The organism is Caproiciproducens galactitolivorans, from assembly GCF_004768785.1.
Taxonomy (GTDB): domain Bacteria; phylum Bacillota; class Clostridia; order Oscillospirales; family Acutalibacteraceae; genus Caproiciproducens; species Caproiciproducens galactitolivorans.
Window position 1 is genome coordinate 1 of record NZ_SRMQ01000010.1, and the last position, 57,671, is coordinate 57,671.

Here is a 57,671-nt window from a genome sequence, read left to right on the forward strand (position 1 = left end):
ATGTGGACTCCGATCTACGTCTCGCCATGACGGCCAGCATCCGCAAGTATATGGCGGAAAATCCGAGCCATTTTGACCCAAGGCAGTATCTCGCCCCCGCGCGCACAGCCATTAAAGATATGGTTGCCCATAAAATCCGGTGCGTGCTCGGTTGCGAGGGAAAAGCGTAGGCGGTATTATGCAGCCGCGTACTACGACAGATAAGGAGATTGCGATGCTCACAAAATACTGGAACCAATTCAAAAGTGGAACGGATATCCGCGGTGTTGCAAGCAATGGCGTTGCCGGGGAAGAAATCAATCTAACCGATGAAAATATCGAAAAAATGACGGCTGGATTCGTGCTTTGGCTTTCCGGATTCGTGAAAAAAGATGTTTCAAAGCTTACAGTAGCCGTCGGGCATGATTCGCGGATTTCCGCCGGCCGGATCCAAGCGGCGGTTACGCGCACGTTGACCGCCGCGGGGGTACAGGTGCTGGACTGCGGACTCGCTTCCACTCCGTCCATGTTTATGACCACCATTGATCTTGGCTGTGACGGTTCCGTTCAGATTACCGCCAGCCACCATCCGTTCAACCGGAACGGGTTGAAGTTCTTTACGAAGAACGGCGGGCTGGATTCACCGGATATCGAAGCAATTCTTCTGCATGCCCAGAACGGAGACAAACCCGCACCGGGAAAGGGTAGCGTAAAAGCTGTCGATTATATGTCGCAATACAGTACGCATTTGCGCGAAATCATTCAAAAGGGCGTGAACGCAGCGGATTATACCCACCCGTTGAAAGGGTTCCATATCGTTGTTGACGCCGGGAACGGCGTAGGGGGATTTTACGCCCGCGATGTGCTGGAGCCCCTCGGCGCGGATATATCCGGAAGCCAGTTTCTGGAACCGGACGGGCTGTTCCCGAACCATATCCCAAATCCCGAAAATGAAACGGCAATGAAATCCGTCTGTGCGGCGACTGTCAGGGCAAAGGCAGACTTGGGCGTCATCTTTGATACCGACGTGGACCGCGGCGGCGCGGTGGACGAACACGGGAACGAGATCAACCGCAACCGCCTGGTGGCGATTGCCTCGGCCATAGCTTTGGAGGGATACAGGGGCGGAACGGTTGTGACCGACTCCATTACCTCCAGCGGTTTGAATCAATACATAGAAAAAACGCTTGGCGGAAAGCATCACCGCTTCAAGAGAGGCTATAAAAACGTAATCAACGAGGCGGTACGCCTGAATAGCGAGGGGGTTAATTGTCCGCTGGCTATCGAAACTTCCGGCCATGCTGCCATGCGCGAGAACTATTTTCTGGACGACGGCGCCTACCTTGTGACGAAAATCATCATAAAATCGGCCCAACTCCGCGCGCAGGGGAAAAAGCTGGAAGATTTGCTTGAACCCCTGGCGGAACCGATGGAGGCGGTAGAACTCCGTTTCCCCATTCGGAAAGAAAATTTTAAAGAATACGGCCAAAAGGTGATTGCCGATTTAACGGAATATGCAAAACAACACCCAGCGTGGCGGATCGCGACCGAAAATTACGAAGGTCTGCGCGTGTCATTCGGCAAAGAGGACGGCGACGGTTGGTTCCTCCTCCGTCTGAGCGTTCATGATCCGATTATGCCGCTGAATGTAGAAAGCGATTCCGCAGGAGGAGTTCGGAAAATTCTGAATCAGTTGTGCGGTTTTCTAGATACCTGTGAGGGACTTGATCTAACCTCGCTTAAAAGATATTGATACAAGCGTGATGGGAAGCACCCTTCACTCTGTATATTGCTAACCGTAAGTGGGTTGAACTTAAACATTAGGAGGAAAAAAGAATGGATCGTAATACGATTGTCATCGGCTGCGACAACGCAGCGGTTGATATGAAAAACCTGGTTGCCGAATACCTCAAAAGCAAAGGGTATACCATTGAAAATATGGGATGTGATGATTCGAGCGACCCCACCAATTATCCGACCATTGCAAAACGTCTCTGCCGGAAGATTATCGAGAGCGGATATAACAAGCGCGGGATTTTAATCTGCGGAACCGGGATCGGCATGGCTATGTGTGCAAACAAATTTAAGGGTATCCGCGCCGCCGTCTGTCACGATGCATATTCCGCGGAACGCTCCGCGCTGAGCAACAATGCAAACGTTATTTGCATGGGCGCGCGCGTAATCGGTCCGGAACTTGCAAAAAAAATCGTTGACGAATGGCTTCCGCTGGAATACAAGGGTGGCCGGTCAACCCCGAAGCTTGAGGAAATCGCAGGAATTGAGAAGGAAAATTTTCAATAAAAACGGTATTCAGTAAAAAGGAGGATCCATGGAACGCAGGAAAAAGATTTACTTAGGAACCAATACCAAGATGTACAAAACGACGGAGCAGACAGTTACGTTTCTGGAAAGACTCAATGAACTGACGCAGGATATTTCCCGCGACAGAATGGAGCTGTTTGTCATACCTTCCTATATAACGCTTCCTGCGGCACGTGCAAGCGTGCCGCAGGAAAGCGTCCTCATAGGCGCCCAGAATATGGGATGGGAAGAAGAAGGTCAGTTTACCGGAGAAATTTCGCCGCTCATGCTGCGGGAAGCCGGTGTGAATATCGTCATGGCCGGCCATTCCGAGCGCCGCCATATATTCCGCGAAACGGACGAGGAAGAAAATAAAAAAGTCCTGTGCGCACTGCAGCATGGATTTAAGCCGCTGCTCTGCGTGGGTGAAACCGCGGGGGAAAAGGATTTTGGAATTGCTGAAGAGGTGCTCCGCACGCAATTAAAAGTGGGTTTTCACAACGTAACGCCGGAGCAGGCAAAAGCGGTTTCGGTCGCTTACGAACCCGTTTGGGCGATCGGCGTGAACGGCGTTCCCGCTACCAAGGAGTACGCCGACCATATCCATAAGGTGATCCGCGATACGCTGGTGGAGCTGTTCGGCGCCGAAGTAGGCGGGGATATCCCGGTTCTTTACGGCGGAAGCGTGAATCCGCAGAACGCAGAAGGGTTGATTGGGATGCCTTACATTGACGGTCTGTTCATCGGCCGTAGTGCATGGGACGCGGACAACTTCCATTCCATTATCCGTATGGTTTTGCCGTTGTTTGAAGAAAAACGCAGGAAGGAGGCTGCCCTATGAAACAAACCCAGCTTTATGCGCTGAATGAATCCATCCGCAGCCTCGATTATGTTCTTGCCACCTATTATATTGAGCTTCCGAAAGAGACCAATGTGGTTGAGAAAGCGGTCGGTATGACCATCGGCCAGACGCTCGGCACATGGGTTCCGGTTCCGGGTATCACGGATGAAATGCGCGATAAGCACATGGGCAAGGTGATTAATATCATTGACCTTCCCCCGTGCGACCTTTCCACACAGGTGCAGACGGATACCGTTTCCTACCTGATTCAGCTTGCTTATCCAACCGCGAATTTCAGCGCGCAGTTCCCGCAGATGCTGGTAACCGTTCTTGGTAACGATGCTTCCACTTCCGCGCAGGTCAAGCTGGTGGATATACAGTTTCCGGAGAGCTTCGTGAAAGAATTCCAAGGTCCGAATTTCGGTATTGAAGGGATTCGCAAATTTACCGGGGTGGCGGAACGCCCCCTGCTTCTGAACATGATTAAGCCTTGCACCGGCTTTACCCCGGATATCGGCGCTAAGATTTTTTATGAAACCGCGTTGGGCGGCGTGGACTTCATCAAGGACGACGAGCTGCTCGGCAACCCGGATTTCTGCCCGGTGGAGCAGCGCGTAAAGGCGTATCAGAAGGCTTCCGACGCCGCGTTTGAGAAAACCGGCCACCGTACCGTTTATATTTGCAATATCACCGATCGCGCGGATCGTATGATCGACAATGCAAAGCGTTGTATCGACGCAGGTGCAAAGGCGATTATGGTCAGTTACGCGGCGGTTGGCTACAGCATGGTGTGCGCCCTTGCGCAGAGCGTGAACGTGCCGATTCTGGGACATTACGCGAGCTCCGGCATGTTCTACGAAGGAATTGTCAGCGGCTTTTCCGCTCCGTTTGCCACCGGCCTTTTCCCAAGGATGGCGGGCGCGGATATGATTATGATGAATACGCCTTACGGCGGATATCCTCTGAAATTCCAGAAATATATTCAAACGGCGCACAAAATGTCCTTGCCGTATTATCATCTCAAGCCTTCCATGCCCATCGTTGGGGGCGGCGTGCATCCGGGCATTACGGAGCGCTATGTGAAGGATTTGGGTAGCGATATTATTTTCGCTGCGGGCGGTTCCGTCCAGGGCCATCCGATGGGTGCTGCGGCGGGTGCGCGCGCAATGCGTCAGGCAATAGACGCCGTGATGTCTGGAATACCGCTGAAGGACGCGGCGAAGGAACATGAAGAACTTCGTGTTGCATTGGAGCGCTTTGGTCTCCACAATTAAGCCGCTCTGAAATTCAATGGAAGCGGAATGCACATACTGCCGCAGCTTTTCAGGTGGTTGGGCATTCGAAACACAAAGATTGATAGAGGTGTTTACTTTGCAGCAATATGACATGATTATCATCGGTGGCGGCATCATGGGCTGTTCCATTGCAAGGGAACTTTCAAAATATAAGCTGAATATTGCCGTATGCGAGGCCGCAGCCGACGTTGCGTCCGGTACCACCAAAGCAAACGGCGGGCTGATTCACGCGGGCGACGACCCGGTCCCCGGAACGCTGAAAGCCTTTTTGAACAGCAAGGGCTGTTTAATGTATCCGGTCCTCTCCGAAAAACTGGGATTCCGGTTCCTGAAAAGGGGCTCTATGGTTGTCGGATTTAATGAAGACGACCTCGCCGTTCTGAAAACATTGCTGGAGCGCGGTCGCCTGAACGGCGCACCCGACCTGGAGCTGATCAGCGGCGGTCGGATTTTCGAGCTGGAGCCGGAAACGAACCGGAAGGCAAAATATGCCCTTTACTCCCCGCATACGGGCTTGGTTGATCCATTTGAGGTTGCCATTGCTTTCTCTGAAAATGCGGTTGCAAACGGCGTGCATTTTTATCTCTCTTCTCCGGTGACAGCGATCCAGAAAACAGAGGACGGTTTTGCCGTAACGCTTCCCAAAGGGCAACTCAACGGGAAATACCTCATTAACTGCGCGGGCGTTCATGCGGATGATGTGGCCCGTTTGGCCGGCGCAGATGAGTTTACGATTCAGGCGCGCCATGGGGATCTGCTGGTTATGGATAAAAACTGCGGCATTAAAGACGTTATGACGCTGTATCCGATCCCGAAGCCGGACTCAAAGGGCGTTGTTTTAATGAGCACCGTTTCGGGGAATATTCTGGTGGGTTCGACCGCCGTTATGAAAGAGAAAGACGATGTTGCGAGCTACCGCGAGGGAATCGATGAATTAATCGCCGGGGCGAACAATCTGATTGAAAAGCTGGACATCCACAAGGTGATCCGCACGTTTGCGGGAAACCGTGCTGTGGTTGTGGGAAACAACAATGATTTTTACATCCGTCCTTCCCGAAAGGTTGCCGGACTGTTTCATGTTGCGGGGATTCAGTCCCCGGGTATTGCTTCCGCTCCCGCTGTTGCGGCCTATGTCGTCCAAATGCTGAAGGGCTGCGGTATTCCGATGGAGGAAAAGAAGAACTTTATCGATACCAGAAAGGCGCCTGTTGATTTCAGCACGCTCTCCACAGAAGAACAGGATGAGCTTATACGTAAAAATCCCGCTTACGGCCGGATTGTCTGCCGCTGCGAATGTGTAACGGAAGGTGAGATTATCGACGCGATGCACAGAAATCCGCAGCCTGTGACGGTCGACGCAATCAAACGCCGCACGCGCGCGGGAATGGGTCGCTGCCAGGGCGGTTTCTGCCAGCAGAAGGTTATCAGTATTATGGCGAAAGAGTTAGGATGCAGCCCCACAGAGATTGAACTTGGCGACAAGGGGTCGCAAATAATCTATTCAAAGCTGAAGGAGGGCTGCTGACATGAACGAATTTCAGTTTGACGTAGCCGTGATCGGCGGCGGTCCCGCCGGAATGGCGGCGGCAATCGAGGCGCGTAAAAACGGTGCAAGCGTCGCCCTGGTGGAACGCAACCCGCATTTGGGCGGTATCCTGTTACAGTGCATCCACAGCGGCTTCGGCTTAAAATGCTTTAAGCAGGAGCTGACCGGCCCGGAGTATGCCCAGCGGTTCGTCAATCAACTGGGTGAAACGGATGTGACCGTTTTACTTTCCACCATGGTCTTGCAGATTACAAAGGACAAAAAAGTCGTCTGCATGAATGAAAAAGGAATTTCCGTGTTAAATGCAAAAGCCGTTGTGCTGGCCATGGGATGCCGCGAACGTACCCGCGGCGAAATTAAAATACCTGGCGACCGCTGCGCGGGCGTTCTGACCGCGGGCCTTGCCCAGCACTATATCAATATAGACAACTACTGTCCCGGCCACAGGTTCGTCATTCTCGGCTCCGGAGATATTGGCCTCATTATGGCACGCCGCCTCAGCTTGGAGGGGATGAAGGTAGAGGGTGTTTATGAACTGATGCCCTACCCGAACGGCTTAAAAAGGAATATTAAGAACTGCCTTGAGGATTTTGGAATTCCGCTGCACCTTTCCACCACCGTGACTCGCGTAATCGGAGAAAAGGGTCGCGTTGCTGCTGTTGAAGTTACAAAAGTAGACGAAAAATTGCAGCCTGTCGATGGTACTTCCAAAATTGTACCCTGTGACACGCTGCTTCTATCCGTCGGCCTTGTACCGGAGAACGAACTGTCCGCCGGGGCCGGTGTTAAATTGAACCCGCGCACACATGGCGCGGTGGTGAATGACAGTTTAGAGACAAGCGTTCCCGGCATCTTCGCCTGTGGGAATGTTCTCCATGTGCATGACCTTGCCGATAACGTAACCGTGGAAGCACGGCATGCCGCTGCCTGTGCCGCGGCTTTTGCAAAAGGCGAACAAAAGGAAAGCAATCCGGCAATTACAGTAAACTGTGAAGATCCAATTGGCTACACCGTTCCGTCCGAAATTTATTCGCGGGAGAAGGCCTCCGTGCTTTTCCGTGTACGCCGCCCTGTTGAAAACGCACGCATGGTGGTTACCTCCGAAGGCAGTATTTTGCTGCAGGGGAGACCGCGCAGCTATATCCCGAGCACTATGGAAGAGCTGGTTCTGCCGTCCGCTGTTCTGCAAAAGGCCGACGGCGAAATCACGCTGAAAATCGAATCTGTTTTAGGAGGGGAAAATCCATGAGTACAAAGGAACTTATATGCACGGTTTGCCCGAATAGCTGTAATGTGACCGTTGAACTGAATAAAAAAGGCGAACCCGTTAAGATAGCGGGGAACCGCTGCCCACGTGGCGAAGCTTTCGCTAAGCAGGAAATCACCTGCCCCATGCGGGTAATTACCAGCACGGTTGTGCTTCGCGGGGAGGACGGAAGAGATGCGCTTCTTCCGGTCCGTTCTTCGGATGCTTTCCCATTGAGCAAACATGCACAGACGATGGAACTGCTTCGGCACATAACGGTGCGCGCCCCTGTAAAAATGGGCGACGTTGTAATCCACAACGTGCTGGATACCGGAGTCGATATCATTGCTTCGCGTGATTCCTGATCCCCTGTAATCTTTCCGGCCAGCTTATTTGGTGCTTTTTTCGTTTGCGGTAGTGCTTTTGTTTTCCGGCGGGTCGTCGTAGATACGGCATCCGTATTTGCTCAGGGATGTGTGCCATTCCTGGGAAAGAGGCCGGTCGGTAAAGATTGCGTTCAGACAGTCATAGCCGCATATGTTGATAAAGGAAGCCTGATTGAATTTTGTATAGTCGGCTACGAGGTAACGTTCCTTGCTGCGCCGGATGATGGTTTTCCGTATTTGCGCCAGATCATCGTTTGAGTCGGTTACCCCTTGTTCGATCGACAGCGTGCGGCAGGAAAAAAACGCTTTGTCTACATAATACTCTTCCAGCGCTTTTTGCGCTTTGCTTCCGTAAAATGCAAGCTCTTTAAGCGAGAAAAAGCCCCCTGTGCAAATTAGGCGCATATTTTCCTTTTGAGACAACAGATTAATAATAGGCAAAGAATTCGTGATGAGCGTCAGTCTCATATCCTGAATCGCCTTAGCAATCGCATAGGTGGTCGTCGAGTTGTCGAGAAATATAACATCGCCGTTTTGAATGATTTGCCTGCACTTTTCCGCAATAATTTTCTTTTCTTCCAAATAGACTGTAGAACGAATGCTGTAATCAATCAGGTTTTCAACCCCTGTTTGCACGAAAGCACCGCCGTACGAGCGCATAAGCACCCCTTCCTTCTCCAAGCTGCGCAGGTCGCGCCGGATGGTTTCGTCCGTTACGTCAAACATCTGTGCCAGTTCCGTAACGGTGGCGCTTTTTCGTTCCAGAATCAGATTCTTTATTTTTTGCTTGCGCGTTACTGATAACATTGCCATTGGCTGACATCCTTTCCTTATGTTTCTTTTTTTGCCGTGATTTTTTGAATTTGTTCAAAATTAATATTAAACCAGGTTTAGTAATATGCGAAAAACCAAAATAGTATTGTATCTCAACGCAAAAAATCAACAAGGTTATTTTGAATAAATATCACAATCAACACAAATCAACATACATAAAATTCGATTTGTTCATATTATATAGTAAAAAAGAGTTTATGTAAATAGTTTTAATAAAAAAACCTGTAAAACTCCCTATAGAGCATTGACATTCCAACATAACAATGATATAATTCAACAGAAATCCAAAAATGCAAAAACAAAAGAACGGAGAGATAGAATGGTTGTCCAAGATCACTACCCGACCGATGACGAAGCAAAAGAAGCAATTGTCAAATACGGACGCGGTTTATATGAACACGGATATGTTGTCTCTAATGACGGCAATATAACGGTTAAGGTTTCAGAGAATGAAATCTGGTGTACGCCGACAGACGTATCCAAGGGAGCTATGACGCCGGAAATGATGACTAAACTCGACTTGGACGGCAATATTCTGGCGGGCGCCGGAAACCCTTCATCCGAAGTGAAAATGCACTTGCGTGTCTATAAGGAAAACCCGGATGTTCGCGCGGTTGTGCACGCGCATCCGATTTATGCGACCACGTTCTCTATTGCTGGTATTGCGCTGGACGAGCCCACTTTAATGGAAGCTTTGATGCAAATCGGCTGTGTGCCGGTAGCCAAATATGCAAAACCCGGTGTGGAAGAGGTTCCGGACAGTATCGCACCCTTCTGCAAGGATTATAACGCGGTTCTCCTATCCAACCATGGGGCGCTCACATGGGGCAATTCCCTCAGCGTGGCATACCGCCGGATGGAAGTCCTTGAGGATTATGCAAAGGTTACCTTCAACCTGCATTTGCTCGGCAAAGCGCGGTTTTTGACGAACGAACAGCTTGCCGGTCTTGACGAACGCCGCCGCCTTGGCGGACTTTCACCCGTTCCCATGCCGGTTGGAGTAAGCCAACCCCAGAATACCACCGATGTTCTGCCGAAAAAAGACTGAATTTTTCAACCGAATTCCTTTTTAAACTCGGAATGAAAAGAGGAAATGCTACAATGTTAAGAAAAGATCTGATACGCCTTGACCTTGATGTTGCAAACCGGGAAGAGGCAATCCGCACCTTGGCAGAGGATTTCGTACAAGCCGGTGTTGTAAAGCCCAGCTTTGTAGATGCGGTGCTTGAGCGCGAGCAGCGTTCCCCCACGGCGCTTCCGGCTATCGCTTACGATATTGCGATTCCCCATACGGTTAGTGCACATGTTATTACCCCCGCAATGAACGTCGCCGTTCTGAAGCATCCGGTTGAATTCCGGCAGATGGGTTCCCCGGAAATTACGCTTTATCCGAAGGTGCTGTTCATGCTTGCGATCAGCGATCCGAAGGATCAGCTTTTCCTGCTGCGCCGGATCATGAAAATGCTGCAGAACAAAGAATTATTGAATCAGGTGCGCGGAGCGCAAACAAAGGACGAGATTTACGATTTTCTCAAACCGGTAATCGATGCCTGATGCCTTATCCGATATTAATACCAAGGCTAACCCCATGGTGTTAAATGAAAATATTTATTTTAAAGGGAGTGCGTTTCTATGGCAACAAAAATTAGGATTCTGTCTATTTGCGGTTCGGGTGTGGTGACCTCATCCATGGTTGCAAGCAAGTTGAGAGACATGTTTGCGGAAAGGGGTTATGACGCGGAAACCGTCGAAGCAAATTCCAGCGAGGTGGAAAGCTACTGCACCCGTCAGCATTTTGACATGATCGCATATGCAAGCCCGATTGGCAACAATTTCGGCGTACCTGCTTTCAATGCGATCGGTCTTATCACCGGAATGGGCGAGGAGGAATTTATGGAGGAGGCGATTGAAGCGTTGCATAAAGCTGGAAAATAACCGGATATGGTTTCTTCCGAGGAATTGTATTGGAAATCTATGAGGGAAAAGGAACGCGCGAGTTCCGCGTTCTGAAAATCAGAAATTGGGAGGATTAACAATGTTTTTTACGGCAATAAAAACCTTCTTCGACACATTTGGATCAGTCGTATTTGTGCCGGTTGTAATCTTCATCATGGCATTAGCATTGAAAGTCCCTGCAAAAAAAGCTTTCATGTCGGCTTTGTCCGCCGGTGTTGGTCTGGAAGGATTCAACCTGGTTATTGGAGCTTACAGCCCTATTATTACCCCCATTATCAACCAGCTTGTTAAGGATACCGGTATTAAACTGAATATCCTTGATATGGGCTGGCAGACCACTTCCATTATCGCTTATTCGACAAACATCGGTATGATCTATCTGGTAATTGCCATTGTGCTTCAGATCGTACTGTTTCTTACACGTTATACAAATGTTTTCCAGGCGGGTGACCTCTGGAACAACTATTCCTACATGGCATGGGGTTCCGTACTGTTCCTCCTTACCGGGAATTTTGCGCTGAGCCTGACCTGCATGATTGTTCAGCAGTTGTACACGCTCTGCTTTACGGAAGTCATCGAAGAAAGATGGTCGAAGTTCTATCATTATCCGAACTGCACAATTGCTTCCTTACATACTGCCACCGTCGGCGTATATGCAGTCGGCATGAACTGGCTGCTCAACCGCTTAGGCCTGTACAAGGTAAAAGCGGATCCGGACAGCTTCCGCAAGCGCTTCGGATTCCTTGGCGAGCCTATGACGCTGGGACTTCTGCTTGGCTTGTTCATTGGTATCGTCGGCAACATTAAGCATCTGGGCGAACTGAAATCATGGGGAACAATTCTTGTCTGCGGCGTTGCTACTGCTTCCGTTATGGCTGTTTTCCCGAAGATTTCCAGCATTTTCGCCGGTTCTTTCGGCCCGATCACAGAAGCTTCCAAGAAGTCCGTTAAGGGGACAAAGGGTGAGTGGTATCTGGCTGTTAACGATGCCTGCGGCTACGGCGAAACCGCAACGCTGATTTCCGGTATCGTTCTTATGCCGATTGTTCTGATCATTTCCTTCATCCTGCCCGGCAACCAGACTCTACCTATGCTTGATCTTGTTGCTATCCCATATTGCATCCAGCCGTGTGTTGCCTGCTCAAACGGCAACATGCTGAAATCCATTATTTCCGGTGGTATCTTCTGCGTCATCTTCCTGTATTGCTGCACAATGACCGGTAGCGCGTTTACGGAAGTTGCGAAGAGTGTCGGTACCGTAAAGCTGGAGGAAGGCGTTATGATGATCACCAGCTTCATCATCCTTGGCCAGCCTGTCGGTGCACTTATCTTCATGGCGTTCCTTTCCCAGAATCCGATCGCCATTGCAGCAGTTATCATTATTTATGTTGTCTGCTACGTCTTCGTACGCAAGAACCGCGCGAAGATTCATGCTTGGATTGAAGAAGAAGCCCTCAATCCCGGCCATGACAAGGCAAACACAGCTCCTGCTGCTGCACAATAACTTTTACATCCTAGAAACAACTTACCACCGTCCCAATCATACATTCCAGATTCGTCCCAGCATAAAATATAACTGAAGAGGAAAAGGTGCCGCACTGTTTCGGCGGTGTGCCGCCTTTTCCTTTTCTCAAATTCGTTGAAGGATTCCGTGCGCGCTGCGCACACGTCCGGAAAGCTTTTCACGTCAAGGAGGAATTCAAATTGGTATATCAGGGAAATCCCGTGTCCGAAGGTATCGCAGTTGGGAAGATTATGCTGTATGAGCCGTTTGTGCCTGTAGTGGACACGACGGCGCTCCCCAAAGAAGAAATACCGGCGGCGCTAAGCCGTTATAAAAATGCGCGGAACAGCGCAAAGAAGGAATTGGAGGCATTGTATTCCCGGCTTCAGCAGGATGACCCCGGGAAGGCCAAGATCATAAAGGCGCATATGGACATTCTGTTTGATGTAGCCATGGAAGAGGAAATTCAGGACGCGATTTCCGACGGAAAGAGTGTGGAAGCGGCGGTGGATAAAATCTTCCGTAAATACATCCGGATTATCGGAAAATCCGCGGATGAACGGATTCGGGAGCGCGCTTCCGATTTGGAAGACGTAAGGTGTCGCCTGTTACGGAATTGTATGGGTGTGAAAGAAAAAAATCTGGCGGTTTTAACAGATCCGGTTGTCGTCGTGGCAAAGGATTTATTTCCGTCCGATACAGCTTCCATGAACCGTAATAAGGTCCTTGCGATTGTTACCGAAGTGGGAGGCCCTACATCCCATACGGCAATTATCGCGCGCAGCTATGAAATTCCGGCCCTCCTTGGCGTGCCGGATATTCTTTTCCAACTTCAAAATGGCCAAGAGGTTATTGTAGATGCTGTTGATGGTGCCCTGATTACCGACCCTACCGATGAGGAAAAAGAGGCTTATCGGGGAAAGAAGGTTCAGTTCCAGGAGCAGACGGCGGAAACCAAGAAGTATCTTGCAAGTGACGGCGTTACAAAGGACGGGGTCAAAATAGAGGTGGAGCTGAATATCGGTTCCGCCAATGCACAGGAAGTCCATGACATTCAATATACAGACGGCGTAGGCCTTTTCCGCTCCGAGTTTTTGTATATGGGAAGGGATACGCTGCCTTCCGAAGAAGAACAGTATAAGATTTACCGCAAGGTTCTGATGCAAGCGGGCAACAACCCGGTCACCCTGCGTACGCTGGATATTGGCGGGGACAAGAAACTGGACTGCCTGGAACTTCCGAAAGAAGACAACCCGTTCCTCGGCAACCGCGCCCTGCGGCTTTGCCTGCAGCACCGCGATATTTTTAAAACCCAGCTCCGCGCCGCGCTTCGCGCGGGAACCATCGGAAATTTGTGGATTATGTTCCCGATGGTGGGAAGCATGGACGACATACGTAATGCCAAAGCGGTTGTTCGCGAAGTGCAGCAGGATTTGGATCGCGAAAACATCAAATACGGCAAAAACGTGAAATTCGGTATTATGATTGAAATTCCGTCCATTGCCATGATTGCGGATCTGGCTGTAAAAGAAGTCGATTTTGCAAGTATTGGAACAAATGACCTTTGCCAGTATACAACCGCGGTTGACCGCCTGAACCAGAATGTTGCAAAATACTACCAAAGCTATCATCCGGCGATGTTCCGCCTCATCCGTTACACGGTTGAACAGTTCAATAAAGCCGGAAAGCCGATTTGTGTCTGCGGCGAATTGGGCGGCGATAAGCTTGCCATGCCGGTGCTGCTTGGTTTTGGCATGCGCCGCATCAGCATGGGTATCGCTTCCGTTGCCCGTGCGAAAAAGATCATTTCCCGTCTGGATCTGCGCTTTGCCAAAGAAATGGCTGACAAGGTGTGTCAGATGGAAACAGCCGGAGAGATTGAAGCGTATCTGAAGGATTCGCTGAAAGATGTTATTTAAGGAGATACTCTAACTATGTATTCTAAAAAAACCGTAATTGCAAACGCTACGGGACTTCATGCCCGCCCGGCGTCCGATTTTATCGCGGCGGCCGGCAAATTTGAATCCAAAATCAAAATCACCCGTGTCGGTGGAGATCCGGAGGAGGACGTGGCAAACGCGAAGAGCATCATCAGTGTGCTTGCACTTGGCCTTGCACAGGGCGAGGAAGTGGAGCTTTCTGCGGATGGCCCGGATGAACAGCAGGCGGTTGACAGCCTAGTCGCGCTTATTGATTCCAAATTCGGAGAGTAATCTGCTTTTTGAGCGATTTTTTGAAAGCAACAGAGAGGATGGCTTATCATGTACCCTATTGTTTATCATTTTAAATCGACATTGGACGATTACAGGGAGATGACTTTTTTCTCCACTTTTTCATTCCGGAAAGGACAGAATATCGCAATTCTGATTAGCTGGATTGCAGGAACCACAGCTTTTATTCTGGATTTGGCAGATGTGATCCAATTGACGCAAACCATCCATCTTTGCGCGCTGATGGTCGCCGTTACGATGCCGATGCTCTTTGTGAGTTATCTAACCAATGTCCGCCGTTTTAAGGTGAACGGCGCCAGTTATCTTAAAAAGGCCCATACGGTGCTGCTGGGCAATGACGATGTACAGTACAAAGAGAGCGGAAACATTCATACCGGGGTGGACAAATGGGACGACATTGCCTATGCATTTGAAACGGACCATTTGTTTCTGCTGTACCGTACGCCAAACAGCGCCGTTCTTCTGCCCAAAAGATGTGTGACAGAAAAGCAGATCGAGGAGACCCGGATTTGCATGAAGGAAAAGCTAGGCGTGCGTTTCAAGATACGCTGCCGAATAAAACAGGGAAAAACACAAAAAAAGCACAGGCTTAATAAAAATTACAACTGAAAACCGGAAACGTTCCCTTCAGCAAGGAGCGTCTCAAAGCAATAAAGGAATTATAAGACTCATTTCTATAAATAAGGTAACATCCAATTCATATAGGGCCCCCTGCAGGGCACAACGGCTCTTTTTCGGAATTGCCGTTGTGCCCTGCTGTTTTATAGAAATTCTTTCAGATTCGGGGAATCCCTTGAAAAAAGGAGTGAGATAACGTAAAATAAAATGTATTATGAACGCAAAGGAACGGTAGAATGATTTTCAGCAGCTTATTTTTCGTGTTTGTCTTTTTGCCCGTAGTATTGGCCGTTTATTTTCTTGTTCCCAGAAGATTCAAAAACCTTTGCCTTTTTCTTTTCAGCCTGTTGTTTTACGCTTGGGGAGAACCGGTATATGTTTTTCTGATGTTGTTTACAACGGGATTTGATTATATTATGGGACATTTTATAGAAAAGTACCGGGGTACGGCAACTTCCCGCGTTTTCCTTATTTTCAGCATTTGTGTAAATCTCGTCTTGCTCGGGTTCTTTAAATATTCCAGCTTGCTGGTACAGACGGTGAATTCCCTTTCGGCCTTGGCTCTGCCAGTGCCTGAGGTGGCGTTGCCCATCGGCATTTCTTTTTATACGTTTGAATCCCTTTCCTATAATATCGATATTTACCGCGGGGAAGCGCCCGCGCAGCGGAATATTATTGATTTCGGTACCTATATCGCCTTTTTCCCGCACCTTGTTGCCGGGCCGATTGTCCGTTACGAATATCTGGCGGATCAGCTCCGAAACCGGCAGGAATCGCTTGAGAAATTTACGGCCGGCGGGAAGCGGTTTTTGGTCGGACTATTTAAAAAGGTTCTTCTTGCAAACAATTTGGCGATTCTGGCCGATAAGGTACAGTATATGGGAGACCCCAGCACGCTTTCCGCGTGGCTTGGCGCGATTGCCTTCACGTTCCAGATTTATTTCGATTTTTCCGGTTATTCGGATATGGCCATCGGCCTTGCGGGTATGTTTGGTTTTCAGATTCCGGAAAACTTTAATTATCCCTATATTTCCCACAGCGTTTCGGAATTCTGGCGCCGCTGGCATATTACGCTGGGTTCCTGGTTCCGGGAGTATGTCTACATCCCGATGGGCGGCAACCGCTGTTCCAGATTGAAAAACGTGCGGAACCTCGCCGTTGTCTGGGTACTGACCGGCATTTGGCACGGCGCGAGCTGGAATTTTGCTTTCTGGGGTGCTTATTACGGCTTTTTGATAATCTGTGAAAAACTGTTCCTGCAAAAGTGGCTGGATCGGATCCCACGGTTTTTCCAATGGCTTTACAGCTTTCTTGCCGCGGTTATCGGGTGGGTTTTCTTTTCCTATTTGGACATCCGGAAAGCGTTCGGCGTGGTGCGCGCCATGTTCGGGTTTGCGCCCGGCGCGGACAATCTCGGCGTGTATTCCCTGATAACCTGCGGGCCGCTTTTAATCGTTGCGGCGCTGTGCAGTTCGACATTGGTAAAGTCCTTGGCGGACAAGTTGCGTAAAAGCGGTACGGCTGGAAAAATAATATGGAGCGCAGGCTTTGCGTGCCTGTTGTTCCTGTCCCTGTCGTTTCTTGTGGGCAATGCGTACAATCCATTCTTGTATTTCCGTTTCTAAAAGTGATAGGTGAAAAATGAAAAATCATCTTCTTAATTTAAAAGGCAAATGCAATCCGGAAAATGCATTTGTCACATCTGTTCTTTTCCTTACAATATTGGGGGGGGTGCTCTATCTTCTTTTTGCCCCGAAAATCGATTTCTCCGAAGAGGAAAACCGTGTGCTGGAGTCCCCTCCGCAGTTTACCGCTGCCTCAATAGCGGACGGAAGCTTTATGAAATCAATTGAAAATTATGTTGGCGACCATTTTATGCTGCGCAAAAATTTTGTGGAACTCAATACCCGCGTACAGCTTCTTATGGGGAAACGGGATTTGGGCTCCAATTACGGCCGGATCCCGGCGGAAGGCGGCGTTTATTTTGGCAGCGACGGGCACCTTTATGAGGTGCTGCTGCCGAACCGTACGGATATTTTCGCCCGCAACGCCGCGGCGATCCAGCTTTTTGCGAAAAAAACGGGGCTCCCATTTTATTTTGTCCCTGTCCCTTCCGGGGCGCAGATGCAGGGTGACCGGCTTCCTTATGCTGCGCCTAGCCATGACCAGCGCGAAGAGTTCAACGTAATTAAAGCGGGCGCCGGCGCCAATACGACGGTGGTGGATCTGTTTGATACGCTGAGCGACCGGACGGGAAACGATTATTACTATAAAACCGATCATCACTGGAACACATTCGGCGCTTTCAAGGGCTACGAGGCGCTCATGACGGCCATGCATATACAGCCTACTGCGAAGGAGGATTTTTCATTTGAGAAAGTATCGGATTCCTTCCTCGGCACCTTATATTCCAAAGCAATTTGCAGCAGTCAGGAGCCGGATATTCTCTATCTTCCGTTTTATAAGAAACAGGCGGTTATCACACAGCAAACCGGAAAGAGTACGCGCAGCAATCTGTATTGGAAGGAATATCTCGAAAAGAAAGATAAATATTCCGTTTTTCTCGGGGGAAACCACAGTGTGGATGTTGTGAAAAATCCGGACGCTTCCACAAAGAAAAAGCTCCTGCTGATTAAGGATTCTTACGCTAACAGCATGATTCCCTTTTTATCGACAAATTTTTCAGAAATACACATTATCGATTTAAGATATTACAATCAGGATATTTATAAATATATTCAACAGAATGGAATTACGGAAACGGCCGCAGTGTACAGTATCAAACAACTGTGCGAGGTTTCCGTTGCCAATAAATTAAGTGCGCGATAAGTATTGATTTCAAGACGCGTCAGCGCTTAAATTTTCGCCGTTACGGGCCTGTGAGCCAAGCGGAACGATAATCATATTTACCATAAGGAGGAATAGGAACAGCTTGAGGGATTTCCGCAAAAAAATAAGAAAGAATGGTGAAAAAGAATGAAAATACTCCATGGGATTGGTGCGTCAAAAGGAATTGCAATTGGAAAAATTACGTTATGTTTGAATATTGACAACCATATTGAAAAGAAAACGATTATAGATGTGGAAGCGGAGCTTGCCCGGCTGGACGAGGCGAAAAAGACTTCCGTTGAAGCATTGAATGCGATTTACGCTAAAGCGCTTAAGCGTGTCGGCGAGGCGAACTCCATGATCTTTCAGATTCATATTATGATGCTGCAGGATGAAGATTTTTACGGCGCGATACAAACAGCGATCCGGGAGGAAAAGCTGAATGCGGAATACGCCGTATGGCAGGCGGGCCAGCAATTTTCCGAAATGTTTTCACAAATGGACGACGAATACATGCGCGGGCGCGCTTCAGATGTGATTGATATATCCAAGCGCCTAATCCGGAATCTGGACACCCGGCTTGCCAACGGGCTGGACAGCCTTTCGTCGCCGACGATCGTCGCCGCCGCCGACCTGATGCCAAGCGAAACCGTGCAAATGGACAAGGAAATGGTCTATGCTTTTGTGACTCAGGAAGGTTCCAAAAGCTCCCATTCCGCTATTTTGGCGCGTACTATGGGCATCCCTGCGGTAGTAGGCCTTGCGGATCAGTTCAACGAGCTTTCCGATGGGGCAGAAATCATAGTGGACGGTAATACGGGAGATGTTATCCTTGAGCCGGATGAAGCGACACGGACGGATTACCGCGCAAAGCAGGAGGAGTTTATCAAGCACCAGCAGGAGCTGAAGCTTTTAAAGGGCACGAAGGCGATTACCAAAAACGGCGTGGAAATGGAAATTAACGCCAATATCGGCCATCCGGAAGACGTTGATTTGGCGCTGGAAAATGACGCCGACGGCATCGGCCTGTTCCGCAGCGAGTTCCTGTATATGGAGAGCAACCAGTTCCCGAGCGAGGAAGAGCAGTTTATCGCCTATAAAACGGTTTTGGAGCGTATGGGCGGCAAACGAGTCATTATCCGCACGCTGGACCTGGGGGCGGATAAACAGGTGCCTTACCTCAACCTTCCGCACGAGGAAAATCCGGCGCTTGGCTTGCGGGCGATCCGGATTTGCCTGGATCGTCAGGATTTATTCCTTACACAGCTAAGGGCTTTAATCCGCGCTTCGGCTTACGGGAAGCTGGCGATTATGTTCCCGATGATCATTTCGGTGGATGAAGTGCGGCAGATTAAAGGCTTGGTTGAAAAGGTAAAAAATGACCTGACGAAAGAAAAAATTCCATTTGATCCCCATTTTGAAATCGGGATCATGATTGAGACCCCGGCGTCAGTGATGCTGAGCGACGAGCTTGCGAAGGAAGTGGACTTCTTCAGCATCGGCACCAATGACTTAACGCAGTACACACTAGCGGTAGACCGTATGAACCACAGTATCTCGAAGCTGTTTGATTCCAGGCATCCGGCCGTGTTGCGCATGATTGAAATGGCTGCGCAGAGTGCAAAAAAGGCGGGCATTTGGGTTGGAATCTGCGGAGAGTCCGCGGCGGACACAAGCTTAACCGAATTTTATGTGAAAATCGGTGTCCGTGAGCTTTCTGTAACGCCTTCCGCGGTGTTGGAGCTTCGCAGGGCCGTTCAGCAGATTGACATAAAATAAATTGCTTAGCCGGCTGTCTTCCGAAAGGAAGGCAGCCGTTAATCGTTGGCAGTAAGTTTTCGTGGCGAAGTATTTGTTAATTTTTTCCAATTTGCAATTCGGTTGAAAATGCTCTTTGTGAAAAATATTCATTGAATCTTTATTCACCGTTTTAAATATGCAGGAACATTTTTCACAAATTCATTTTATAAAAATATTTTGCGTTTTTTCTATCACGCCTCTTTGAATGGAAAACTAGTGAATTGCAATAGTTTTTTCAAAAAATGTTTGTTAAAAAATGAGATTGCAAATTTTATATCGGGATTATAGAATGCAATGGAAAAATTTTTGTTATGCAAAAAAATTGTCAAAACACAGAACAAATTACTAATTCGGCTTGAACTTTGAATTCAAAATTGATATAATATTGCAATAGTGCATGTTTTGAGGACACACTCAACGAGTGTGTCCTATATAGCGTTTGCGGGGGTTTTAGCGCGTTAAACCGTTACTGTGTTGGCGTTGTCAATGCCTGATTTTCAGCGCGTCAGGCTGCTTTATTTATCAATCGGCGGTTTAACGGGTTGGTGCCCCGGTATCCAATTTAAGGAGTGGCTAAAGTGATAAAATATGTGATAAAGCGCGTGGGCTACGCACTTTTAACAATTTTCCTCATTTCAATCATCACATTTACACTAATGAACATGATCCCAGGCGGCCCTTTTTTAAGTGAAAAGGCTGTGTCGCCCGAAACAACACAGGCGCTGAAGGTGAAGTACGGTTTGGACAAACCGCTTCCGGAGCAGTACATAACCTTTATGAAGAATTTCATTCATGGCGATCTGGGCCTGTCCATCAAGCAGAAGGGACGAACCGCCAATGATATAATTTTTTCAACGTTTCCCGTTTCGGCCAGACTTGCCGGCATGTCGGTTTTGCTGGCGCTGGTCTTGGGTGTGACGATGGGTTCTGTAGCGGCGCTGAACAGAGGGAAATGGGTCGACAGCTTGCTGATGGTGATTTCAACTCTGGGAATAGCCGTGCCAAGCTTTGTTGTTGCATCTTTTCTGCTGATTACGTTTGGTGTCAATCTGCATCTGCTGCCGACGCTCGGTTTAAAGACCCCGCTGCATTACATCATGCCGGTCGCAGCGCTGTCGTTTTACCCAACGGCGTATATAACCCGTTTGATGCGATCCAGTATGCTGGATGCTTTGAATCAGGATTATATCCGCACGGCGAAGGCAAAGGGCGTGAATAAGTTTGTCATGCTGTTTAAACACGCCATGCGCAATGCGATTATCCCAGTCATTACCTATGTCGGCCCGCTGCTTGCTTACACGATGACCGGAAGCTTTGTCGTTGAGAAAATATTTACCATTCCGGGTTTAGGCCGCGAATTCATCAACTGCATTACCGGCCGCGATTACCCGATGGTTATGAGCACCACAATCTTCCTTGCGGTGCTGTTGGTTTTCATGAATGTAGTGGTGGACATTTGTTACAAACTGGTCGACCCCAGAATTAAATTGAAGTAGAAAGGCAGGTAAAAAAATTGGACAATATAAAGCTCAAGAAAAATCCGTTCAGCTTGCAATTGAACACAGAAGATTTTTTGCCTGCCAGTACGGATGAGAAAGCATCTTTGGTTGTCATGCGTGAAAGCACAACCTACTGGAAGGATGCGGTTCGGCGTCTTAGGAAAAATAAAGTGGCGATGGTGGCGCTAGGGGTCATCATTCTGGTTATGATTTTTGCGTTTATAGTCCCGAATTTTTATCCGTATCGTTACGACCAGCAGATTCGCGGCAGCGAAGATCTGCGTCCAATGCAGTACTCCACAATGGAATTGAAAAGCATTTCTCAGGGCAAAAGCGTCTTCCCGCATATTTTCGGTACGGACAGCTTTGGCCGCGACATTGCAATCCGCGTCATGATCGGCGCGCGGATTTCCCTTATGGTTGGTTTGGTTGCCAGCCTGCTTGTTTTGCTGATCGGAAGCATTTACGGCGCGATTGCCGGATACTTTGGCGGCAAGGTTGATATGGTGATGATGCGTATTGTGGATATTATCTACTCTGTGCCAGATATGTTAATTATTATCCTTTTGCAGGTAACCTTGAAAACGCCGCTGACGAGGTTGTTTGACAGTAACCCCGCTTTTGCGGGCCTGCAAAAAGTCGGAGTCGGTTTGATTAGTATCTTTATTACATTCAGCCTGCTGTACTGGGTTGGTATGGCAAGGATTGTGCGCGGCCAGATTATGACGCTGAAAGAACAGGAATTTGTTACAGCGGCAAAGGCGCTGGGCGCTTCAAACCGTCAGATCATTATGAAGCATCTGCTTCCGAACTGTATCGGGACGCTGATCGTTACAACAACGTTGCAGATCCCTTCCGCAATCTTTACGGAAGCGTTCCTCAGCTACCTTGGACTGGGGGTTGCTATCCCCATGGCAAGCCTGGGTTCGCTTGCGTCCGATGCGCTGGGCGGAATCAGCGCTTACCCGTATCGTTTGATTGTTCCGTCTGTTGCAATCAGCTTGATTATTTTGTCATTCAACCTCTTTGGCGACGGCCTGAGGGATGCGTTTGATCCAAAGCTTAAGAAATAGGAGATTTGAAAATGAGTGCGAATTGCCTTCTTGATATAGAAAACCTTCAAGTTTCCTTTTTTACCCCTGCCGGAGAGGTAAAGGCCGTCAGCGGTGTGTCTTACACACTTAACCACGGCGAGGTGCTTGGAATTGTTGGAGAATCCGGAAGCGGAAAAAGTGTTTCCGCATATACCCTGATGGGTTTGATCGCTAATCCGGGTAAAATTGTAGGCGGCACGGTGGACTTTAACGGCCACCAAGTGCATAAGATGACTGAAAAAGAATTCCGCAAAATGCGCGGAAGCGAAGTCAGCATTATTTTCCAGGATCCGATGACTTCTCTCAACCCTGTGTTCACAATTGGCAGCCAGCTGATGGAAATGCTGCGCCTGCACACGAATAAAAATAAGGAGGAGCGCAAGGCGAGGGCGATCGAGCTGTTGAGGTTGGTCGGCATGAACGAACCGGAAAAGCGCTTAAAACAGTATCCGCATGAATTCTCCGGCGGTATGCGCCAGAGGGTCATGATCGCCATGGCGCTTGCTTGTGAGCCGAAGCTGTTGATCGCGGACGAACCGACCACAGCGCTCGACGTAACCATTCAGGCTCAGATACTGGAACTGATGGTTGAACTGAAAAAGAAAATCAATATGTCGATTATTATGATTACCCATGATCTGGGTGTTGTTTCCGATGTTTGCGACCGCATAGCGGTCATGTACGCCGGGAAGATTGTGGAAATCGGCAGTACGGATGATATATTTTATAATCCGAAGCATTGCTATACCGAAGGGTTGCTGCGTTCCATCCCGAAGCTGCATGAAAAGGGACACGAACGCCTGGTTCCGATTGAAGGCGTGCCGGTCGATTTGCTGTCCCCTCCGGCGGGCTGCCCGTTTGCTCCGCGCTGCGACAAGTGCATGAAAATCTGCCTGCGGCAGATGCCGGAGTATACGGAGATATCTCCGGGCCATAAAAGCGCCTGCTGGCAGCTTCAGAAAGAGCAGTTTGAGAATGCCGAGGGGGGAAACAAGGAATGAGCGAAAAGCTATTAGAAGTTGAGCATCTTCAGCAGTATTTCCCGGTAAGCGGCGGTCTGTTTAAAAAAAATTACGTAAAAGCGGTTGATGATGTAAGCTTTTATATCAATAAAGGGGAAACTTTCGGCCTTGTAGGAGAAAGCGGTTGCGGAAAAACGACAACCGGAAGGACAATTTTAAGATTATATGAGCCTACAGGTGGGAAGATTATATATGACGGCGTGGACGTTACCCATGTCCCCTTTGCACCGTACCGCAGAAAAATGCAGATTGTTTTTCAGGATCCGTACGCTTCCCTCGACGCCCGTATGACCGTCGGTGACATTATCGGGGAGCCGATCGATATACACGGTCTCGCTGCCAATAAAAAGGAGCGCGATGAACGGATCCTCTCCCTTTTGGAAAGGGTTGGCCTGAATTCCGAGCATGCAAACCGATACCCGCATGAGTTTTCCGGCGGTCAGCGGCAGAGGGTCGGCATTGCCCGCGCGCTTGCGGTGCAGCCGGAATTCATCGTCTGCGACGAGCCGATTTCCGCCTTGGATGTGTCCATTCAGGCGCAGGTTGTGAATATGTTCGAAGATTTGCAGCAGGAATTGGGTCTCACCTATTTATTTATTGCGCATGATTTAGCAATTGTTAAGCATATCAGTAACCGGATTGGCGTAATGTATTTAGGTAAGATGGTGGAACTGGCCGACAGCGATATGCTTTACGAGCATCCGATCCATCCCTATACGCAGAGCCTGCTTTCCGCTATTCCGATTCCGGATCCGCATACAAGCAGGACAAAGAAGCGGATTGTTCTGGAAGGCGATGTGCCCAGCCCGCTGAATCCGCCGTCTGGGTGTCGGTTCCGGACCCGCTGCCCGTACGCGACGGAGCAGTGTGCCGTCGAGGTGCCGGAATTCAAAGAATATGAAGCAGGGCATTTTGCGGCCTGCCACCGGATTGGAGAAATTTAGAGGTTTTAATTTGCAGAGCAAATTGAAATAAAAGAATTTTTCGAAAAAACTGGAGGGATTTAATTTATGAGAAAAAGAATAGTTTCCTTGTTACTTGCAGTGGCTCTTTTCTCTTCCGCATTTGTGGGATGCGGAGGCGGTGCGAGCACCTCTACAGCAGAAGGCGTAAGCAGCGAAGCAGCCGGTGCAAAATCGCTGAGCGTCAGCCTTGGCTCTGAACCGCTGACGATGGATCCGGCTTTAAACCAGGCGGCCGATGTTACCACCGTGATGAACCATTTGTTTGAAGGCCTGACCAGGTACTCTTCGGACAAGAAGACGGTGAATGCGCAAGCGAAAGATATTCAAGTTAGTAGTGATCGCAAAACGTATACGATTACCCTTCGTGACGACATTAAATGGTCCGACGGCAAGCCGGTAACCGCAGGCGATTTTGAATATGCATGGAAGAGAGCGGTTGATCCGAAAACCGCATCCCAGTATGCTTATATTTTTGATCCGGTCCTCAATGCAAACGAAATTGTAGCCGGTAAAAAAGACAAGGATACGCTTGGCATAAAGGCACAGGACGATAAGACTCTTGTTGTAACTTTAAGAGCTCCGTGTCCGTATTTTAACGAGCTTCTTTCCTTTACGGCTTATTTCCCGCTCCGCAAGGATGTTGTTGAGGGCAACGAACAGTGGACCCAGAGCCCGAAAACCTATATTTCCAACGGTCCTTTTACGATGAAGGAATGGAGCCATAAGGAAAGCATCACTTTAGCGAAGAACCCGAATTATTACGACAAAGATAAAATCAAGCTTGATACCATTAAATTTGTCTTGCTGGAAGATGACAGCGCAAGGCTTGCCGCTTACCAGAACGGCGAAATCAGCTTCTGCTATGCCATTCCGACCGAAGAAATTCCGTCATGGCAGTCGAAGCCGGACTTCCAGAAAGTACCGGATCTTGGAACAAACTTTGTTGATTTCAACTGCAAGAAGAAGCCCTTCGACGATCCGAAGGTAAGAAAAGCTTTATCGCTTGCGATCGACCGCAGCTACCTTGTGGATACGGTTACAAAGAAAACACAGACCGCCGCAGCCGCATTTGTTCCGGTCGGTGTTCGTGACGTTGAGCCTACACAGGAGTTCCGTAAAGCCGGAAAAGACTTCTATTCCGTTAGCACGGAGGATTACGAGAAGAATGTAGCTGAAGCGAAGAAGCTCCTTGCGGAAGCCGGTTATCCGGATGGCAAGGGATTCCCCACCGTTGAATATGCTACAAACCCTGCTTCTTTGAACAACGCAATGGCGGAAGCCATCCAGAATATGTGGAAGACCCAGCTTGGCATTAACTGCACAATTTCCCAGCAGGAGTGGTCCGTATTTATCGACTCCCGTAACAAAGGAAATTACCAGATCGCCCGTGACGCGTTCGGCGTTGATTTCAACGATCCGGTTTCCATGCTTGACCTGTTTGTTACCGATGGCGGCAACAACAGTTCCAAATACTCGAATCCGGAATACGACAAGATCATTGCACAGGTTAAGTCAACGGACGACAACAAGGTCAGAATGCCGCTTTTGCATCAGGCAGAGGAAATCATTATGAGAGATATGCCGGTTGCTCCTCTCACTTACCGTTCACGCGTTTTCCTGTTGAATCCGAATGTAAAAGGCTATTATGAGAATCCGATGGGCTTTGACTACTTCATGTATGCTACTGTAGAAGGCTGATTGGATATCGTTTTCAAGGCGTTCCCGTCTTTTTCGGGAACGCCTTTTTGTACAAATTCAATAAAAGTATATGAATGAACAGAGTGTGAACAACTTCATAAATGCTGTCTTTATTGGTTTAAAGTGATAATATATCGATTATTTTGCAATATTTATAATACGTTATTTCATTTAATAAATCTACAATGTAAAAAAGTAAATAAAAACTAGTAAAATAAACGATTCTATAAAATATAACGCATAATTACAAATATGAGGTTGCAAATATGCGATATCAGTAGTATAATCAGAAACATTAAATATTTAAAAATCGATATTAAAATGTGTGACGATTTCGAATTTGGGAGGTTAAACACAATGAAAAAGCGTTTATTAGCGGCTGCGCTTGCGGCGACGATGGTTGCAGCCTCTGTGACAGGATGTGCGCAATCGGGAGATTCAAAGGGTACCGGTGATGCTGCGAGCGGAGACACCGTTAAAATCGGCGGGCTTGCTCCGCTGACCGGCAATGTATCCGTTTATGGAATTGCTACAAATAACGGAATTAAGCTTGCTGTCGATGAAATCAATAAAGCGGGCGGCGTTCTGGGCAAGAAGATCGAATATGTGCCCTATGATGAAAAGGGGGACGCCATTGAGGCCGTTAATGCTTATAATAAGCTGGTTCAGGATGACAAGGTGGTCGCGCTGATTGGCGACGTAACTTCCAAGCCGACGATTGCCGTTGCGCAAAAAGCGGTGAAAGACGGTTTGCCGATGATTACCGCGACCGGTACCGCTGCGGATATTACCAAGGCCGGCGAAAACGTATTCCGTGCCTGCTTTATCGATCCGTACCAGGGTGAACTGATGGCGGCTTATGCTGCAAGAAAGCTGAATGCGAAGACCGCCGCGATCATCTATGACAACGGCGACGACTATTCCACGGGTGTGGCAAACGCTTTTGAAGCGGCCGCAAAGTCCGAAGGGATTACCATTACCAACAAGGAAGCGTATCAGTCCGGCGCAATGGACTTTAAAACCCAGCTTACGAAGATTAAGGCAAGCAATCCGGATGTTGTTATGATTCCGGTTTATTACTCCGATGTTGCGCTGATTGCCGTACAGGCGAAAGACATCGGCCTGAAAGCAAAGCTGCTTGGCGCGGACGGCTGGGACGGTGTCCTTGAGAAAATCGACAAAAGCAACCAGGATGCTGTTAAGGGCTGCTATTTCTGCAGCCAGTACTCCGCGGAAAGCACGGATCCGAAGCTTCAGGAATTCCTGAAGAAATACAAGGAAACCTATAAAACCGATCCGAACATGTTTGCTGTTCTGGGTTATGATGCCATGGGCATGATGGCGGCGGCCATTAACAAGGCCGGTTCGACAGATTCAGACAAGATTGTTTCCGCGTTAAAAGCGCTGGAATACAAGGGACTTACCGGTAACACCACATTTGATGAAAACCGCAACCCGGTCAGAGAAGCGGTTATTACGACCATTTCCGACGGTAAGTATAAGTTTGTTGAAAACTTTAAAAAGTAATTCGTTCACTCAGTCAGATATTTTTGAATGAAAAAGAGGGTGAAGTAATTCACCCTCTTTTCGGATTTATTTGAAAAAGGCTTAGAATTGCAGGAGGGTGCAGCTTATGGAATTCTTATCCCAGGTAATCAACGGCCTTGGCATCGGCAGCATCTATGCTCTGGTGGCATTGGGCTACAGCATGGTTTACGGTATCGTACAGCTTATTAATTTCGCGCACGGCGATATTATTATGGTGGGAGCGTATACTGTTTTTGTCATTTTGGTCATGATGAATTTACCGCTCTGGCTGGCAGTGCTTGGCTCTATCCTGTTTTGCGGCGTCGCCGGTGTGCTCATTGAGCGTATTGCCTACCGTCGGCTGCTCGTGCACGAAGCGCCCCGGATTTCGCTGCTGATCACCGCAATCGGCGTCAGCATTTTCCTGCAAAATCTTTACCAACTGCTCTTCGGTTCGGATCCGAAGTCCATGCCGAAGATGTTTGCTTTTGCTCCGCTTCAGTTCGGCGGTGTTCAGTTGACATCTTCAACGATTATAAATATTTCGGTTTCGGTCGTTATGATGGCAGGACTTCAGCTTATGGTCAACAAAATGAAAATCGGAAAAGCAATGCGCGCGACTTCCGAGGACGCGGGTGCCGCAAAGCTGATGGGAATTAATACGAATACAACCATCGCGTTTACCTTTGGCATCGGTTCTGCTTTGGCGGCTGTCGGCGCCGTGCTTTACTGCAATACATATCCGCAGATAAAACCGGTTATGGGTGGGCTTCTGGGATTGAAAGCGTTTGTCGCGGCGGTGCTTGGCGGAATCGGGAGTATCCCCGGTGCTATGCTGGGCGGCTATCTTTTGGGCGTTGCGGAGAGCCTGACGAATGCCTATATCAGCAGCAACCTGACCGATGCGGTGGTTTTCGGGATTTTGATTATTGTCCTTCTGGTCAAACCGACTGGGCTTTTGGGCAAAAATACAAGGGAGAAGGTGTAACGGATGCTGGGTATATCAAAAAAGAAAAGGATTTCCTATTTGGTAAATCTGGCGATCGTATTCCTTATATATTTTGGAATCTCCACCCTGATCGCCCAGAGAGTGATTAACAGCTATTATTCCGATATTATCAATATGATGCTTATTAACATTATTCTTGCTGTCAGCTTAAACCTAGTGACCGGCTTGCTTGGACAGCTTGTTCTGGGACATGCCGGCTTCATGCTGGTGGGCGCTTACTCCGCCGCCCTGTTTACGTTGAATGTTAAGCTTCCGTTTACGGTTTCGTTCCCAATTGCTTTGATTATCGGTGGACTTGCCGCCGCGTTGTCCGGCTTTATTATCGGCGTCCCGGCGCTGCGGCTGCGGGGCGATTACCTTGCGATTATTACGCTCGGTTTCGGAGAAATTATCCGCGTTATCGCGAACAACCTGACGATTACGAACGGCGCCAAGGGCCTTTACGGGATGGAGTCTCTCAATACGCGGCATAACCTTACGGGGATGTTTACCTATATATTCTTTATTGCTGTGTTTGTAATCTTTTTGAATTTTACTTTTGGAACCTCACGCCATGGGCGTGCCGTTATTGCCATCCGCGAGGATGAAATTGCGGCGGAGGCGGCTGGTATACACACAACCTATTATAAACTGCTCGCCTTCGTTCTGGCGGCGTTTATCGCCGGTGTGGCGGGCGGACTTTACGCGCACCAGATCGGTTTGATCGACCCGTCAAAATTCGATTTCAACCGCTCAACGGAAATCCTCGTTATGGTTGTACTGGGCGGTATGGGGTCCATTACCGGGTCCATTCTATCCGCTGGGGTTTTGACCATTCTGCCGGAAGCGCTGCGCGGATTTTCCAATTACCGCATGCTTTTGTATTCGGTCGTATTAATCTGCGTCATGCTGTTCCGCCCGACGGGCCTTTTGGGGCGCAGCGAGTTTTCGCTGACGGGAGCCTTTGAAAAAATCCGCAGTACTGTGGGCGGCAATAAAAAGAATGCCGCAAAAAAGGAGGGTTGACCGATGCCTGTGCTCGAAACAAAAAATTTAGGCATTGCCTTTGGAGGCCTTCAGGCCCTTCAGGATGTTCATTTTTCGATTGAGAAGGGCGAAATTTTCGGCCTGATTGGGCCGAACGGCGCGGGAAAAACAACCGTTTTTAACCTGCTGACCAATGTTTATGTGCCGACAGAGGGCGTTATTTCGCTGGATGGCGTGAATATCGTCGGGAAAAAGACTTATCAGATTACGCAGAACGGGATTGCCCGTACCTTTCAGAATATCCGTCTGTTTAAGGATATTTCCGTTATTGATAATGTTAAAATTGCAATGAACTACCAGATGAAGTATTCCGTCTTGTCGGGAATCTTCCGCTTGCCTTCCTACTGGAAGGAGGAAAAAGCGGTTACCGAGCGTGCATATGAGCTTTTAAAGGTCTTTCATCTGGAAGAGCACGCGGATGATCTGGCGAAGAACCTTCCTTACGGGCAGCAGCGCAAGCTGGAAATTGCCCGCGCGCTTGCGGCGAATCCGAAGGTGCTGCTTCTGGATGAACCCGCCGCTGGTATGAACCCGACGGAAACAAAGGAACTAATGGAAACCATTGCGCTAATCCGTGACAAATTCAAGGTTGCGGTTCTGCTTATAGAACACGATATGAACTTTGTTATGGGAATCTGCGAGCATATCGTTGTTTTGGATTACGGCAGAATTATTGCGGAGGGAAGCGCCGAGGAAGTGCGCAGCAACCCGAAAGTCATTGCCGCATATCTTGGGGGTGAGTAAAATGGGAGTTATGCTGTCCGTTAAAAATCTGGATGTTTACTACGGTTCCATCCATGCAATTAAAAATATTTCCTTTGAAGTGGCGGAAGGGGAAATTGTAACACTAATTGGGGCAAACGGCGCCGGAAAAACAACGACGCTTCATTCCATTTCTGGCCTGGTCAAACCGAAAAGCGGGGAGATTACCTTCTGCGGCAACAACCTGATGGCAGTCGAGCCGCATAAAATCATACGGCTGGGTCTTGCGCAGGTTCCGGAGGGCAGAAGAATTTTTGCGAAAATGACGGTGCAGGAAAATCTGGAAATGGGCGCCTATATCCGGAACGACGGGGGCGCAATAAGCGAAGACTATGAAAAGATCTTTGAACGCCTTCCGCGCTTGAAAGAGCGCCGCAGGCAGATTGCCGGAACACTAAGCGGAGGCGAGCAGCAGATGCTGGCGATTGGCCGCGCCCTGATGTGCAATCCGAAGATGCTGCTTCTGGATGAACCGTCTATGGGGCTTTCCCCGCTGCTTGTAGGCGAAATTTTTGAAATTATAAAGGATGTTAACAAAACCGGCGTGACGGTGCTGCTAGTGGAACAGAATGCGAAGAAAGCGCTCGAAATCGCGGATCACGCCTATGTTCTGGAAACCGGTTCAATTGCCATGCAGGGCGACGCGGACGAACTAGCAAACAATGAAAAGGTGCGAAAGGCCTACCTCGGCGGTTAAAAGTCGATATGCCTGGCGCCGGCGCGTTCCGTTCATAGTCTGCAGAAGAGGCGGAAGCACAGCTTCCGCCTCTTTCCGGCCATAAGAGAATATTTTATGTGTGGAAGCCTTCAAGCACTATTCCCCGCTGGATGTGCTGAATCAGCGGGGTTAATGTAAAGTCGTCAGCGTGGTAGTCGGATAGTACCATGCCAGAATCTGTTGGTAAGAAGCACCCTGCGACGCCATATAATTCGCACCGACCTGGCTCATCCCCACGCCGTGCCCGTATCCTTTTACAAGGAAGGTAAAGGTTCCGTTTGCATAGGATATGGAGAAATTTGGGGAACGCAGCGCGAACGCGCTGCGGATGTCGCTGCCCTTTATGTTTACGCCGCCGATCTGTATGTTCTTAATTGTTCCGGAAGCCGTCCGCTGGATATTCCCGACCCATGTAGACGGGTCGCCGGACAGGTTCGCTTTTGGCGCGGTTTTCAGCACCGCCGCTTTAAACTGGGCTGTGCTGAACGTCGCCGTTGTCTGGTAGCCGCTTGCAAACACGTCCCCGGGGCTTGCCACCGCGACAAGGTACTTGCGCTTCCCGCCCCAGATATCCTCCGAAGTTTCCGTATTGCCGGAGGATATCGCGTAATAGGTAGCGTCGGCTAGCTCGCCGTCGCTTTTCAGAACCTTTCCGTAAATGGCGTCTACCACTTTGGTGAGTTTGTTGTAGTAGGTATCAAAATTCGCTCCCCACCGCTGTTTCATCTGCTCTTTGGTAACATAAATCTGCCATCCCTGCGTGTCCGCGGCAAAGTCCGCCCCTTTCAGGGATGCGGTCGGGTTGCTTCTTTGCTGTTCGCGCAGGCGGCTGTAATAGGTGTAAGCGGCAACGCCCTGCGCCTTGAGCGCTTCCGGATGAAAGTCCGGCGACATTTCGGTGACGATCGCGCCGTAAAGAAAGCTTCGGTCGTCTGCGGTAATCACGGTGTTGCTTTTGGTGTCCAGTATTTTAAAGCCGGAAACGGCGCTTTTCGTGCCGGGGGCGACGCTTTGCTGCTGGGGCTTTGCCAGCGGTACGCTGCTTGCCGCCTTTTTCAACTTGTCTGTCTTGTCCGGTATTTTGGCGCCAATGGATAGGAATGGGACGGTAAACATAATCAAAAACAGAAGAAGTCCAAGGAATGCTTTTCCCTTCATTTCAATCCACCGTTTCTCCGTGCTGCACAGTATTTGATGAATAGGCGTCCAGAATTTCCACGGGAAATATCGGCGGCCCCTTTCCCGCTTCCAGTAGGGAAGCGTTTTGAAAATAGGATCTTTTTGCAGGCTGGTGGCTTTCAACCTGTTCACTTCCTTATTCTGATGATCAATACATTTTACATTCGAACACGATGAAATATTCATTATTTTTAAATATATTTCCTATACGCAGAAATATAGGGAAAATATGAAATTTTTCAAAGATTACATTGCAAATGCAGGGATTTTGTAGCCGTATATTTACTTGACTTTAGGCATGCGCTGATATATATTAAGAATATCAGCATAAAAAAGCTCATGGCGCTGTCGGTTCTGCCACACGGAACAGGGCAGTCTTTTTTAAATTTGTGTGGAGAAATGGTGTGTATCATGGCAGAAATTGTTCTTGAGCAAGATGATCCGGGGCTTCGGGGCTTGTGCGACGAATTCAGAGCCAATAATAAGATTCCCCCGGAAAAATTTGAATTGTATCAGGTGAAGCGCGGCCTGCGCAATCCGGACGGAACAGGCGTTATGGCCGGCCTTACCACGATTTGTAATGTACATGGCTACTTAATCGCGGACGGCGAACGGATTCCGGACGAAGGAAAGCTTACATACCGCGGCATCGACGTGAACGATATTGTTAATGGATGCATTGCGGATAACCGTTTTGGTTACGAGGAGGTTGCATGGCTTTTGCTTTTCGGCGAGCTGCCGAGCAAGGAACAGCTCCAAACCTTTGTCCGCACGCTGAACAGTTATCGTGAGCTCCCCGAATACTTCGCCGAGGATATGATTATTAAAGCGCCTTCAAAAAACATTATGAACAAGCTGGCGCGTTCCGTCCTGGCACTTTACTCCTACGATGAAAATCCGGACGACACATCGCTAGAAAACAATATGCGGCAGGCAATCCAACTGATTGCTCGGCTTCCTACGATTATGACGTACGCCTATCAGGTGAAAAGGCGCCACTTTGATAAAAAGAGCATGTATTTCCATCCGATTGACCCGAAGCATTCCACGGCGCAGTCCATTCTGAATGCGATCCGGCCGGACAGGAGTTTTACGGATGAAGAAGCGAAGCTGCTCGACCTTTGCCTGATGCTTCACGCAGAGCACGGCGGCGGCAACAACTCCACCTTTACCGTCCGCGTCCTTTCTTCAACCGGTACGGACACGTATTCCGCGATTGCGGCCGCAATCGGTTCCCTGAAAGGTCCGCGCCATGGCGGCGCCAACCACAGGGTCATGATGATGATGAGGGACATCATGGAGAATGTGCACAATTGGGAGGACGAAACCGAGCTTTCCCGATACCTTGTTAAAATTGTCCGCGGGGAGGCCGCCGACCATTCCGGCTTAATATATGGAATGGGACACGCGGTTTATACGCTTTCTGACCCGAGAGCCGTTATCCTGAAGAACAAGGCCCGCAGGCTGGCGGAAGAAAAGGATATGCTGAAAAAGTTCGAACTGTTTGAGCGGGTGGAAAAGCTGGCTCCCGACGCGTTCGCCAAGGTAAAGGGCGAGCGGAAGGTCATCTCAGCCAACGTGGACTTTTATTCCGGCCTAGTTTACGAGATGCTGGGAATCCCAAGCGACCTGTATACCCCGCTTTTCGCCATTTCCCGTATTGCCGGCTGGTGCGCCCACCGTATGGAGGAAATGGAAACCTGCGGCAGAATTATGCGTCCTGCGTACCGGTCCCTGTCGAAAAGCAGGCCCTACATACCCCTTGAAAAACGCGACGCGCAGTGATAACGGAAGGAAGATATGATGAAAATTAAAAATGCCTGGATTGTCTTTGCTGTTACATTGCTGATTACCCTTCCGCTCCGGCTGTATCAAATCTGCTTCTTAAGCGAAGAAGGCACAGGATTTTATACCGACGGAATTCGGACGACGGCAATGATTTCCTTTGTGCTTGCGGTTGGGGCCGCCCTGATGCTCATAATGTCTGCTATGGACCGCAGAAGCCGTGCACCCTACAGCCCGATTCGCAGCATTCCGGCCGCGGTTTTCGGGATTCTGACCGGCGTGGGCGTGATTGTGGGATGTGTCATAAGCCTTTTCGGAATTGAAAGCCTGCAAAGCCAGCTTGCCTATACTGCTTTAACAGTTCTTGGCGTTTTCGCAGCGATCGTATTGATTCTTGCCGGCTCCAACTTTGCGGCGGGGAAAAACACCTTTGAAAAACAGCCCCTTCTTGCGTTGGTACCTTCCGTGTGGGGTTGCGCATGCCTTGTCGCCATGTTTATCCGTTTTGTGGCCGTTGTGAATGTGGCGGAAAATATTTACGATACTTTTACAGTAATTTTTATTTTGCTGTTCCTGTTCCATCAGGCAAAGCTGCTTGCACGTATAGATGATGAAAAAAGTGGAAAAATGATTTATATGTTTGGCATTCCGGCGGCGCTCATGGCCCTGTTAACCGGCATCACCGGCACCGTGGAGCAGATAATCCATGTTACCCGCCAGGGACTGTTCCCGTCCGGCTTCTACCCGGCCAATATTCTCTTTGCGCTGTATATTCTTTTCTTCCTTGCGGCGGTTTCCAAAAATTCAGTTGTCCGGGTGTCCGCCGATATTCAGGAATTTGCGCGGGATCCGGCGCAAACGGCAGAAAGTGGAACGGAGGAAGGAGAAACAGAGGAAGAGAATGCCGAACCGATCCAGGAGAGCTGTTTAGAGTATCTTACAAGGACCTACGGCAGCGATATCTGCTTTTTTAATCATACAAGCAGCCCTTTTCTGAAGAGAATTGAAAAAAGCTAGTTAAAATTATATCAAATCACTTGTAAAATGGCGTAGAATGCTATAAAATAGGAAAAGAAACAATAAATTTCAGGAGGTATTTGTTTTATGTCTATTAAAGTTGGCATTAACGGGTTTGGCCGCATCGGCCGCTTAGTATTCCGTGCAGCAGTCGCCCAGCCGGAAACATTTGAAATTGTTGGTATTAACGATCCGTTCATTGATGTAGATTACATGGTCTACATGGTAAAATACGATACCATGCATGGTCATTTCCAGGGCGACGTTAAGGCTGAGGACGGCAAGCTGGTCGTCAACGGCAAAAAGATCGAAGTTTTTGCTGAAAAAGAGCCTTCCCAGATTCCGTGGGGCAAGATCGGCGTTGAATATGTTGTAGAATCCACCGGTGTGTTCTGCACAACCGAAAAGGCTTCTGCCCATATCGCAGCCGGCGCAAAGAAGGTTGTTATTTCCGCGCCTGCAAAGGATAAGGAAACCCCGACATTTGTATGCGGCGTAAACCTCGACACTTACAAGAAAGACATGAAGGTTGTTTCGAATGCTTCCTGCACAACAAACTGCCTTGCTCCTCTGGCTAAGGTTATCAACGACAAGTTCGGCATCGTTGAAGGCCTGATGACAACCGTTCACTCCACAACCGCTACCCAGAAGACCGTTGACGGTCCTTCCATGAAAGACTGGAGAGGCGGTCGTGCGGCAGCAGGCAACATCATTCCTTCTTCTACTGGTGCTGCAAAGGCATGTGCGCTTGTTATTCCGGAAGTAAAGGGCAAACTGACCGGTATGTCCATGCGCGTTCCGACTCTGGACGTTTCCGTTGTTGACCTGACCGTAAGACTTGAAAAGGCAACCACTTATGATGAGATCTGCGCAGCCGTTAAGGAAGCTTCCGAAGGCGAAATGAAGGGTATCCTCGGCTACACCGAAGACGCGGTTGTTTCTTCCGACTTCCTCGGCGATTCCCGCACTTCTATCTTTGATAAGAATGCCGGTATCATGCTGAATGATCATTTCGTAAAGCTTGTTTCCTGGTACGACAATGAATGGGGTTACAGCAACAAGGTTCTCGACCTGATTAAGCACATGAACAAAGTTGACCACGAATAAGAACCCGCATTAAACCTAGGTTTTTTGAAGGTTTGACTTAATTGGTATGCTTCGGTCGAATCAGTTGTATTGTGAATAAACCGTTTTTGTTATGACAACGGTTTCCGTTGTATCGTATTTATACGAGTAACTAAATGGCTATCATAACGCAAGATTTACACCCTTTGTTATTTTGTTTTTTGCAAATTAACAAGGGGTGTTTTGTTATGTTATTGAAAGACCTGTCAGAAGAATTCAAGTTCAATTGTCAATGCAGAAAGTTGTCTGAAAAGACAACAAGCAACTACAACAAACAGGTAAATTATCTTCTTAGGTATCTTGAGGACGAGCATAATGTAACGCAGTTAGAGGACGTTAAACCACAGCAAATTAAACAGTTTCTTATCATGATGCAAAAGAAAGGGAGAAAGCCGCAATATATCAATGATCTATTGAAAGCGTTCAAGTGTTTTTTTAAGTATCTGCAAGAGGAAGAATATACAACGGATTTGATTACTGAAAAGATTAAGAATGTTAAACAACCGAAAGTGATAATTCAAACTTTTACAGATGATGAAGTTAAGCGAATGGTTCAATTTTATTCCGGCAATGACTACCTGAATATTAGAAACAGAACAATACTGTGCTTATTCTTTGATACTGGTATTCGACTGAATGAACTTATCACATTAAGGGATGAGCAAATTCATGATGATTATATTCTGATTCATGGTAAGGGAGATAAGGAAAGAGTTGTACCGAAATCACCTTATTTGGCTCGATGCCTTTTCAAGTATCAGATCGTTAAGAAGAGTTACTTTGAATACAGGACACAGAAGTATGACAATACCTTTTTGAGTAAGAACGGCAAACCATTAACACATGAAGCCATAGAACGAATGGTAAGGGTTACAGGCAAGGAATGTAAAGTTAATAGTAATATCAGGTGTAGTCCTCATACTTGCCGCCATACGTTCGCACAGATGCAATTAAAGAACGGTTTGGACATCTATGCACTTTCAAGAATTATGGGGCATGAAAGCATATCAATCACGCAAAGATATTTAGAGGGATTAAAGGACAGAGATGTATTAGTTGCAGGAACTAAGACCAGTCCTTTAATGAATCTTTAAAGGTATTAGTACAATATTAAAATAAGTAGTATAATACTAATTGTATATTTACTTTAATGGTTTGTGTACAATTAGTATTATTATTTTGTGTAGTAATGATGGTAATGTATGGTGTAGGGAATAGAGGATAGTTATATTGTAAACTAATATTGTTACAATATTGTAATATCTAAAATAATTTTTAAGGTATGTTCATGTTTCTAAAAAGTCGCTATGATTGAAATAACAACAAAAAACAGGTGCATAGCATTTCACTACACACCTGCAATCATAATATCAAATTTGTAACATACAATTATGCAATAATTATACACTGTTTATACATTTACTGATTATCTTCCGAATCGGCACTAATATTAGGCCTAATTCATGAGTTAGCAATAGGTAATTATACAAAATATGAATTTTGGATAATTGTAATTGTATATAATATCTAATAAATAGGGTATAATGTGCTGAATTACTTGTATATAATGACTAATAATAATGACATATACCATATATTGTGATTAGGACAGAGGATAAAGGGTATAAACACAGCAATTTACCTGATATTTTCGGCATTTTAACAACATGAAATAAAGATTTTATTTGATGATTGTGTGTCCAACACAGGGAAGTAATGAGTGTTTTATACATAAAATATACATTGTAGGATAGGGGATATAGGGGATAATAGTACCCCCTTTTTCTCAGAATGTGCTATAGCTAACTCACTTTTTTTCTGCCAACAAAAATTTTAGGGTACGTTTTAGGGGGAGAAAATTTTCACATACCTTATGTTAAATAGGAGCATGAAATTTCGTGCACCTGTCCCTCAAATATGAGGGTATACAAATCTGCATATCTTTAAACGTACCCAAAAATTTTAAGGAGGGCAAAATTTTACCCACCTCAACTTACAATAAATTCATTATAAAAAACATATAAATTTCAACTAAACTTTTCACCTATGAAATTATACCCCTAAACCCTTTTCTCTTGAATTTACTTTATTTTTACTTATTCCTGCTTATAAAAAACACTATTAGAAAGGACTTGATATAATGGCTACTTCAATTACTGTCCTAGATCGCCTCAAAATGGAATTGAATAACAAGGATTATTATTCAGATGATGCCTATACCATATATCTTTCAGAGAATAACCTAACGGCTACAGATACCTATGCAGCCGCAACAATGAAAAAGCAGTTATTCCAGACCGTTTATGATGTATTGGATTCACTTGCTAATAATCTTGATTTGTTCCGTTCTATTGAAACAGAATTCACTACTACAGGACAAGCATATCAATATTTACAGAAACGGCTTGATGATATTGAAAAGAAAATCCTTGCTATTCCAGACAGCACAGGTACAACCGAATCACAATTCAATTTCATGTATCATAACTAAAGGGGGCAGAAGAATGTATAATACGCTTAATTCTGCCTTTACTGACGCTCTTAAACGTGAAGGTAAGGTAATTACATCTTATTCAGATAACACGCCCTATACTGTCATATTTAAGCGTAATAGCGATACAAACCAACTACAAGACAAGTTGACAATATTCTATCCTGTATCTGAAGGAATTCATGCCGGACAGTTATTAACATATGGTAATAAGCATTTTCTTACCTTGAATCAAGAATCGCCGGAAAATGATATTTATTATAAGTCCGATTTAATTGAAACAAACGCTATACTTCACGCAATAACAAACGGTACAGAAATAAATGTGCCAGTATATGCCTATGACATTACAAATGGATTAACACAGAATAATAATGTAATTTCTCTTGTCAGCGGTGATATTCACATTATTGCAGAACCTAGTTTGATTCAATCACTGGCTATTGACAGCACATTTGATGCAGTAGGCAGACATTGGAAGATAGACAATATAATTTCAAAGGATAATGTAAAACACTTGTATTGTGAAGTTACTCAAACAACACATACCTATACTGTTTCGGTTACTGGTAATGATGCTTATCATAGGGGAGAATCTGCTCAATTAACCGCAACGGCAAAGGAAGATAGTACGATTATTAATAATGCTTCTTTTGTATGGACTTCTTCTGATACATCACTGGCAACGGTAGACAATACAGGACTTGTTCAATTTGTTGGTGATGGCAACGTAACAATAACCGCAACATGGACAACACAAAATGTAAGCGGCACAAAAGAAATTTCAATTGTAGAACCAGATGTATATTCATTAGTAGTTACCGCTAATGATACCTATACAACTGCTGATACTCCTACACTTACGGCAATAGCACAGAAGAATGGTACAACGGATTCTACGGCAACAATAACATGGACTTCTTCTGATACAACGGTTGCCACAATTGACAGTACAGGTAAAGTAACTTTCTTAATTGCAGGTAGTGTAACCTTTACTGCCACATGGACAGAACAAAATATTACTGCTACAAAGACAGTGACAGTAACGCAAGCCGAAAATATGACTTGTACTATTACATCTCCAAGTGCGGCAACAATTAAAGTAGGTATGAGTAAAACCTTAACTGCTCATTTCTGGAAAGGTAGTACAGAACAAACAGGAATAACACCTGTATGGACTGTTATTCCCCCTACTGGTTATGAAAGCAATATTACATACACAACAAGCGGTATGACAATTACACTTACTGCGGCAAACAAAACGGCTATGATAGGTCAGTACATTAATGTAACATTGGCAGATTCAAACCATACTTGTAGTGCAACGTTACAAGTCAAGATTGTTTCTCTAATATAAAGGCAGGTGAAATAAATGGACGTTCAGGCAATTACACAGATTATTAGTACAGTTGGCTTCCCTATTGCCGCTTGTATCGGTTTGGGTTGGTTTGTCTATCATTTTGTGAATAAGGTTACAAATGATTCAACCGCAAGGGAACAATTACTTATGCAGCACCTTGAAGATCAAAATAATGTACTTACTGAAATCAGCAAGAACATGGATAAAATGAGTACCACATTGGATAATATGAACCAACGACTTTCCATAGTGGAAATGAAGGTGGAAACTAAAGTACAGGGGAATTAAATATAAACGGTGTATTGATTGTGGTAGTTTGTTTTTAATTGGAGTTGGTGTAAAAAATAAGAAACGATGTGATGACTGTCAAGAAATAGCAGATAGAAGGTTAAAATCTATTCGTAATAAAAAATATTATGATAACCATAAAGATTAAGACGGTTTTTATTTTTATAAAAATATTGAAAAAGTCCAGTAACCATGCGGTTTTCTGGACTTTTTATTTTTAGTAATTATTATCAAAAACATTAACAAACCGCAGTATAAAGCCATTTTTACTAATTTACTAATTTTAAATTAGTTCGTCAACTATGGAGAACTGCATCAAATATTTTAAATGTAGAACGCACAAATTAAAAGTGTTACGCTAACAAATCTAAAGTTAATCGGCTTTAAGCCTAGCAAATATCAAATATTATCGGCATAGTATTAATTTTCATATATATGGTAAGAGATATTAATATACTAGACGTTTGTTTTAAAATGATTTTCGAGAATTGGGTTATGAATATATGAAGTATTGCAATGATGGGAAATTTATCAAGTGTGTTGATTGCGGAAGATTAATAAAATTATATTCCAAGGATAATCAAACAGTACGTTGTGATAAATGTCAACATAAAAGAGATATTAAGCGTCAAAACAAATGGAGAGATGAGTGGAGGAAACGTCAGAAAAAGTAACTTGGAATACGTAGCAAATTAAAAGTTAAACTCTTAAAACTCCTAGAGCCATGCGGACTTTGGGAGTTTTAATTTTTATATATGTAAATTCCTAATATGATAAGGTAGAGATTAATTTTTAATCAATTAGTTTATATAATACCCCAATATACTATATCATATTCGTATTCCAAAAGATAATCAAACAGTACGTTGTGATAAATGTCAACATATACATTTGCAACAGTTGTGGAGAGAATCTAAGCGTAAGCAAAGAATGTCCTAAGCACAAATTAAAAGTTAAACCATTAAAACTCCTAGAGCCATGCGGCTTCTGGGAGTTTTTTCATTCCCTTTATATATACAGTATGGAAAAACATAAAAATTAGTATTTTATACAGCACAAATTAAAAGTTAAACTCTTAAAAACTTAGTACCAATGCGGTTTCTGGGAGTTTTTTGTTTTTTATATAATATTGGTAAAGAAAAAATCTGTATAGCACAAATTAAAAGTTAAACCCTTAAAAACTTAGTACCCATGCGACTTCTAGGAGTTTTTTGTTTTTTATATAATATTGGTAAAAGAAATAGTAAATATCCCAATATACTATATCATATTCGTATGCTAAGGATAACCAAACAGTTCGTTGTGCAGAGTGTCAGCACAAAAGAGATATTAAGCGTCAAAACAAATGGAGAGATGAGTGGAGGAAACGTCAGAAAAAGTAACTTGGAATACGTAGCAAATTAAAAGTTAAACCCTTAAAACTCCTAGAGCCATGCGGCTTCTGGGAGTTTTTTGTTTTTTATATAATATTGGTAAAGAAAAAGTCTTGTGGAACTTTTTAATTGAATAGCCTTTTTTTGTAACGCTAACAAATTAAAAATTCCAAAGCACAAATTGAATAAAAATTGCTTAAAACTCCTAGAGCCATGCCGACTTTAGGACTTTTTGTTGTACCGCTATATATACAGTATGGAAATACATAAATAATGATTTCCTACTGTTATATATTTTTTTGACTTAAAATCAAATAAAGCAAAGAATGTCCTAAGCACAATTTAATCTTTATAAATCTCAAACTCCTAGAGCCATGCGGCTTTTAAGCATTTTCAAAAATCCTTAACTTAGGGATAGAAACTATACTTTAAAATTTAAAAAAGAAGGGTGTAATCTCAAATGAAGTACGAGCGAATCAATGACTATGCATTTATTGGTGAAGATCACACAACCATAAAGGTAGTTATTGATAACACAACCTATAAGTCATGTGCTATGTGTGATTCCTTTTATCCTATTGATGGACACAATACAAAATACTGTCCTGATTGCAGAAAGAAAGCAAATAGTATAAAAACAAGTACCAGACAAAACAAGTGATTAACCTTGTGGAAAGTTTTCCATAGGGTTTTTCTATACACACAAATAACATAATGGGATGATATTCAATAACTGGCTCATTGTTTCAGCGATACAGGGATTGAGTACATAACAGGAAAGAGGTTAATTATGGAACAAGAAAATACCAACGTTCAGCAAGAAGAAAATGTCACTATGACGAAAACAGAATATCAAAAATCAATCCAATCCGCAGAGGATAAACTCCGTACCAGTTATTCAAAACAAATTAAGGCTCTTGAGGATAAAATCAAGGAACTTACACCTGCTGATAAGACAGATGCGGAACTGGATTATGAAAAGCGTGTCAAGGAACTTGAAGCAAGGGAAAAGAAAATGAATTTGCTTGAATCATTGACCGCTAAAAACATTGATAAGTCATTTGCCGACTATCTCAAAGACGATATTGACATTGAAGCATTCAGTACATATTTCCAGAAGATTATAAATCATGAGGTTGAATCTTCCGGCTTTAAACCTTCAGGACATAACAACAACGTTCAAATGTCAAAAGACAAATGGCACTCAATGAGTTATCACGAAAAACAGGAATTTTATAATTCCAATCCTGAACTTGCTAAAAAGTTCATGCAGTAAGAAAACAAACAATTATTAAATGAAAGAAAGAGGTATATATTATGGCTACTATTTTTATTCCTGAAATTTTCTCTGATGCAGTAAATGAAAAATTAGGTACTACACTTCGTTTTGGTTCTGTTGCGTTCGATGCTTCTAGCCTTGTGCCGGAAATTAAAACCGCAGGTGATACAATGCACTTCCCAAAAATCAAGAGAACCGCAGTTGTAGAGAATGTAGTTAAGGGTACTGCCCTTACTCCGGCTGAACTTGATATGAGCGATTCTACCGCAGAAATCAAATATATCGGCTCTGCTTTCCGTATTTATGATAAAGACAAAGCACAGGTAAAAGGTGTATTGCAGGACAAAATTGTTATGCAGGTAAGTGATGTTATGGCAAAACAAATTGATACAGACCTTGCTGCCGCTTGTGATACTGCTGTGTTTAAGAGTGCAGTTGCCGCCGCTGATAAAATCACTTCCGCTGAATTGCAGACAGGTATTGATAATTTTGGCGATTCTGTAGATACGGATTCTTTTGCCGCTATTATCATCAATGCTAAACTTCGCTCTAGCTTTGCAGGTATGGACGAATTTGTTAATACCGCAAAAACCTATCAGACAAATGGTAATGGTTTAGTCCAAAATGGTGTTATCGGTTATTATTTCGGTATTCCTGTTATCGTTACAAATAACGGTACATGGGATTCCACAAAGTTAGAAGCAAAAACTTATATTATCAAAAAAGATGCCCTCGGTTATGTATTCCAGAAGAATGTAACCCTTGAGGAAAGCCGTCAGGCACTTCTGCTTGCAACTGATGTTGTGGCTTCTTCTCTTTATGCTACAAAACTTCTTGATGATAAGGGTGTTGTCGTACTTAGAAAGACAGTTGCCTAACTTTCAGGAAAATTTTCCTTAATGTTTAAATAATCTTTATAAAGGTCGGAGTGTCAATAGATGCTCCGGCTTTTTCTATATCTACTGATAAAAACAAGATTCAGCAGGTATAGAAAAGGAGTGGTCAAAATAGCCATACCTTTATATCTCAATGAAAGGGGGAAAATCAAACGTGATAACAGGAAAAGAATTCAAAGAAATCAGAGAGTACAAAGGTTTGTCCTTGCGTGATGTAGCAAAGTTTTGTGATGTATCACCGCAATTGATAGGACAGATTGAGCAAGGCAAAAAGTATTTTACAGAAAATAACTACAAGCAAATTATTGATGCTATGAACATTGCTTTTGCAAAGAAAGCAAGTGGCGAACTTCAAAAACAAATTGGTAGACCAACAACAAATAAATGAAAATCGAAGGAGGAATTAAGCAATGAAGTATTTTATGGCATTACAGGTAGAGGGGAGTAATGATCATAAACAGTAAACCCTATGGGAGATAAATAATTATCGTTTGAACCAACTGTAAATACTCTTGTGAAAACAAGAATATGAAAGAACAATTATTAAACAAATTTCCAGAATGGTATAAGGATTTAAACCCAGATAAATATTACATGGTATTATCAAATGATTTTGACAGTTACTATTCATGCAAACTTTTAAAGCATTTATTTGGACTTACAATAGGCGGCTTTTATTCTCTCGATAGTGGATTATATTTGAATCCAGAACGGTCGGAAGGAAAGGAACCCATATTTATAGATTTGAGTGTTACCAGATGTAAAACATTCGATAACCATTTTACATTTATAGATAATCCTGAATCTATCAATCCGAATATCATTACTAATATTTACTATAAGAAATTTAATGGCAGTACATTGGCTTTACTTTGTTCCCTATTCAATAGGGATTTATCCAAATACAATGAAGAATCATTGACTACATTACTTTGTATAGATGGTTGGTATATCGGTTATTACAATAAAGGCGGCAAATACAAAGATGTCAATATCTATTGGTATGAAATGCTTGATATGGACAAGTATTTGCTCCCATTATTACAGGAGCATGATAATCAGTATTTTGTGGATTTTATCAGCAAATATGGATTGAATGAATCCATAACCATGATAGATAATCATTTACATTGTAACTTGAATGTTGGAATTCCTAAGTATGAATTTGAATTAGTACAACCAGTGAAAAGACAAAACATGAGTACATATGAATTAAGGTCAATTTATAGTAATAATCCTGATTCAATCATTACCGCAGCGGAATGTTATAAAGACAAATATTCAGTTTGCAGAAAGGCAGTATAAATATGAAAACACAAACACAGGAAGAAATTCAGAAATCAATTAGCGAACGATTTATAATCGTTTACTCTTGCCGGAAGATGCTCTATTTGAAAGACAATGGATTCAGATATTTATTCAAATGCTTTAATGAAGGTTGCAGATGTAACTTTTGGGTATTTGATGCTACACCTGAAATCAGACAGGCATTGAGCGAATATAAAAGACCAGATCAAGAATAAGTAAGTTTCATTTGAAACTAAGTAAAAATAAATTATCTAGGACTACCCCAAAACAGGGTAGTCCTTTTATATTGTAAAGGATGATGTGATTAATTAATGACGATCAAATGTATGTATTATAGTAAAAAATTCGCAAATAAACCTAAAGGTTATGAAGTAGCCGAGGTACAAAAGAACCTTGCAAAAACAGATATTACTATTGAAGAATTGGCAGAGGGTTTAAGCAACGGAGCAACATTCAAACCTGCTTTACTGGATGGAACAAAATCAAAGGACTGGATAAGCCAACAAATATTTGCTTTGGATTTTGACCACGATACAACAATTCAGGAGCAGTTAAATAGATGCTCTCAATTAAATATATACCCTTGCTTTGGTTATACTTCATTCAGCCATACGGAGCAGGAACACCATTTCAGATTAGTATTTTGTACCGATACAGTTATAACTGATGTTGAAACAAGAAACAAATTACAGAATACTCTTATTTCTATATTTGATAAATCCGATAATGTAACAAAGGATTGTACTAGAATCTTCTTCGGTGGGAAGTCACTAATTTGTGATTCTTATAATAAAAGGATTAATGCACAGCAAATTATTGATAAGTATTATAAGGAGTCCCCAACTTTGGGTTCTTCAATGGTTACGCCAAAACCATGTAAAAAAAAACTAGATTTATATTCTAATACAGAATCAAACGAGAATATGGCACTTAAAATTGAAGCAATTAGAGCATTAAATGTAGATGTAATGAAAGAGTTACTAAAAGGGGTACCTAATAAAGAAGATATATTACCTTCTTCTATTAGGTACCCTTTTAAGCAAACATCATTTGAGAATGAGAAAGATTTGTATAAATATATTAATTCTATTGATTTATCGGAATATTTAGGTATTGATGGATATGTAAATTGTATTCTACCAGAACATAAAGATGATTCACCTTCTGCACATATTTATACTACTGATGATGGAACACAAGTATATAAGTGTTTTGGCTGCAATAAGTGCTATACCATTATAGGAATTACAGAGAAGTTAGCACAATGCAAGAAAAGTCAAGCAATCGAATTTATAAAATCCGTTTATAATCTGAAACTTGAAAAGTCCGATTGGGTGAAACAACAACAGCAGATGTTAATTGACAATGCTAATTATCTTGATTCAGAAGAATTTGATTTACAGTTTCCAACATTATCAAAATTAATTAGAACCCGTAAAGTACATATTCAAAAAATGTTATTGCACTTCACACAGTATGTAAATGATAATATGCAAAATATGGAAAGACCAATTTTCTTTGATAGTTATAAGAATTTACTTAGCGTGTGTGGTATAAAAAGCAATATGAATACTTTAGCGCAGTCACTTACATTATTTGCTTTGCTCAATATAATTGAAAAACTTCCAGCAGAAACGATTCCAGAAAAGGAATTGAATAAAGCAAAACATATTGCCGCTAAATATGGATTCAAGAAAATTACTAATTTTTATAGTTTTCCTGAATATGGAGTTTTGCAGTTTGAAAATAGTGAAGAAATTGCCAAAACATTAAAAGATAATCATATTTCACTTAAAGGACTTAGCAAAGAATATGTGCTTCGGACTTTTGGAGAGGAAACAGCAAATAAGGTTTATCCTCAATACAAATTTGAGAATAAAAAAGGCACTTCTGAAAAGTCAGATAATGCCACTATTGAATTAATAAACCAACTTTGTAATATCATCAATAGACAAGGATATTGCCTTGAATCTGATATTAGAGGGAAAGGACAAACAGAATTACAATGGAAACGAAGTATTCAAGAGATACTTAATGTTGGTAAATTCAAAATGATTAGAGCAAATAAGTTAAATAAGCAAAAATACAATTTACCTGATGATATTGCAGGACAAAGTTCAGTGATTATAAATGCGTAATGGAAAAAGGTGATAGTGATAGAAAGAAGGTATATAATCTTCTTTATTACTATCACCTTTTTTCTGATATATGAAATTCAAATTATGAAAGGAAGTATTTATTATGAATAAAGAATTAAACAATGCTATTGAAAACAATGAAACCATATGTGAGGAAAATCATGCAGCCGTTGAACATTGTGTTGCTTCGCTTGATAGCGAAATTAATAATATCAATGACGTTATTCGTGAAATGCAGTACATTCAAAAGAAAATGGAATGGAATAGAATCTGTGCTATTGAAGATAAGGTCGATAGGATAAATGATAAGCTAAATTTGATTCTTAAGAAATTAGGTGGTTAACATATGGCAAGGACAAAGCAATCTATTACAAAGAAAGATGGATATGGAGTAGGAAAAAGCACGTCGCAGGAAGTAAGTGTATTCAGCAAAATAAAAAGCATGGTAAAAACGGATACAAAATCATATTACATAATTTGGCGATATGCTCCGCAACTATTACCTAACCAGAATCTAAAGACATTTGATGATCTGAAAAATAATTACAAGGTATTTACTGCCGGAGTAACAGAAAACAATTGTGAGAATTGGCTTACAGAGGAAAATGTTCAAACGGCGGTTAAATGGCTTTTAAAGCGGCTTCATCAAAAGAAAATGATTGAACTTTACAATATCTATTTTGACAGAGCAAAAGAGGATACAAACGCTTTCAAGGCATTTACGGACTTTTCAGAGAAATTCTTTGCAGATGGACAATCAAGTGAATTGCTTAATATTCTGCAAGGTGTATCTGATGAAGATTTAAACGAAGAATAATATATAGTTATATTATGTTTTAGGGGTTGTAGAGCGTGTTTTATCAGTGGGTAGTATAATTTGCTACCTGCTTTTTTATGCGCTCTATAATCCTTATTTATTAATGTAGAAAGGGGGTTAAAATGACAGTTCAGAGTAAACTCAAAAAGATTATAAGTAATCCAATACTTTACATACAGAATTTTATGAAGGTAGTAGATAAGAGCGGAAATGTAGTCAAATTTGAATTGAATCCTCAACAAAAATATCTGCTTGAAAATATGGACAAATACAATATTGTACTCAAAAGCCGCCAGTTAGGTATTACAACTTTATCCTGTGCAAAGAGTATATATCTTGCCAGTACAAAGCCATATACAACCTGTCTTTTAATGTCCTATTCAATTGAATCCGCTTCACAGATATTCGATAAATTAAAGGAATTATACTTCAATATGCCGGAAGCAATCAGAATACCAATCATAGCCAATAATAAAAAAGAACTACGCTTCATTAATGGCAGCAAGGTGGTAGTTGCTACTTGCGGTAATAAAGATGTTGCCAGAGGTGCAACAATCCGTTATGCACACCTTTCAGAAGTGGCTTTTATGAAGGATACAGTTGAAAAACAGTTACTTGCTATTGAACAAGCATTAACTCCAAACGGTCAGATAATCCTTGAATCTACTGCAAACGGTATGAATTATTTTCAAAGCCTATGGAATAAGGCAGAACGCAAAGAAAATATGTATAAGCCGTTTTTCTTTAGTTGGATAAATGACAAGATGATGTTTGCTACTGAATACAAGCAATTTTCAGATAGATATATTGAAATTCATGGAGTATTGCCGGATGAAACAGAACTTGACGATACAGAAAAGATTCTAAGGTCGCAAGGTGCTACTATTGAACAGTTAGTATGGAGAAGATTAAAGATTGCTAATAGTAGTCCCGAAGCATTTGCACAGGAATTTCCTGCTACTGCATTAGAAGCATTTGTAAGCACAGGCAGTAACATATTCAATTCAAAGATGATACATGAACGCTTGCAATATATTGGTGATATAAAACCAATTCAGAGTAAGCCGAAAGAATTGCCATTAAGTTTATGCCCGTGGTTAGGCAGAGAATTGACTATATGGGATACTCCCAAGATAGGACAGAAATATTACATAGGTGTAGATACTGGGGAAGGTATGTCACAAGATTATAGTGCTATTGAAGTCCTATCTGCTGATGGTATCCAAATGGCAGAATTCAAGAGTAATAAGATTAAGCCATTCCAATTTGCGGAATTGGTAAATGATATAGGTATTTATTATAATCGTGCTTTATTAGTGGTGGAGAAAGCCAGCGCAGGTCATGTTGTTGTCGATAAATTGAAGAATGAATATCATTACAGTAATATGTATAAATACGTTGAATATGATGCAAGGGGCATGAAAAAGAAAAAGGTTGGATTTGTAACGAATCCCAAAACAAAACCGATTCTAGTTAATGACTTTGTAGAACTGTTTGAAACAAATCAGATAGTTATAAAGAGTAAAGACTTGCTATCAGAAATGAAAGTATTCCAATTTAAAGATGGTAAAATGGGTGCAATAATCGGACAGCATGACGATCTGTGTATGTCTATGGGGTTTGCTATTGTTGGAATGAAATCCGGCGTTAATTACATTTAGGAAGGGTGATAAAATGGACAAGTTATGGTTTGAAAATGAAATATATAAAACCGAGCATATGAAAAGAATTAGTAATGTCCTTGATATAAAGCAGTATCTTTTGAGGTTACATAAGGTGCTTCAAAGACCAGATTTTCAGTTTAAAGAGGAAACTTATAAAACCGCTAAAATAGTGCTGAATACATTGAAAACAATCATTAATTTCCATGTAAGTTATGTGGTTGGTAATCCAGTAAGCATAACAGGTAAGCCGGAAATAGTAAAGAGATTCAATAGTATTTATAAGCAAGGAATTTACACAAAGACAGATTATGAAATTGCAAAAGACCTCTTGACTTATGGTAATGCCTTTGAATATGTCTATCTTGACAATGGAATTATAAAATCTCACATTATAGCAAATGAAGATTCTTACCCTGTCTATGATGAACAGGAGAATTATATTTCGTTTGTTGAATACTGGGAAGATATGGAGAACGGTCATAAAAATTACATTGTCTATTATCCAGATCGTGTAGAAACATGGCAGGATGGTATTATAAAGGATACTGCCAAGAATCTAAGCGGCTTACCTATTCATTACATTGGTATGGAGAAATCAGAATACAATTTCTTCGGTGACAGTCCGATTAATGATTTGATGCCTATTATGAATCAGATTGAAGAATTGCTTTCTAAACTTGATGATGCTATTACTACATTAAGCATGAATCCGCTAGGGGTAAGCATGGGGCAAAGAATAACAGATTCAATCCCAAGAGATATTTGCGGTGCTACATTGAATCTGGAGGATGGTGGGGACTTCAAATATGTAACTGCAATGCTTGACTACAACAATATCAAATTGCTTTTAGATAGCCTTACACAACAGTTATATACGATTGCAGGAGTACCGAGTGCAGTAGTTGGACAAAGTAATGTATCTAATGTATCTGAAATATCATTGAAACTACTTTTCAGCCAGACAGATAATAAAGCAAAGCAAATGATTCAGGTGCTTAAAGAGGGTATGTATAAGCGTTTTGAATATTTCAGGAAGTTACTAGCCGTACAGGGCATTACTTTTTCTGATGAAGATATGCAGAGCGTTGATATAACCTTTACAGTAAACAGACCAGTAGACACAAATAATATGATGAATGAATTAAAAACTCAACGTGATATGGGTGCTATCAGTATTCAAAGTATTATTGAACAGTCACCTTATACGGTGGATTCTGCTACTGAAATGCAGAGGTTGAAGGAAGAAAAACAAGTATGATAGCGATACTGTTGTTCACTTGACAAAACGCTTCTTTTTGTGATAAACTAAGGCAAAGTGTGAAAAAATGTTGTTGTTCTGTTATGACAACTGCACACTAATTTTAAGCAAAAAGCAAATAACAAAGTGACCGAAAAGCCGCATGAATGCTGGATTTTTCAATATTAAATTGTAAAATTCTTTACGACAATGAATGGGGTTACAGCAACAAGGTTCTCGACCTGATTAAGCACATGAACAAAGTTGACCACGAATAAGATTTGATTTTTCAGTCCCCGCGGTGCAAACCGCGGGGACTTTTTTATACTCTCCCGGTACCACAAAAAGCGACATAAAGAGAATGGTATACTTAGAACAGCCCTGTTTGTTACAGGGTCAAAAGGTATGATTTTTATAACAAAATGACTAAAAATATAGAATCAACTCAATAAATATTACAAATAAATCACCAAAGTATTGCTATTTTGCAGATTTGTGATATGATAAAATCATGACAAGGGAATTAAAACCAGGGGAGTTGTTTAACATGCAAATTACTGCTGAATCCAATGACGGAAATCTGCCGCTTTATTTGTTTCACCAAGGCACGAACATAAAAGCATACGAGTTTATGGGCACACATAAGACTGTAGCAGACGGAAAAGAATGCATGGTTTGCCGCGTATGGGCGCCGAATGCCGAAGCGGTTTCTGTTGTAGGCGATTTCAACGACTGGAAACCCGGGGTTTATCCCATGGAAAAAATCAGCGACGGCGTTTGGGAATGCTACCTTCCGTTTGTTATGGAGCAGTACCAGCCTTATAAATTCTGTGTGGAAAGCGCGGATGGAAAACAAACCTTTAAAAGCGACCCCTATGCCTACCATTTTGAAACACGCCCGGGCAACGCTTCCAAGTATTACGACATAGAAGGCTATCCCTGGGGTGACAGCGCATGGATGAAGCATAAGGCTGCGAAAAAGCATTATAACCAGCCGGTTAATATTTACGAAATACACATGGGCTCCTGGCGCCGTTATTCGGACGGAAATACGTTTTCCTACGATAAGCTGGCTGACGAGCTGGTTCCCTATCTGAAGGAGATGGGGTACACGCACATTGAACTGATGCCGATTACCGAATATCCCTACGATGGTTCCTGGGGCTATCAGGTTACCGGATATTTTGCCCCAACTTCCCGTTACGGCGAACCAAAGCAATTCATGAGTTTTGTAGATAAACTCCACAGGGCGGGGATCGGCGTGATTATGGACTGGGTTCCGGCGCATTTCCCGAAGGATGAATCCGGCCTTGCCCGCTTCGATGGCACGCCCTGCTACGAATATTCCGACCCCCGTAAGGGCGAGCATAAGGAATGGGGCACGCTGGTTTTCGACTTCGGCCGCAACGAGGTAATCAGCTTTCTGGTCTCCAGCGCGGTTTTCTGGCTGGAGAAATATCATATCGACGGGATCCGCGTTGACGCGGTCGCTTCCATGCTCTACCTGGATTACAGCCGCAAGGACGGCGAATGGATCCCGAATAAAAACGGTGGAAAAGAAAATTTGGAAGCGGTTGCTTTCCTGCAAAAGCTGAACGAATCCGTGTTCGAGCTTTTCCCGGACGTTATGATGATTGCGGAGGAGTCCACCTCGTGGCCAATGGTTTCCAAACCGACCTACTGCGGCGGGCTGGGCTTTAATTATAAATGGAATATGGGCTGGATGAACGATATGCTCCATTATATGTCACTTGACCCGATATACCGTCCATTCAACCACGATAATGTAACGTTTTCCTTTTTCTATGCCTTTTCGGAAAACTTCATTTTACCGATTTCGCACGACGAGGTCGTATACGGGAAGCGTTCGTTGCTGAATAAGATGCCGGGGGATGAGGATCAAAAATACGCAGGCGTGCGCGCTTTCATGTGTTATATGATGGCACATCCCGGAAAAAAGCTGATTTTCATGGGCACCGAATTCGGGCAGTGGAACGAATGGAATTATCAAACAGAGCTGGACTGGGGGCTTTTAAATGAAGAAAAACATCGGCAATTACAGTATTTTGTGAAAACGCTGAATCGTTTTTATCTGAATACTGCCCCCTTGTGGGAAGTTGATTTTACGTGGGAAGGATTTTCCTGGATTTCCAATGATGATTACACACAGAGCGTAATCGCCTTCCGCCGGATGGATGCAAGCGGGCATGAAATCATCGCCGTTTGTAATTTTCTCCCTGTTAAGCGTGAACACTATTCTATTGGGGTACCGTTTGAGGGGACTTATGCGGAAATTTTTTCTTCGGACCGTGCCGAATTTGGGGGGAGCGGGATTACCAACGGGGACGGAATTCATACCGATCGAAAGGCAATGCATGGTTTTCAGCAGTCGGTTGAATTGACCTTGCCGCCGCTGTCCGTCCTTTTTTTGAAATGTAAAAGGCGAAAAGCAAAAAAGACTGCCAAAACTACTGTGCTCAAGGAGAAATCCAAGAAGAGCAAGTGAATTACTAGGGAGGGTATTAAAATGTTGCCAAGACAAGAGGTAGTTGCCATGCTGCTGGCAGGGGGTCAGGGAAGCCGTTTGGGCGTCCTGACTAAGAATCTGGCGAAACCGGCAGTACCCTACGGAGGGAAATATCGCATTATTGATTTCGCGCTTTCCAACTGCGTGAATTCCGGAATTGAAACGGTCGGTGTGCTGACGCAATACCAGCCGCTTGTTCTGAATGAATATATCGGAAGCGGACAGCCGTGGGACTTGGATAGTATGAATGCGGGGGTGCGCGTGCTGCCGCCCTATCAGCGCAGCCGCAAATCCGACTGGTACAAAGGCACGGCGAATGCAATCTATCAGAATATCCAATACATTGAACGGTATAATCCGGAATATGTCGTCGTGCTTTCCGGTGATCATATTTACAAAATGGATTACTCCAAGATGCTTGCCTACCATAAGGAAAAGGGGGCCGACTGCACGATTGCGGTGTTCGAGGTTCCGCTGGACGAGGCTTCCCGCTTCGGAATTCTGAACACGAACCCGGATGGCTCCATCTATCAGTTTGACGAGAAGCCGAAGGTTCCAAAAAGCAACCAGGCTTCCATGGGGATTTATGTGTTTACGTGGAGCAAGCTTCGCAAGTACCTGGAAATGGACGAAGCGAACCCGAAATCCTCTAATGATTTCGGAAAAGACGTCCTTCCCGCTATGCTCAAGGCGGGGGAGCGCATGTTTGCCTACCGTTTTGAGGGCTACTGGAAGGATGTAGGGACCATTGACAGCCTTTGGGAATCCAATATGGATTTGCTGAACCCCAATGTCCCCTTGGATTTGAACGAAGGCGACTGGAAAATTTATTCCCGCAACCCGGTTATGCCGCCGCACTACATAGCAAGCGGCGCCAAGGTGCAGAATTCTCTCGTTGCAGAGGGCTGCAATGTATACGGGGAAATTGATTTCGCTGTATTGTTCGCCGGTGTTACGATTGCGCCGGGCGCGGTTGTGAAGGATTCCATTATTATGCCGGGCTCCCGCGTGGAGGAAGGCGCGGTCGTACAGTATGCCATCGTGTCGGAAAACACGGTGATCGGAAAGGGGGCGGTTGTCGGCGCGCGCCCTGAGGATATTGCCAATAAGGACGAGTGGGGCGTTACTGTGATTGGGGACGGCTGCAACATTGCTCCCGGCGCCGTCATTCCGCCGAAAGCAATGATAGACGCGGAAACACTAGCAGAGGAGGCGGCGAAATAATGCGCGGAAACAATGTTTTGGGATTGATTTTTTCAGACATTCATGAGGAAAGGATCCGGGAACTGACCGACAAACGCACAATGGGTTCGGTTCCGTTCGGCGGAAGGTACCGTCTGATCGATTTCCCGCTTTCCAACATGGTGAATTCGGGAATTAACAAGGTCGGTGTCATTACCAAGAGCAACTACCAGTCTCTGATGGATCATCTTGGGTCGGGGAAAGCGTGGGATTTGTCCCGCAAAAGGGAGGGGCTTTCCATTCTTCCGCCCTTCACAAGCGAATGTACGGTTTTTAACAGCCGGATTGAATCACTTGCCTCTATTAATACCTTTTTGGCGAACTCCAGGGAAGAGTTTGTACTGTTGAGCGACTCCGATGTTGTTTGCAATATTGACTTTACCGATGTTGTGTCCTTCCATATGAAGCATGACGCGGATATCACCATCATCTACCGGACCGGGAAACTTCCGGAAAAGATTTGCGACCCGACGGTTTACACGATCGATAAGGAGGATCGCGTGAAGGATATGCTGATCAATCCGCACACGGAAGGCGTTTGCCATTACGGCTTGAGCATGCTTCTGATGAAACGTGAGCTTCTGATGAAAATGATAGCGGACTGTGTCAGCCGGAACTTATATAATTTCAAGCGGGATTTCCTGCAAAGGAATATCGGAACCTACAAAATCTGCGCCTATGAATTCAAAGGCTATACGCAGTCAATCTGCTCGATGAACGCCTATTTTGAAGCAAATATGGCGCTGATGCAGTCGGCGGTACGGGCGGAGCTGTTCAACCCCGACCGGCCGATCTTTACGAAGGTGCGCGACGATATGCCCGCCCGCTATGGGCTTGGCTCCAGCGTAAGCAATTCGCTGATCGCCGACGGATGTGTCATCGAGGGCTCCGTGGAAAACTGCGTGCTTTTCCGAGGCGTGCATGTGGGGAAAAATACAAAGCTGGAAAACTGTGTGGTTATGCAGGATACGGAGATTGGGGCGAACTGTCACCTGAATTATGTAATAATTGATAAAGACGCGGTGATAAAAAACGACCGTTCCCTTTTCGGATTTCATTCCTATCCGGTTTTTATCAGTAAGGGAAGCGTCGTCTGACCTTCCCGTTGCAGCCAAAATTTCAGCTAAGGAGGCTTATCAATGAAAGTTTTATATTGTACCAGCGAGGCGAGGCCCTTTGCCGCAACCGGAGGGCTGGCCGAGGTGGCAGGCTCCCTTCCGCAGGCTCTTCGGCTCCGCCTGATTGGCTGCCGGGTTGTTATGCCGCTGTATGAAGATATACCGCAGGAACTGCGCGACAATATGAAGTTTATCACCAGCCTGTCCGTTCCGGTTTCTTGGCGGCGCCAGTACTGCGGTGTGTTCGAAGCAAAAGCCGGCGGTGTGATTTATTATCTGATTGACAACCAGTATTATTTTAAGCGCCATGGGCTGTACGGACATTACGACGACGCGGAGCGTTTCGCGTTTTTATCACGTGCGGCCCTTGAAATGCTTCCTTATATTGATTTTAGGCCGGATATCCTCCACAGCAATGACTGGCAGACCGCGCTGGTTCCGATCTATTTCAGTATTTTTTATGCAAATAACGATTGGTACAAGGGCATAAAAACCGTTCAGACCATACACAATATTCAATATCAGGGCAAGTATGGAAAGGAACTTGTTGAGGATGTGCTTGGCATTCCCCAATCGGCGATTTCCATTCTGGAATACGACGGGTGCATTAATCTGCTCAAGGGTGCGATTGAATGCGCGAACCGCGTAACAACCGTCAGCCCGACCTACGCAACGGAAATTCTCGATCCGTGGTTCTCGCATGACCTAGATAGCATCCTGCGCGAAAGGACATGGAAGCTGTCCGGGATTCTGAACGGGATCGACACGGTGGATTATGACCCCGCGAACGATCCGGATCTTTACGCCCCGTTTACGCCCGAAGACCGTTCTGGCAAGGCGGTAAATAAAAAGGAACTGCAAAAGCGCCTAAACCTGCGCGAGGAGCCGGAAACGCCGCTGATCGGGATGGTTACCAGAATGGTGCCCCACAAAGGGCTTGACCTTGTGAAAGAAGCGCTTGACCGGCTAATGACGGAAAACAATGTCCAGTTTGTCATTTTGGGTTCCGGGGATTGGGAATACGAGAACTTCTTTAAAGAAATGCAGAATAAATATCCCGGAAGGCTTTGCGCCTGTTTCGGTTTTGTTCCGGAGCTTTCCCGCAAAATCTATGCCGCTGCGGATATTTTCCTGATGCCTAGCAAGAGCGAGCCCTGCGGGCTTGCGCAGATGATTGCGCTGCGTTACGGTGCGATTCCGGTTGTCCGGGAAACCGGCGGCTTGAAGGATTCCATACAGGACAGCGGCGACGGGCAGGGCAACGGTTTTACCTTCCGCAGCTACGATTCCGGCGATATGCTTTATGCCCTGCGCCGTGCGCTGGAGGGTTATCAGAACCGGGGAGGATGGGACATTCTGGTAGAGCGTGCCATGAAATGCGATTTCAGCTGGGGACGATCGGCAAACGAGTATATCCGGCTGTACCGCGAGCTGATCAAGGAAAACGCCTGATCTGCGGGGGTCGATCCGAGAAAATGCAGGAGGAATCAGCATTTGAATATTACAAAAGATGAACAGGAAATCCTGCTCGAAATGAAGCGGGCGAAGCGGTATCCGATTGTGCGTTTGGAACTGCACAATTCGGAAGAACTAGAGCTCGTTTCCATTGCATTGAACTATGTGCGGATTACGGACCCGCAGGATTCAATGGAAACGGTCAAGCAGCGCGGTACTGCGCTGCAAAGCCTGATGGAAAAAGGGCTTGTTTTCATTGACTATACGGTTCGTGTCTGGGTTTCGGGGGACTACGACGTTTATTACAAAAGCAAAATTTACGAGCTGTTGTGCCATACCGTTATGGAAGGCGCCCAGCGGCCGGGGGCGGTCTTTAACCTTCCGTATATGCGCAAAGGTTACGCGTCCCTTACGTCAAAGGGCGAACGGCTTGCGGCGCAGATAGAATAAAACAGGGGCGCGGGGTAGCCTGCGCCATGCCCCAAAAGACAAAAGACGAAGCCATGGAGTTTTCCATGGCTTTTTTGCTATTTTCATACTATTTATAAAAACAATTTAAAAAAGTGTTGCAAATTGCCTCCAAAGTTGTCTATATATTATGAAATCGAAAAAAGGTTTCCATTTTAAGAAAAAGGGGGCGGTACCAATGGGCATATTAACGCAAGTAATATTCAAATCGGAAAAAT

The 57,671-nt window shown here is 44.8% G+C and carries 51 protein-coding genes; 49 read left to right on the top strand and 2 right to left on the bottom strand.

Annotated elements, in window-relative coordinates; all coding sequences use genetic code 11:
- From CAGA_RS09870 to CAGA_RS09905, 8 genes are all read left to right on the top strand, one after another.
- On the top strand, positions 1-170 hold a 170-nt coding region (locus CAGA_RS09870; protein ID WP_207669574.1), incomplete at its 5' end, for a class II fructose-bisphosphate aldolase.
- A 44-nt stretch (positions 171-214) separates the two neighbouring features.
- The gene (locus CAGA_RS09875) at positions 215-1,732 is read left to right on the top strand and encodes a phosphohexomutase domain-containing protein (protein ID WP_135660530.1); all 1,518 of its coding nucleotides are present in this window, start codon (positions 215-217) and stop codon (positions 1,730-1,732) included.
- Positions 1,733-1,815: 83 nt separating this feature from the next.
- Positions 1,816-2,280 (top strand): ribose 5-phosphate isomerase B, encoded by a 465-nt coding sequence (gene rpiB / locus CAGA_RS09880; protein ID WP_135660363.1) that lies wholly within the window; start codon positions 1,816-1,818, stop codon positions 2,278-2,280.
- A gap of 28 nt (positions 2,281-2,308) precedes the next feature.
- Positions 2,309-3,121 (top strand): triose-phosphate isomerase, encoded by an 813-nt coding sequence (gene tpiA / locus CAGA_RS09885; protein ID WP_135660365.1) that lies wholly within the window; start codon positions 2,309-2,311, stop codon positions 3,119-3,121.
- Positions 3,118-4,395, top strand: a complete 1,278-nt coding sequence (locus CAGA_RS09890; protein ID WP_135660367.1) for a RuBisCO large subunit C-terminal-like domain-containing protein — start codon at positions 3,118-3,120, stop codon at positions 4,393-4,395. Before tpiA ends, CAGA_RS09890 begins: the two co-directional genes overlap by 4 nt.
- Before the next feature lie 97 nt (positions 4,396-4,492).
- The gene (locus CAGA_RS09895) at positions 4,493-5,941 is read left to right on the top strand and encodes an NAD(P)/FAD-dependent oxidoreductase (RefSeq protein ID WP_135660369.1); all 1,449 of its coding nucleotides are present in this window, start codon (positions 4,493-4,495) and stop codon (positions 5,939-5,941) included.
- Position 5,942: 1 nt separating this feature from the next.
- The gene (locus CAGA_RS09900; protein WP_135660371.1) at positions 5,943-7,211 is read left to right on the top strand and encodes an NAD(P)/FAD-dependent oxidoreductase; all 1,269 of its coding nucleotides are present in this window, start codon (positions 5,943-5,945) and stop codon (positions 7,209-7,211) included.
- Complete coding sequence (locus tag CAGA_RS09905) at positions 7,208-7,573, top strand: DUF1667 domain-containing protein (protein WP_135660373.1); 366 nt, start codon at positions 7,208-7,210, stop codon at positions 7,571-7,573. Before CAGA_RS09900 ends, CAGA_RS09905 begins: the two co-directional genes overlap by 4 nt.
- Before the next feature lie 24 nt (positions 7,574-7,597).
- Here the strand turns inward: CAGA_RS09905 and CAGA_RS09910 are convergent, their stop codons facing one another.
- A complete protein-coding gene (locus CAGA_RS09910) occupies positions 7,598-8,407 on the bottom strand; it encodes a DeoR/GlpR family DNA-binding transcription regulator (protein ID WP_243113017.1) in 810 nt (269 codons plus the stop codon).
- 340 nt (positions 8,408-8,747) lie between these two features.
- On the opposite strand from CAGA_RS09910, the gene CAGA_RS09915 reads away from it, so the two are divergent.
- The 20 genes from CAGA_RS09915 (at position 8,748) to CAGA_RS10010 (ending at position 30,665) form a co-directional block, all read left to right on the top strand.
- The gene (locus tag CAGA_RS09915) at positions 8,748-9,476 is read left to right on the top strand and encodes a class II aldolase/adducin family protein (RefSeq protein ID WP_135660375.1); all 729 of its coding nucleotides are present in this window, start codon (positions 8,748-8,750) and stop codon (positions 9,474-9,476) included.
- 53 nt (positions 9,477-9,529) lie between these two features.
- Positions 9,530-9,982 (top strand): PTS sugar transporter subunit IIA, encoded by a 453-nt coding sequence (locus CAGA_RS09920; protein ID WP_135660377.1) that lies wholly within the window; start codon positions 9,530-9,532, stop codon positions 9,980-9,982.
- 78 nt (positions 9,983-10,060) lie between these two features.
- Positions 10,061-10,363: a PTS sugar transporter subunit IIB gene (locus CAGA_RS09925; RefSeq protein WP_135660379.1), complete on the top strand. Its 303-nt coding sequence runs from the start codon at positions 10,061-10,063 to the stop codon at positions 10,361-10,363.
- 100 nt (positions 10,364-10,463) lie between these two features.
- Positions 10,464-11,888, top strand: a complete 1,425-nt coding sequence (locus tag CAGA_RS09930) for a PTS transporter subunit IIC (RefSeq protein ID WP_135660381.1) — start codon at positions 10,464-10,466, stop codon at positions 11,886-11,888.
- Positions 11,889-12,088: 200 nt separating this feature from the next.
- Positions 12,089-13,807, top strand: coding sequence for a phosphoenolpyruvate--protein phosphotransferase (ptsP, locus tag CAGA_RS09935; RefSeq protein ID WP_243113018.1), 1,719 nt, complete (start codon positions 12,089-12,091; stop codon positions 13,805-13,807).
- A 15-nt stretch (positions 13,808-13,822) separates the two neighbouring features.
- Entirely contained in the window at positions 13,823-14,101 is a 279-nt protein-coding gene (locus CAGA_RS09940; protein WP_135660383.1) for an HPr family phosphocarrier protein, read from the top strand.
- Between the two features lie 48 nt (positions 14,102-14,149).
- Positions 14,150-14,728, top strand: a complete 579-nt coding sequence (locus tag CAGA_RS09945) for a YcxB family protein (protein ID WP_135660385.1) — start codon at positions 14,150-14,152, stop codon at positions 14,726-14,728.
- A gap of 425 nt (positions 14,729-15,153) precedes the next feature.
- Entirely contained in the window at positions 15,154-16,362 is a 1,209-nt protein-coding gene (locus CAGA_RS09950; RefSeq protein WP_330566993.1) for an MBOAT family O-acyltransferase, read from the top strand.
- A gap of 106 nt (positions 16,363-16,468) precedes the next feature.
- Positions 16,469-17,566 carry a DHHW family protein gene (locus tag CAGA_RS09955; RefSeq protein WP_167875215.1) on the top strand — a complete coding sequence of 366 codons (1,098 nt, stop codon included), beginning with the start codon at positions 16,469-16,471 and terminating at the stop codon, positions 17,564-17,566.
- A gap of 147 nt (positions 17,567-17,713) precedes the next feature.
- Positions 17,714-19,345, top strand: coding sequence for a phosphoenolpyruvate--protein phosphotransferase (ptsP, locus tag CAGA_RS09960; RefSeq protein ID WP_135660391.1), 1,632 nt, complete (start codon positions 17,714-17,716; stop codon positions 19,343-19,345).
- A 599-nt stretch (positions 19,346-19,944) separates the two neighbouring features.
- Positions 19,945-20,862, top strand: coding sequence for an ABC transporter permease (locus CAGA_RS09965; protein ID WP_135660393.1), 918 nt, complete (start codon positions 19,945-19,947; stop codon positions 20,860-20,862).
- 17 nt (positions 20,863-20,879) lie between these two features.
- Positions 20,880-21,938, top strand: a complete 1,059-nt coding sequence (locus tag CAGA_RS09970; RefSeq protein WP_407932273.1) for an ABC transporter permease — start codon at positions 20,880-20,882, stop codon at positions 21,936-21,938.
- A gap of 11 nt (positions 21,939-21,949) precedes the next feature.
- Positions 21,950-22,960: an ABC transporter ATP-binding protein gene (locus CAGA_RS09975; RefSeq protein WP_135660395.1), complete on the top strand. Its 1,011-nt coding sequence runs from the start codon at positions 21,950-21,952 to the stop codon at positions 22,958-22,960.
- Positions 22,957-23,925, top strand: coding sequence for an ABC transporter ATP-binding protein (locus tag CAGA_RS09980; protein ID WP_135660397.1), 969 nt, complete (start codon positions 22,957-22,959; stop codon positions 23,923-23,925). The genes CAGA_RS09975 and CAGA_RS09980 overlap by 4 nt, the downstream gene beginning before the upstream one ends.
- A gap of 66 nt (positions 23,926-23,991) precedes the next feature.
- Entirely contained in the window at positions 23,992-25,644 is a 1,653-nt protein-coding gene (locus CAGA_RS09985) for a peptide ABC transporter substrate-binding protein (protein ID WP_135660399.1), read from the top strand.
- A gap of 357 nt (positions 25,645-26,001) precedes the next feature.
- Entirely contained in the window at positions 26,002-27,171 is a 1,170-nt protein-coding gene (locus tag CAGA_RS09990; RefSeq protein ID WP_135660401.1) for an ABC transporter substrate-binding protein, read from the top strand.
- A gap of 106 nt (positions 27,172-27,277) precedes the next feature.
- Complete coding sequence (locus CAGA_RS09995; RefSeq protein ID WP_135660403.1) at positions 27,278-28,159, top strand: branched-chain amino acid ABC transporter permease; 882 nt, start codon at positions 27,278-27,280, stop codon at positions 28,157-28,159.
- A 3-nt stretch (positions 28,160-28,162) separates the two neighbouring features.
- Entirely contained in the window at positions 28,163-29,185 is a 1,023-nt protein-coding gene (locus CAGA_RS10000) for a branched-chain amino acid ABC transporter permease (protein WP_207669572.1), read from the top strand.
- A gap of 3 nt (positions 29,186-29,188) precedes the next feature.
- A complete protein-coding gene (locus CAGA_RS10005) occupies positions 29,189-29,950 on the top strand; it encodes an ABC transporter ATP-binding protein (RefSeq protein ID WP_135660406.1) in 762 nt (253 codons plus the stop codon).
- A gap of 1 nt (position 29,951) precedes the next feature.
- Complete coding sequence (locus CAGA_RS10010) at positions 29,952-30,665, top strand: ABC transporter ATP-binding protein (RefSeq protein WP_135660408.1); 714 nt, start codon at positions 29,952-29,954, stop codon at positions 30,663-30,665.
- 150 nt (positions 30,666-30,815) lie between these two features.
- Here CAGA_RS10010 and spoIID read toward each other — a convergent pair whose 3' ends face one another.
- On the bottom strand, positions 30,816-31,844 hold the full coding sequence (spoIID, locus tag CAGA_RS10015) for a stage II sporulation protein D (RefSeq protein ID WP_135660410.1): 1,029 nt from the start codon (positions 31,842-31,844) through the stop codon (positions 30,816-30,818).
- Positions 31,845-32,276: 432 nt separating this feature from the next.
- On the opposite strand from spoIID, the gene CAGA_RS10020 reads away from it, so the two are divergent.
- The 21 genes from CAGA_RS10020 to CAGA_RS10120 all read left to right on the top strand — a co-directional run bounded on the left by CAGA_RS10020 (position 32,277) and on the right by CAGA_RS10120 (position 57,435).
- Entirely contained in the window at positions 32,277-33,650 is a 1,374-nt protein-coding gene (locus CAGA_RS10020; protein WP_135660412.1) for a citrate/2-methylcitrate synthase, read from the top strand.
- A gap of 15 nt (positions 33,651-33,665) precedes the next feature.
- Positions 33,666-34,667: a hypothetical protein gene (locus CAGA_RS10025; protein ID WP_135660414.1), complete on the top strand. Its 1,002-nt coding sequence runs from the start codon at positions 33,666-33,668 to the stop codon at positions 34,665-34,667.
- 87 nt (positions 34,668-34,754) lie between these two features.
- Entirely contained in the window at positions 34,755-35,774 is a 1,020-nt protein-coding gene (gene gap / locus CAGA_RS10030) for a type I glyceraldehyde-3-phosphate dehydrogenase (RefSeq protein WP_135660416.1), read from the top strand.
- 206 nt (positions 35,775-35,980) lie between these two features.
- The gene (locus CAGA_RS10035; RefSeq protein ID WP_167875216.1) at positions 35,981-36,886 is read left to right on the top strand and encodes a tyrosine-type recombinase/integrase; all 906 of its coding nucleotides are present in this window, start codon (positions 35,981-35,983) and stop codon (positions 36,884-36,886) included.
- A 1,046-nt stretch (positions 36,887-37,932) separates the two neighbouring features.
- Positions 37,933-38,283: a hypothetical protein gene (locus CAGA_RS10040; RefSeq protein ID WP_243113019.1), complete on the top strand. Its 351-nt coding sequence runs from the start codon at positions 37,933-37,935 to the stop codon at positions 38,281-38,283.
- A gap of 13 nt (positions 38,284-38,296) precedes the next feature.
- The gene (locus CAGA_RS10045) at positions 38,297-39,640 is read left to right on the top strand and encodes an Ig-like domain-containing protein (protein ID WP_167875217.1); all 1,344 of its coding nucleotides are present in this window, start codon (positions 38,297-38,299) and stop codon (positions 39,638-39,640) included.
- Between the two features lie 15 nt (positions 39,641-39,655).
- Complete coding sequence (locus CAGA_RS10050; RefSeq protein WP_135660422.1) at positions 39,656-39,931, top strand: hypothetical protein; 276 nt, start codon at positions 39,656-39,658, stop codon at positions 39,929-39,931.
- A 2,163-nt stretch (positions 39,932-42,094) separates the two neighbouring features.
- The gene (locus tag CAGA_RS10055; protein WP_135660424.1) at positions 42,095-42,580 is read left to right on the top strand and encodes a hypothetical protein; all 486 of its coding nucleotides are present in this window, start codon (positions 42,095-42,097) and stop codon (positions 42,578-42,580) included.
- 41 nt (positions 42,581-42,621) lie between these two features.
- Positions 42,622-43,461 (top strand): hypothetical protein, encoded by an 840-nt coding sequence (locus tag CAGA_RS10060; protein WP_135660426.1) that lies wholly within the window; start codon positions 42,622-42,624, stop codon positions 43,459-43,461.
- A 172-nt stretch (positions 43,462-43,633) separates the two neighbouring features.
- Positions 43,634-43,867 (top strand): helix-turn-helix domain-containing protein, encoded by a 234-nt coding sequence (locus CAGA_RS10065; RefSeq protein ID WP_167875218.1) that lies wholly within the window; start codon positions 43,634-43,636, stop codon positions 43,865-43,867.
- Positions 43,868-44,007: 140 nt separating this feature from the next.
- Positions 44,008-44,784, top strand: a complete 777-nt coding sequence (locus CAGA_RS10070) for a hypothetical protein (protein ID WP_135660430.1) — start codon at positions 44,008-44,010, stop codon at positions 44,782-44,784.
- A 314-nt stretch (positions 44,785-45,098) separates the two neighbouring features.
- Entirely contained in the window at positions 45,099-46,925 is a 1,827-nt protein-coding gene (locus CAGA_RS10075) for a hypothetical protein (RefSeq protein ID WP_135660432.1), read from the top strand.
- 103 nt (positions 46,926-47,028) lie between these two features.
- Positions 47,029-47,268 (top strand): hypothetical protein, encoded by a 240-nt coding sequence (locus tag CAGA_RS10080; RefSeq protein WP_135660434.1) that lies wholly within the window; start codon positions 47,029-47,031, stop codon positions 47,266-47,268.
- A 3-nt stretch (positions 47,269-47,271) separates the two neighbouring features.
- On the top strand, positions 47,272-47,742 hold the full coding sequence (locus CAGA_RS10085) for a hypothetical protein (RefSeq protein WP_135660436.1): 471 nt from the start codon (positions 47,272-47,274) through the stop codon (positions 47,740-47,742).
- Positions 47,743-47,864: 122 nt separating this feature from the next.
- Entirely contained in the window at positions 47,865-49,403 is a 1,539-nt protein-coding gene (locus CAGA_RS10090) for a phage terminase large subunit family protein (protein ID WP_135660438.1), read from the top strand.
- Between the two features lie 13 nt (positions 49,404-49,416).
- On the top strand, positions 49,417-50,664 hold the full coding sequence (locus CAGA_RS10095) for a phage portal protein (protein WP_135660440.1): 1,248 nt from the start codon (positions 49,417-49,419) through the stop codon (positions 50,662-50,664).
- 526 nt (positions 50,665-51,190) lie between these two features.
- A complete protein-coding gene (gene glgB / locus CAGA_RS10100; RefSeq protein ID WP_207669573.1) occupies positions 51,191-53,149 on the top strand; it encodes a 1,4-alpha-glucan branching protein GlgB in 1,959 nt (652 codons plus the stop codon).
- A 21-nt stretch (positions 53,150-53,170) separates the two neighbouring features.
- Positions 53,171-54,394 carry a glucose-1-phosphate adenylyltransferase gene (locus CAGA_RS10105; RefSeq protein WP_135660442.1) on the top strand — a complete coding sequence of 408 codons (1,224 nt, stop codon included), beginning with the start codon at positions 53,171-53,173 and terminating at the stop codon, positions 54,392-54,394.
- On the top strand, positions 54,394-55,509 hold the full coding sequence (gene glgD, locus CAGA_RS10110) for a glucose-1-phosphate adenylyltransferase subunit GlgD (RefSeq protein WP_135660444.1): 1,116 nt from the start codon (positions 54,394-54,396) through the stop codon (positions 55,507-55,509). The genes CAGA_RS10105 and glgD overlap by 1 nt, the downstream gene beginning before the upstream one ends.
- Positions 55,510-55,551: 42 nt before the next feature.
- Positions 55,552-56,982: a glycogen synthase GlgA gene (gene glgA, locus CAGA_RS10115; protein ID WP_135660446.1), complete on the top strand. Its 1,431-nt coding sequence runs from the start codon at positions 55,552-55,554 to the stop codon at positions 56,980-56,982.
- A gap of 42 nt (positions 56,983-57,024) precedes the next feature.
- Complete coding sequence (locus tag CAGA_RS10120) at positions 57,025-57,435, top strand: hypothetical protein (protein WP_135660448.1); 411 nt, start codon at positions 57,025-57,027, stop codon at positions 57,433-57,435.
- Positions 57,436-57,671 lie beyond the last annotated feature (236 nt).

Bases quoted from the DNA above. Each gene is read 5' to 3' on its own strand.
- CAGA_RS09940 (WP_135660383.1), top strand. From the start codon at position 13,823: ATGTATTCTAAAAAAACCGTAATTGCAAACGCTACGGGACTTCATGCC.
- CAGA_RS10050 (WP_135660422.1), top strand. From the start codon at position 39,656: ATGGACGTTCAGGCAATTACACAGATTATTAGTACAGTTGGCTTCCCT.
- CAGA_RS10075 (WP_135660432.1), top strand. From the start codon at position 45,099: ATGACGATCAAATGTATGTATTATAGTAAAAAATTCGCAAATAAACCT.
- CAGA_RS10020 (WP_135660412.1), top strand. From the start codon at position 32,277: ATGGCAGAAATTGTTCTTGAGCAAGATGATCCGGGGCTTCGGGGCTTG.
- rpiB (WP_135660363.1), top strand. From the start codon at position 1,816: ATGGATCGTAATACGATTGTCATCGGCTGCGACAACGCAGCGGTTGAT.
- CAGA_RS10080 (WP_135660434.1), top strand. From the start codon at position 47,029: ATGAATAAAGAATTAAACAATGCTATTGAAAACAATGAAACCATATGT.
- CAGA_RS10060 (WP_135660426.1), top strand. From the start codon at position 42,622: ATGGCTACTATTTTTATTCCTGAAATTTTCTCTGATGCAGTAAATGAA.
- CAGA_RS09925 (WP_135660379.1), top strand. From the start codon at position 10,061: ATGGCAACAAAAATTAGGATTCTGTCTATTTGCGGTTCGGGTGTGGTG.
- CAGA_RS10010 (WP_135660408.1), top strand. From the start codon at position 29,952: ATGGGAGTTATGCTGTCCGTTAAAAATCTGGATGTTTACTACGGTTCC.
- glgB (WP_207669573.1), top strand. From the start codon at position 51,191: ATGCAAATTACTGCTGAATCCAATGACGGAAATCTGCCGCTTTATTTG.
- CAGA_RS09975 (WP_135660395.1), top strand. From the start codon at position 21,950: ATGAGTGCGAATTGCCTTCTTGATATAGAAAACCTTCAAGTTTCCTTT.
- CAGA_RS10105 (WP_135660442.1), top strand. From the start codon at position 53,171: ATGTTGCCAAGACAAGAGGTAGTTGCCATGCTGCTGGCAGGGGGTCAG.
- CAGA_RS09915 (WP_135660375.1), top strand. From the start codon at position 8,748: ATGGTTGTCCAAGATCACTACCCGACCGATGACGAAGCAAAAGAAGCA.
- CAGA_RS10085 (WP_135660436.1), top strand. From the start codon at position 47,272: ATGGCAAGGACAAAGCAATCTATTACAAAGAAAGATGGATATGGAGTA.
- CAGA_RS09875 (WP_135660530.1), top strand. From the start codon at position 215: ATGCTCACAAAATACTGGAACCAATTCAAAAGTGGAACGGATATCCGC.
- CAGA_RS09990 (WP_135660401.1), top strand. From the start codon at position 26,002: ATGAAAAAGCGTTTATTAGCGGCTGCGCTTGCGGCGACGATGGTTGCA.
- CAGA_RS09910 (WP_243113017.1), bottom strand. From the start codon at position 8,407: ATGGCAATGTTATCAGTAACGCGCAAGCAAAAAATAAAGAATCTGATT.
- CAGA_RS10005 (WP_135660406.1), top strand. From the start codon at position 29,189: ATGCCTGTGCTCGAAACAAAAAATTTAGGCATTGCCTTTGGAGGCCTT.
- CAGA_RS09945 (WP_135660385.1), top strand. From the start codon at position 14,150: ATGTACCCTATTGTTTATCATTTTAAATCGACATTGGACGATTACAGG.
- CAGA_RS09995 (WP_135660403.1), top strand. From the start codon at position 27,278: ATGGAATTCTTATCCCAGGTAATCAACGGCCTTGGCATCGGCAGCATC.
- gap (WP_135660416.1), top strand. From the start codon at position 34,755: ATGTCTATTAAAGTTGGCATTAACGGGTTTGGCCGCATCGGCCGCTTA.
- CAGA_RS09905 (WP_135660373.1), top strand. From the start codon at position 7,208: ATGAGTACAAAGGAACTTATATGCACGGTTTGCCCGAATAGCTGTAAT.
- CAGA_RS09985 (WP_135660399.1), top strand. From the start codon at position 23,992: ATGAGAAAAAGAATAGTTTCCTTGTTACTTGCAGTGGCTCTTTTCTCT.
- glgD (WP_135660444.1), top strand. From the start codon at position 54,394: ATGCGCGGAAACAATGTTTTGGGATTGATTTTTTCAGACATTCATGAG.
- tpiA (WP_135660365.1), top strand. From the start codon at position 2,309: ATGGAACGCAGGAAAAAGATTTACTTAGGAACCAATACCAAGATGTAC.
- CAGA_RS09930 (WP_135660381.1), top strand. From the start codon at position 10,464: ATGTTTTTTACGGCAATAAAAACCTTCTTCGACACATTTGGATCAGTC.
- CAGA_RS09900 (WP_135660371.1), top strand. From the start codon at position 5,943: ATGAACGAATTTCAGTTTGACGTAGCCGTGATCGGCGGCGGTCCCGCC.
- CAGA_RS10040 (WP_243113019.1), top strand. From the start codon at position 37,933: ATGGCTACTTCAATTACTGTCCTAGATCGCCTCAAAATGGAATTGAAT.
- CAGA_RS09980 (WP_135660397.1), top strand. From the start codon at position 22,957: ATGAGCGAAAAGCTATTAGAAGTTGAGCATCTTCAGCAGTATTTCCCG.
- CAGA_RS10055 (WP_135660424.1), top strand. From the start codon at position 42,095: ATGGAACAAGAAAATACCAACGTTCAGCAAGAAGAAAATGTCACTATG.
- CAGA_RS09950 (WP_330566993.1), top strand. From the start codon at position 15,154: ATGGGACATTTTATAGAAAAGTACCGGGGTACGGCAACTTCCCGCGTT.
- spoIID (WP_135660410.1), bottom strand. From the start codon at position 31,844: ATGAAGGGAAAAGCATTCCTTGGACTTCTTCTGTTTTTGATTATGTTT.
- CAGA_RS10000 (WP_207669572.1), top strand. From the start codon at position 28,163: ATGCTGGGTATATCAAAAAAGAAAAGGATTTCCTATTTGGTAAATCTG.
- CAGA_RS10045 (WP_167875217.1), top strand. From the start codon at position 38,297: ATGTATAATACGCTTAATTCTGCCTTTACTGACGCTCTTAAACGTGAA.
- CAGA_RS09920 (WP_135660377.1), top strand. From the start codon at position 9,530: ATGTTAAGAAAAGATCTGATACGCCTTGACCTTGATGTTGCAAACCGG.
- CAGA_RS10035 (WP_167875216.1), top strand. From the start codon at position 35,981: ATGTTATTGAAAGACCTGTCAGAAGAATTCAAGTTCAATTGTCAATGC.
- CAGA_RS10090 (WP_135660438.1), top strand. From the start codon at position 47,865: ATGACAGTTCAGAGTAAACTCAAAAAGATTATAAGTAATCCAATACTT.
- CAGA_RS10070 (WP_135660430.1), top strand. From the start codon at position 44,008: ATGAAAGAACAATTATTAAACAAATTTCCAGAATGGTATAAGGATTTA.
- CAGA_RS09890 (WP_135660367.1), top strand. From the start codon at position 3,118: ATGAAACAAACCCAGCTTTATGCGCTGAATGAATCCATCCGCAGCCTC.
- ptsP (WP_135660391.1), top strand. From the start codon at position 17,714: ATGAAAATACTCCATGGGATTGGTGCGTCAAAAGGAATTGCAATTGGA.
- CAGA_RS10095 (WP_135660440.1), top strand. From the start codon at position 49,417: ATGGACAAGTTATGGTTTGAAAATGAAATATATAAAACCGAGCATATG.
- CAGA_RS10025 (WP_135660414.1), top strand. From the start codon at position 33,666: ATGATGAAAATTAAAAATGCCTGGATTGTCTTTGCTGTTACATTGCTG.
- glgA (WP_135660446.1), top strand. From the start codon at position 55,552: ATGAAAGTTTTATATTGTACCAGCGAGGCGAGGCCCTTTGCCGCAACC.